The organism is Streptococcus sp. VTCC 12886 (assembly GCF_049893425.1).
In the GTDB taxonomy this organism is placed as follows: domain Bacteria; phylum Bacillota; class Bacilli; order Lactobacillales; family Streptococcaceae; genus Streptococcus; species Streptococcus suis_AA.
Genome location: NZ_JBMVJB010000007.1, coordinates 1 through 57,671, shown reverse-complemented (window position 1 = coordinate 57,671; position 57,671 = coordinate 1). Strand labels below are relative to the sequence as shown.

General features: G+C 39.0%; 52 protein-coding genes, 2 pseudogenes and 1 other annotated feature (1 of these 55 running past the window's edge). Of the genes and pseudogenes, 18 read left to right on the top strand and 36 right to left on the bottom strand.

Going from position 1 to position 57,671, the window contains the following annotated elements:
• Positions 1–650, bottom strand: the 5' end (the start) of a protein-coding gene (gene mutS, locus ACPC57_RS03520) for a DNA mismatch repair protein MutS (RefSeq protein WP_434066311.1). Its footprint begins 1,891 nt before the window's first position; only the first 650 of its 2,541 coding nucleotides appear in the window; it begins with the start codon at positions 648–650; its stop codon lies beyond the left edge, outside the window.
• Positions 651–673: 23 nt separating this feature from the next.
• Entirely contained in the window at positions 674–1,111 is a 438-nt protein-coding gene (gene argR / locus ACPC57_RS03515; protein ID WP_130554816.1) for an arginine repressor, read from the bottom strand.
• A 105-nt stretch (positions 1,112–1,216) separates the two neighbouring features.
• On the opposite strand from argR, the gene argS reads away from it, so the two are divergent.
• Positions 1,217–2,905: an arginine--tRNA ligase gene (argS, locus tag ACPC57_RS03510; RefSeq protein WP_434066310.1), complete on the top strand. Its 1,689-nt coding sequence runs from the start codon at positions 1,217–1,219 to the stop codon at positions 2,903–2,905.
• A gap of 283 nt (positions 2,906–3,188) precedes the next feature.
• The gene (locus ACPC57_RS03505; protein WP_434066309.1) at positions 3,189–4,103 is read left to right on the top strand and encodes an SH3 domain-containing protein; all 915 of its coding nucleotides are present in this window, start codon (positions 3,189–3,191) and stop codon (positions 4,101–4,103) included.
• A 36-nt stretch (positions 4,104–4,139) separates the two neighbouring features.
• Here the strand turns inward: ACPC57_RS03505 and ACPC57_RS03500 are convergent, their stop codons facing one another.
• Complete coding sequence (locus ACPC57_RS03500) at positions 4,140–4,664, bottom strand: ABC transporter permease (RefSeq protein ID WP_171989255.1); 525 nt, start codon at positions 4,662–4,664, stop codon at positions 4,140–4,142.
• A 108-nt stretch (positions 4,665–4,772) separates the two neighbouring features.
• On the opposite strand from ACPC57_RS03500, the gene ACPC57_RS03495 reads away from it, so the two are divergent.
• Positions 4,773–4,982, top strand: a complete 210-nt coding sequence (locus ACPC57_RS03495; RefSeq protein ID WP_277837606.1) for a hypothetical protein — start codon at positions 4,773–4,775, stop codon at positions 4,980–4,982.
• An 11-nt stretch (positions 4,983–4,993) separates the two neighbouring features.
• Here the strand turns inward: ACPC57_RS03495 and malQ are convergent, their stop codons facing one another.
• Positions 4,994–6,514 (bottom strand): 4-alpha-glucanotransferase, encoded by a 1,521-nt coding sequence (malQ, locus tag ACPC57_RS03490; RefSeq protein ID WP_274504386.1) that lies wholly within the window; start codon positions 6,512–6,514, stop codon positions 4,994–4,996.
• Positions 6,515–6,828: 314 nt separating this feature from the next.
• Here malQ and ACPC57_RS03485 point away from each other — a divergent pair, with 314 nt between their 5' ends.
• The 6 genes from ACPC57_RS03485 (at position 6,829) to pulA (ending at position 14,227) form a co-directional block, all read left to right on the top strand.
• On the top strand, positions 6,829–8,085 hold the full coding sequence (locus ACPC57_RS03485) for an extracellular solute-binding protein (RefSeq protein WP_434066308.1): 1,257 nt from the start codon (positions 6,829–6,831) through the stop codon (positions 8,083–8,085).
• 117 nt (positions 8,086–8,202) lie between these two features.
• Positions 8,203–9,498: an ABC transporter permease subunit gene (locus ACPC57_RS03480; RefSeq protein ID WP_434066307.1), complete on the top strand. Its 1,296-nt coding sequence runs from the start codon at positions 8,203–8,205 to the stop codon at positions 9,496–9,498.
• A gap of 1 nt (position 9,499) precedes the next feature.
• Positions 9,500–10,342 (top strand): sugar ABC transporter permease, encoded by an 843-nt coding sequence (locus tag ACPC57_RS03475; RefSeq protein WP_434066306.1) that lies wholly within the window; start codon positions 9,500–9,502, stop codon positions 10,340–10,342.
• Between the two features lie 133 nt (positions 10,343–10,475).
• Positions 10,476–11,186: a hypothetical protein gene (locus ACPC57_RS03470; RefSeq protein ID WP_434066305.1), complete on the top strand. Its 711-nt coding sequence runs from the start codon at positions 10,476–10,478 to the stop codon at positions 11,184–11,186.
• A 9-nt stretch (positions 11,187–11,195) separates the two neighbouring features.
• On the top strand, positions 11,196–12,179 hold the full coding sequence (locus ACPC57_RS03465; RefSeq protein WP_434065716.1) for a LacI family DNA-binding transcriptional regulator: 984 nt from the start codon (positions 11,196–11,198) through the stop codon (positions 12,177–12,179).
• A 23-nt stretch (positions 12,180–12,202) separates the two neighbouring features.
• On the top strand, positions 12,203–14,227 hold the full coding sequence (gene pulA / locus ACPC57_RS03460; RefSeq protein ID WP_434066304.1) for a type I pullulanase: 2,025 nt from the start codon (positions 12,203–12,205) through the stop codon (positions 14,225–14,227).
• A gap of 171 nt (positions 14,228–14,398) precedes the next feature.
• On the opposite strand, the gene nrdI is transcribed toward pulA, so the two are convergent.
• From nrdI to ACPC57_RS03425, 7 genes are all read right to left on the bottom strand, one after another.
• A complete protein-coding gene (gene nrdI / locus ACPC57_RS03455) occupies positions 14,399–14,854 on the bottom strand; it encodes a class Ib ribonucleoside-diphosphate reductase assembly flavoprotein NrdI (RefSeq protein WP_024396321.1) in 456 nt (151 codons plus the stop codon).
• 78 nt (positions 14,855–14,932) lie between these two features.
• Positions 14,933–15,871, bottom strand: coding sequence for a YitT family protein (locus ACPC57_RS03450; protein ID WP_412080658.1), 939 nt, complete (start codon positions 15,869–15,871; stop codon positions 14,933–14,935).
• A complete protein-coding gene (gene aspS / locus ACPC57_RS03445; RefSeq protein WP_277837609.1) occupies positions 15,858–17,609 on the bottom strand; it encodes an aspartate--tRNA ligase in 1,752 nt (583 codons plus the stop codon). Before aspS ends, ACPC57_RS03450 begins: the two co-directional genes overlap by 14 nt.
• A gap of 230 nt (positions 17,610–17,839) precedes the next feature.
• Entirely contained in the window at positions 17,840–18,292 is a 453-nt protein-coding gene (locus ACPC57_RS03440) for a GNAT family N-acetyltransferase (protein WP_434066303.1), read from the bottom strand.
• A 9-nt stretch (positions 18,293–18,301) separates the two neighbouring features.
• On the bottom strand, positions 18,302–19,213 hold the full coding sequence (locus ACPC57_RS03435) for an aldo/keto reductase (protein WP_277837610.1): 912 nt from the start codon (positions 19,211–19,213) through the stop codon (positions 18,302–18,304).
• Between the two features lie 78 nt (positions 19,214–19,291).
• Complete coding sequence (locus ACPC57_RS03430; protein WP_434065721.1) at positions 19,292–19,702, bottom strand: glycosyl transferase family 2; 411 nt, start codon at positions 19,700–19,702, stop codon at positions 19,292–19,294.
• Positions 19,703–20,063: 361 nt separating this feature from the next.
• Positions 20,064–20,393 (bottom strand): glycosyltransferase family 2 protein, encoded by a 330-nt coding sequence (locus ACPC57_RS03425; protein ID WP_274504394.1) that lies wholly within the window; start codon positions 20,391–20,393, stop codon positions 20,064–20,066.
• A gap of 46 nt (positions 20,394–20,439) precedes the next feature.
• Here ACPC57_RS03425 and ACPC57_RS03420 point away from each other — a divergent pair, with 46 nt between their 5' ends.
• Positions 20,440–21,753: a GHKL domain-containing protein gene (locus ACPC57_RS03420; protein WP_434066302.1), complete on the top strand. Its 1,314-nt coding sequence runs from the start codon at positions 20,440–20,442 to the stop codon at positions 21,751–21,753.
• A gap of 39 nt (positions 21,754–21,792) precedes the next feature.
• On the opposite strand, the pseudogene ACPC57_RS03415 reads toward ACPC57_RS03420, so the two are convergent.
• The 3 genes and pseudogenes from ACPC57_RS03415 to ACPC57_RS03405 all read right to left on the bottom strand — a co-directional run bounded on the left by ACPC57_RS03415 (position 21,793) and on the right by ACPC57_RS03405 (position 25,331).
• A pseudogene (locus tag ACPC57_RS03415) lies at positions 21,793–23,116 on the bottom strand (metallophosphoesterase).
• Between the two features lie 84 nt (positions 23,117–23,200).
• Positions 23,201–24,722, bottom strand: a pseudogene (locus tag ACPC57_RS03410) (flavocytochrome c).
• Between the two features lie 162 nt (positions 24,723–24,884).
• Positions 24,885–25,331, bottom strand: a complete 447-nt coding sequence (locus ACPC57_RS03405) for a thioredoxin (RefSeq protein ID WP_254451611.1) — start codon at positions 25,329–25,331, stop codon at positions 24,885–24,887.
• Positions 25,332–26,388: 1,057 nt separating this feature from the next.
• Here ACPC57_RS03405 and ACPC57_RS03400 point away from each other — a divergent pair.
• The gene (locus ACPC57_RS03400; RefSeq protein ID WP_171989270.1) at positions 26,389–26,592 is read left to right on the top strand and encodes a KTSC domain-containing protein; all 204 of its coding nucleotides are present in this window, start codon (positions 26,389–26,391) and stop codon (positions 26,590–26,592) included.
• A 259-nt stretch (positions 26,593–26,851) separates the two neighbouring features.
• On the opposite strand, the gene rpsD is transcribed toward ACPC57_RS03400, so the two are convergent.
• From rpsD to mnmA, 10 genes are all read right to left on the bottom strand, one after another.
• Positions 26,852–27,463, bottom strand: a complete 612-nt coding sequence (gene rpsD, locus ACPC57_RS03395; RefSeq protein ID WP_217374418.1) for a 30S ribosomal protein S4 — start codon at positions 27,461–27,463, stop codon at positions 26,852–26,854.
• 203 nt (positions 27,464–27,666) lie between these two features.
• Positions 27,667–27,918 carry a Veg family protein gene (locus ACPC57_RS03390; RefSeq protein WP_217374420.1) on the bottom strand — a complete coding sequence of 84 codons (252 nt, stop codon included), beginning with the start codon at positions 27,916–27,918 and terminating at the stop codon, positions 27,667–27,669.
• A gap of 3 nt (positions 27,919–27,921) precedes the next feature.
• Positions 27,922–29,277, bottom strand: coding sequence for a replicative DNA helicase (gene dnaB, locus ACPC57_RS03385; protein WP_217374421.1), 1,356 nt, complete (start codon positions 29,275–29,277; stop codon positions 27,922–27,924).
• Positions 29,278–29,308: 31 nt separating this feature from the next.
• Positions 29,309–29,761, bottom strand: a complete 453-nt coding sequence (rplI, locus tag ACPC57_RS03380; protein WP_217374422.1) for a 50S ribosomal protein L9 — start codon at positions 29,759–29,761, stop codon at positions 29,309–29,311.
• Positions 29,762–29,772: 11 nt separating this feature from the next.
• Positions 29,773–31,734, bottom strand: a complete 1,962-nt coding sequence (locus ACPC57_RS03375; protein WP_217375208.1) for a DHH family phosphoesterase — start codon at positions 31,732–31,734, stop codon at positions 29,773–29,775.
• Positions 31,735–31,818: 84 nt separating this feature from the next.
• Positions 31,819–33,735 carry a tRNA uridine-5-carboxymethylaminomethyl(34) synthesis enzyme MnmG gene (gene mnmG, locus ACPC57_RS03370; RefSeq protein WP_434066301.1) on the bottom strand — a complete coding sequence of 639 codons (1,917 nt, stop codon included), beginning with the start codon at positions 33,733–33,735 and terminating at the stop codon, positions 31,819–31,821.
• A gap of 2 nt (positions 33,736–33,737) precedes the next feature.
• Positions 33,738–34,193 (bottom strand): NUDIX hydrolase, encoded by a 456-nt coding sequence (locus ACPC57_RS03365; RefSeq protein ID WP_434066300.1) that lies wholly within the window; start codon positions 34,191–34,193, stop codon positions 33,738–33,740.
• Positions 34,183–34,614, bottom strand: coding sequence for an NUDIX hydrolase (locus tag ACPC57_RS03360; RefSeq protein ID WP_434066299.1), 432 nt, complete (start codon positions 34,612–34,614; stop codon positions 34,183–34,185). Before ACPC57_RS03360 ends, ACPC57_RS03365 begins: the two co-directional genes overlap by 11 nt.
• A gap of 131 nt (positions 34,615–34,745) precedes the next feature.
• Complete coding sequence (locus ACPC57_RS03355; RefSeq protein ID WP_434066298.1) at positions 34,746–35,378, bottom strand: RpiB/LacA/LacB family sugar-phosphate isomerase; 633 nt, start codon at positions 35,376–35,378, stop codon at positions 34,746–34,748.
• 26 nt (positions 35,379–35,404) lie between these two features.
• The gene (gene mnmA / locus ACPC57_RS03350) at positions 35,405–36,529 is read right to left on the bottom strand and encodes a tRNA 2-thiouridine(34) synthase MnmA (protein WP_434066297.1); all 1,125 of its coding nucleotides are present in this window, start codon (positions 36,527–36,529) and stop codon (positions 35,405–35,407) included.
• 230 nt (positions 36,530–36,759) lie between these two features.
• On the opposite strand from mnmA, the gene sdaAB reads away from it, so the two are divergent.
• Positions 36,760–37,431, top strand: a complete 672-nt coding sequence (gene sdaAB / locus ACPC57_RS03345; RefSeq protein WP_289647054.1) for an L-serine ammonia-lyase, iron-sulfur-dependent subunit beta — start codon at positions 36,760–36,762, stop codon at positions 37,429–37,431.
• 12 nt (positions 37,432–37,443) lie between these two features.
• Positions 37,444–38,316: an L-serine ammonia-lyase, iron-sulfur-dependent, subunit alpha gene (gene sdaAA, locus ACPC57_RS03340; RefSeq protein WP_434066296.1), complete on the top strand. Its 873-nt coding sequence runs from the start codon at positions 37,444–37,446 to the stop codon at positions 38,314–38,316.
• A 298-nt stretch (positions 38,317–38,614) separates the two neighbouring features.
• Here the strand turns inward: sdaAA and ACPC57_RS03335 are convergent, their stop codons facing one another.
• From ACPC57_RS03335 to yfmF, 10 genes are all read right to left on the bottom strand, one after another.
• Positions 38,615–38,995 (bottom strand): hypothetical protein, encoded by a 381-nt coding sequence (locus ACPC57_RS03335; RefSeq protein WP_274504406.1) that lies wholly within the window; start codon positions 38,993–38,995, stop codon positions 38,615–38,617.
• Positions 38,996–39,110: 115 nt separating this feature from the next.
• A complete protein-coding gene (locus tag ACPC57_RS03330; RefSeq protein ID WP_434066295.1) occupies positions 39,111–39,668 on the bottom strand; it encodes a LysM peptidoglycan-binding domain-containing protein in 558 nt (185 codons plus the stop codon).
• 218 nt (positions 39,669–39,886) lie between these two features.
• Positions 39,887–40,645 (bottom strand): hypothetical protein, encoded by a 759-nt coding sequence (locus ACPC57_RS03325; RefSeq protein ID WP_434066294.1) that lies wholly within the window; start codon positions 40,643–40,645, stop codon positions 39,887–39,889.
• Between the two features lie 141 nt (positions 40,646–40,786).
• Positions 40,787–41,584 carry an energy-coupling factor transporter transmembrane component T family protein gene (locus ACPC57_RS03320; RefSeq protein ID WP_434065641.1) on the bottom strand — a complete coding sequence of 266 codons (798 nt, stop codon included), beginning with the start codon at positions 41,582–41,584 and terminating at the stop codon, positions 40,787–40,789.
• On the bottom strand, positions 41,577–42,419 hold the full coding sequence (locus ACPC57_RS03315) for an energy-coupling factor transporter ATPase (protein ID WP_434065642.1): 843 nt from the start codon (positions 42,417–42,419) through the stop codon (positions 41,577–41,579). The genes ACPC57_RS03320 and ACPC57_RS03315 overlap by 8 nt, the downstream gene beginning before the upstream one ends.
• Positions 42,395–43,231: an energy-coupling factor ABC transporter ATP-binding protein gene (locus ACPC57_RS03310; protein WP_277844877.1), complete on the bottom strand. Its 837-nt coding sequence runs from the start codon at positions 43,229–43,231 to the stop codon at positions 42,395–42,397. The genes ACPC57_RS03315 and ACPC57_RS03310 overlap by 25 nt, the downstream gene beginning before the upstream one ends.
• Positions 43,231–43,770 carry a CDP-diacylglycerol--glycerol-3-phosphate 3-phosphatidyltransferase gene (gene pgsA / locus ACPC57_RS03305; protein WP_130554900.1) on the bottom strand — a complete coding sequence of 180 codons (540 nt, stop codon included), beginning with the start codon at positions 43,768–43,770 and terminating at the stop codon, positions 43,231–43,233. The genes ACPC57_RS03310 and pgsA overlap by 1 nt, the downstream gene beginning before the upstream one ends.
• A gap of 11 nt (positions 43,771–43,781) precedes the next feature.
• Positions 43,782–44,666, bottom strand: coding sequence for a cytoskeleton protein RodZ (gene rodZ / locus ACPC57_RS03300; protein WP_130554901.1), 885 nt, complete (start codon positions 44,664–44,666; stop codon positions 43,782–43,784).
• Positions 44,667–44,748: 82 nt separating this feature from the next.
• Entirely contained in the window at positions 44,749–46,029 is a 1,281-nt protein-coding gene (yfmH, locus tag ACPC57_RS03295; RefSeq protein ID WP_172025642.1) for an EF-P 5-aminopentanol modification-associated protein YfmH, read from the bottom strand.
• The gene (yfmF, locus tag ACPC57_RS03290) at positions 46,026–47,279 is read right to left on the bottom strand and encodes an EF-P 5-aminopentanol modification-associated protein YfmF (protein WP_434065643.1); all 1,254 of its coding nucleotides are present in this window, start codon (positions 47,277–47,279) and stop codon (positions 46,026–46,028) included. Before yfmF ends, yfmH begins: the two co-directional genes overlap by 4 nt.
• A gap of 73 nt (positions 47,280–47,352) precedes the next feature.
• Between yfmF and ACPC57_RS03285 the strand changes: the two genes are divergently transcribed.
• Positions 47,353–47,736: an RNA-binding S4 domain-containing protein gene (locus ACPC57_RS03285; RefSeq protein WP_277837629.1), complete on the top strand. Its 384-nt coding sequence runs from the start codon at positions 47,353–47,355 to the stop codon at positions 47,734–47,736.
• 2 nt (positions 47,737–47,738) lie between these two features.
• Positions 47,739–48,830, top strand: coding sequence for a DNA replication/repair protein RecF (gene recF / locus ACPC57_RS03280; protein ID WP_434065657.1), 1,092 nt, complete (start codon positions 47,739–47,741; stop codon positions 48,828–48,830).
• Between the two features lie 75 nt (positions 48,831–48,905).
• Here recF and guaB read toward each other — a convergent pair whose 3' ends face one another.
• Complete coding sequence (gene guaB / locus ACPC57_RS03275) at positions 48,906–50,387, bottom strand: IMP dehydrogenase (RefSeq protein ID WP_277837631.1); 1,482 nt, start codon at positions 50,385–50,387, stop codon at positions 48,906–48,908.
• Between the two features lie 230 nt (positions 50,388–50,617).
• Positions 50,618–51,643: a tryptophan--tRNA ligase gene (gene trpS, locus ACPC57_RS03270; RefSeq protein WP_172036929.1), complete on the bottom strand. Its 1,026-nt coding sequence runs from the start codon at positions 51,641–51,643 to the stop codon at positions 50,618–50,620.
• 46 nt (positions 51,644–51,689) lie between these two features.
• Positions 51,690–51,896 (bottom strand) — a binding site (T-box leader).
• A gap of 93 nt (positions 51,897–51,989) precedes the next feature.
• Here trpS and ACPC57_RS03265 point away from each other — a divergent pair.
• The 3 genes from ACPC57_RS03265 (at position 51,990) to ACPC57_RS03255 (ending at position 57,553) form a co-directional block, all read left to right on the top strand.
• On the top strand, positions 51,990–52,862 hold the full coding sequence (locus tag ACPC57_RS03265) for a YitT family protein (RefSeq protein ID WP_434065664.1): 873 nt from the start codon (positions 51,990–51,992) through the stop codon (positions 52,860–52,862).
• Between the two features lie 64 nt (positions 52,863–52,926).
• On the top strand, positions 52,927–54,549 hold the full coding sequence (locus tag ACPC57_RS03260) for an ABC-F family ATP-binding cassette domain-containing protein (protein ID WP_434065660.1): 1,623 nt from the start codon (positions 52,927–52,929) through the stop codon (positions 54,547–54,549).
• Positions 54,550–54,973: 424 nt separating this feature from the next.
• Positions 54,974–57,553, top strand: a complete 2,580-nt coding sequence (locus ACPC57_RS03255) for a YfhO family protein (protein ID WP_434065661.1) — start codon at positions 54,974–54,976, stop codon at positions 57,551–57,553.
• Positions 57,554–57,671: the final 118 nt, after the last annotated feature.

Here is a 57,671-nt window from a genome sequence, read left to right as displayed (position 1 = left end):
TTTTCCAAGTCTGTCAAGGAGTTATCAATCAATTGGACATCCTCTGTCACCCCATCCTCAAAAGATAAGAGTAAATTCATCTGATTAGAGAAAACTTGCTCTTCTTCCTCTGACAGAGCATAACCGATGACCAATTCACGTGCCCGTAAATTGCGGATTTCACCGCAAAGACTTGTAAAATCATCCAAACTTGTCACAAAAAACTGACCTGTCGACACATCCATATAAGAAAGTGCAAACTGCACTCCCTGACGGTCAATCGCAACCAAATAGTTACTGTCAGCTCCCATTTTCGAGGAATCCGTCACTGTTCCAGGTGTGATGACCTGCACTACTTCCCGCTTGACAACCCCAACTGCTTGCTTGGGATCCTCCATCTGCTCAGCAATAGCAACCTTATGCCCTAATTCAACAAGTGTGTCGATATACTGTTGTGCCGCGTGATACGGTACCCCCGCCATAGGAATCGGATTCTCCGCATTCTTATTACGACTGGTCAAGGACAATTCCAAAATCTGTGCCGCTTCTACCGCATCTTGATAAAATAGCTCATAAAAGTCTCCCATACGGAAAAGCAAAAAAGCATCTGGATATTGTGCTTTTATATCCAGATACTGTTGCATTCCTGGAGAAATTTTTTCTGTTGCCATTAACATTCTCTCATTCTAACTATTTATAAGAAACTTTTTATTTCTTCCTCAACGTGCTGAGCAGAAATTTCATCTTTACAGATGACCAACAAGGTATCCGCTCCAGCCACGGTACCCAAAATGGTCTCTGGCTTCTCCTCATCTATAATATTAGCCATCAAAGCTGCTTCACCGAGCTCAGAATGTAAAACTAAAATAAAACTTGCTCGGTTCACACTTCGCGTATACTGGGCTAATAATTGGCAAAAATGACCTTGACTGTCATCCTCTCCTAGTGCATAAAAGGACTCTCCAGATTCATGAACTTTGATAACCCCCAATTCCCTCAAATCACGTGACAGGGTTGTCTGGGTTACCGTTATTCCTTGGTCTTCTAGCCATAATTGAATATCAATTTGTCGACCAACTTTCCCCTGTCGAATCATTGACTTAATCAATTCGTGCCTTTCTACTTTATTCATACTTGTACCTCAAAATGTATATTTATAGAAATATTATAACATTTTTCCAAACTATTGACCTAGAATTATGATAAAATAGAATCAATAACTCTTGGAGGAATTTTTATGAATCATAAACAAACGGTAGCAGATACACTGTCTGCTGTCCTTCCTCAATTGGACATTGAGACGATTTATTCATTACTAGAAAAACCAAAATCATCAGAAATGGGAGACATCGCTTTTCCTGCCTTCTCACTTGCAAAAGTGGAGCGAAAGGCGCCACAGGCTATTGCAACGGATATCGTGGAAAAGCTTGATACAACTGGCTTTGAGAAAGTTGTTGCAACTGGTCCTTATGTCAACTTCTTCTTGGATAAGGATGCTATTTCCCACCAAGTCTTGACAGATGTGATTGCCAAGAAAGACCAGTATGGTCAGCTCAATATCGGTCAAGGTCGCAATGTTACCATCGATATGTCAAGTCCAAACATTGCCAAACCATTCTCAGTTGGTCACTTACGTTCAACGGTTATCGGTGATGCTCTTGCCAATATTCATGGAAAACTAGGCTTCAACCCAATCCGTATCAACCACTTGGGTGACTGGGGAAAACAATTTGGTATGCTGATTGTTGCCTACAAACTGTGGGGGGACAAGACTGCTGTAGAAGCAGACCCAATTTCAGAACTCCTCAAACTCTATGTGCGCATCAATGCAGAAGCTGAAGAAAAACCTGAGTTGGATGAAGAAGCACGCCAATGGTTCAAAAAATTGGAAGATGGCGACCAAGAAGCCTTGGAATTGTGGCAATGGTTCCGTGATGAAAGTTTGGTTGAATTTAACCGTATCTATGAAAAACTAGACGTCCACTTCGACAGCTTCAATGGTGAAGCTTTCTATAACGATAAGATGGACGAGGCTATCCAAATCTTAGAAGAAAAAGGTCTTCTTCAAGAATCTAAAGGTGCTCAAATTGTTGATCTTGAAAGTTACAACCTTCCTCCTGCTCTTATCAGAAAAACAGACGGTGCAACCCTCTACATTACGCGCGATATAGCAACAGCAATGTACCGCAAGCGCACCTATGACTTCGTGAAAAGCATCTATGTCGTTGGTCAAGAGCAAATCAACCATTTCAAACAGTTGAAAGCTGTTCTAAAGGAAATGGGATTTGACTGGAGCGACGATATGACCCATGTCACCTTCGGTCTTGTTACCAAGGACAAGAAAAAGCTCTCTACTCGTAAAGGAAACATCATCCTGCTCGAACCAACACTTGACGAAGCGATTTTACGCGCCCTTTCACAAATTGAAGCCAAAAATCCTAATCTTGAGAACAAGGAAGAGGTGGCTCATGCAGTCGGTGTCGGTGCTGTTAAGTTCTTCGATTTAAAAACCGACCGTGACAACGGCTACGACTTCGATTTAGAGGCTATGATTTCCTTTGAAGGTGAGACAGGTCCGTATGTACAATACGCTTACGCCCGTATCCAGTCTATCTTGCGCAAAGCAAACTTTGTTCCAAGCACAGAAAACAACTACAAACTAGCTGACGCAGAAAGCTGGGAAATTATCAAACATATCCAAAACTTCTCAACTGTTGTAGAACGTGCTGGTGATACATTTGACCCATCTCTCATTGCTAAATATGCTATTAATCTAGCCCAAGCCTTCAATAAGTATTACGCACATACTCGTATCTTAGATGAAAGCCCAGAGCGTGATAGCCGTCTAGCACTGGCCTATGCAACTGGTGTAGTTCTTAAAGAAGCGCTTCGCCTCCTCGGTGTAAAAGCTCCAGAAAAAATGTAATCAAAGCCTTCGGCCACCAGCCGAGGCTTTTTTCTACCCCTCCGATACCAGCTTCTGGCCGAATTATTGGTTGGAGTTTAACTTGATTTCTATAAGTAAATGCTTTCGGCGTTACGAATAAATAGATATAGTCGTTTAGTTTGTTTTGGTACAAGGAAACGAACTGCAGACTGTACTGAAGTACGGCAAAGTGAGTTAACGAAGTTAACGAAGTAATCAAAGATAAACTAAATGACTACAAGAGGGATCATTAGTACCTCAACATCTATTAGAAGGAGGATTCATGAACAATCTTTTTAAAAAGAAAGTGACCATTTATCAACTTGCGATAACGGCTTGTATCATCTATTTCCATATACATTCGTCGTTTTTTGCTTCCGCCACTACTCTTGGGGATAATTATCCCTATACTGCCATCAATGCCGTAGACCCTTGGAAACTCTATACCAGACAGTGCACTTCTTTCTCTGCCTTTCGACTCAGTACGGTCAACGGATTTACACTACCACCTGCCTATGGTGACGCCAATGTCTGGGGTCATCGCGCTAGACAAGAGGGATATCAGGTGGATATGATACCTGCTGTAGGAGCTATCGCTTGGTGGGAATCGCCCATGCATGTTGCTTGGGTGTCGGCAGTATATGGAGACATTGTAGAAATTGAAGAGTATAACTACGGTTATCAGTACAAATACAATCGCAGAACCATTAATAGAAACTCCGTCAGTGGCTACATCCACTTTAAGGATTTATCTTCTTCTGCCTTGCCAAAACTTCCATCCACTGGAGTCTATACATTTTCCAGTCGTCTTCCTATAAAATCTCAAGCTACCCAGGCTAGTACGACTGTTGGATACTATGAGAACGGTGAGAAGGTATATTATGATAAGGTTATAGAAGCTGAAGGGCAATTTTGGATTAGTTATATCAGCTATTCAGGGGTTCAGCGCTATATCCCAGTTTATTCCTTGAGCCAATCCCACCAAACAAGTTCCTTGCCCCAACTCCCATCATCGGGTACCTATAGAGTAAAAATACGCTCCAGCATTCGAAATGCCCCGAAATTGTCCAGTCCTGAAATCACCTACTACGATGTCGGCGCCACGGTGCACTACGACAAGCTTATAACTGCTGATGGTCGGCTGTGGATTAGCTATATTAGTTATTCAGGCATACGACGCTACATAGCTATTTCTTAACTCAAAAGCGCAATCTATCGACTGCGCTTTTTTGAATTATATATCTGTTGAATTAACGGCTGTGCTTGGTTTTTCTTTTGGTTTACGCAAATGGAAGAAAATTGTTATCCCAAAATAGATAGCAAACAGCACTACTTGAAAAATATATCCAAGCATAGCTTGAGATTCTACCCCTTGACGCATGACTGCATCGGTATAAACCTGTGCCACCCCTTTCGAACCAATAAATGCATAGGTTGAAAACACCAGAGTTCCAAAAAGATAGCCCAAGTAAGTATAAGAAGCTTGTTCATTTCGTTTCAGAAACAGTAACACAATCGTTGCAATCACAGCGAACAGAAGAACAACTACTAACCCCTTATTGATGATATTGGTTTGGAAAAGAAATGACTCTTTCAAGTAATCAAAAATTGTCTCATCTAGTCCTGTGACGTTCAAATTTTGAAACATTTGTCGTGCCGATTCTTCATCATATTTTGCAAAAAAAGCTGAGTATCCTCTTAACAAACTTTGGATAACTGATAGAGTAACAAGAATATATAAATGAATTGGTTTTTTCATATGAACCTCCTTATATTATTTTACCATTATATCTTTGTTTTGTCAATCATATATTTCATTTCACTACAAATATAATTTTGTTATACTAAATTCAAAGGAGGAAAAATCATGAAGAAATTACCCACCTATATCGGAGTGATTATTTTTGTAGTTACGCTACTGATTAACTGGTTATTGCCAAGTCTTGCTAAAGTGCTGAATACATTTTTCATTTGGACTATCGTAGCCTGCCTACTCTACACCACCTACTACTGGATTCGTTACTGGCTCTATGTCCGTAACAGAGATAACAGAGACTCCTCTAAGTCAGTTACTTAGAGGAGTTCATTTTATTCTGATTTTTCATTAACCAAATGCACATTAACACGACGATAGGTTTCTGTAAGGTCTAGCAATTCCGCTTCAATCTCTGGTGTCAGTTGATCCGCCGTCATTCTCCATGTCCAATTGCCACCAAGTGTATTTGGCAAGTTCATGCGTGCAGAACCGTCTAAGCCAAGTAGGTCTTGCATGGTTACAACAGCCATGAAGGCTGGGGATCCAAAGAGAAGGCGGAAGAGGGCGTGATGGACCGTTTCATCATCACATCGATTGCTATACTTATCTAAGAATGCACGTGAAGCAGGAGTCGTTTCATTTTCATACCAGCCAAGAATCGTATCATTATCATGCGTACCTATATATGCCACCACATTATTCGAATGATTATGTGGCATTTCAATGCTGTCGCCCTCAGGGTCAAAGGCAAACTGCAAAACTTTCATACCAGGAAAACCTGTCGTATCACGCAATTGGATGACCTTGTCCGTCACAGAGCCCAAATCCTCAGCAATAATATTTAAATCACCAAGTTCACGTTTGATCGTATCAAATAATTCAAAACCTGGTGCTTCGACACGGTACCCGTTTACAGCAGTTTTTTCACCTGCTGGAATTTCCCAGAAAGAGGCAAAGCCGATAAAGTGGTCGATACGTACCATATCGTATAACTTGAAGGATTCTCGTAAACGTGCAACCCACCAAGTGAAGCCATCTTGTTTCATCGCTTCCCAATCATAAATTGGATTACCCCATAACTGACCGATTTCCGAAAAGGTATCCGGTGGACATCCAGCAACAACACTAGGCTTGCCCTCGTCATCTATCTTAAAGAAATGAGGGTTGGCCCACATATCAGCAGAATCGGCCGCAATATAAATCGGCATATCCCCAACAATCTCAATACCTTTGGCATTGGCGTAAGCCTTTAAAGCCTTCCATTGTGAAAAGAATAAATATTGTGTAATGCGGTGATAATCAATTCGATCTGCCAACAAGTGACGATAGTGTTCCAAAGTGTCGTGATGGCGCAAACGAGCCCCTTGGTCTTCCCAATCAGTCCAGGGTTTGAGATTGAAGTGCTCTTTAATGGCCATATATTCAGCAAATGTATGGATCCAAAAATCATTCTCCGTCAAGAAAATTCCGTACTCAGCTGGCAATCCTTGCGCTTTGATATTCGCAACTACTTTTTCTAATAATGGTCGACGAGCTTGAAAAATTGCTGCGTAATCTACTTCTACAGGATTCTGACCAAAATCAATATCTTGTAAATTTTCTGATTGTAGCCAACCTTTTTCGACTAATATATCGAAATCAATAAAATGCGTATTACCAGCAAACGCCGAAAATGACTGATATGGAGAATCTCCATAACTAGTCGTTCCCAACGGTAAAATTTGCCAATAGCGTTGCTTTGTGCGAACTAAAAAATCAACAAAATCATAAGCTGCTTGCCCCATTGAACCAATTCCATATTTTCCCGGTAATGATGAGATGTGCATGAGCACACCACTTTGGCGTTGTTTCATTTATATCCCCTATTCTCCCACTATAACAGATAGTGCAAACGTTTTCTCGTTATATTATATACTTAAGGTCTAAACAAATCAAGCAATATTCATTTAATTATTTAAAAGTTGGAGAAATATTTCACTTTCTTCTATTATATATGTTGATAAACTAATTGCCCAAATTGCCCAAAATTGCACTAAAAAAATTTTTTCAAAATTTTTTATAGAAATGCTTGCAAACGTCTGCGCATAGGTGTATAATATAGACACATTAGGAAAACGTTTGCAACTAGCAGGCGTATCATCACTATTTTTATTCTTGGAGGAAAAATATGAAACACACACTTCTCAAGAGCGTTGCTCTTCTAGCTGCATCAACTGCTGTTTTGGCTGCTTGCTCAAACTCAGATTCAACATCTTCATCTAGCACTGCTAGCAAAAGCAAAGAGTTGACAATCTACATTGACCAAGGTTATGAAACTTACATCAATGATGTCAAAGCTGCTTTTGAAAAAGAAAACGATGTAACTGTTACAGTTAAGACTGGTGATGCATTGACTGGTTTGGATAACTTGTCATTAGATAACCAATCAGGTTCAGCTCCAGACGTTATGATGGCACCATACGACCGCGTAGGTAGCCTTGGTTCTGAAGGTCAATTGTCAGAATTGACACTTGCTGACAGCAGCAAAACTGATGATACAACAACTGCTCTTGTAACAAACGACGGTAAAGTTTATGGTTCACCTGCAGTTATCGAAACACTTGTTCTTTACTACAACAAAGATTTAGTTTCAGCGGCACCTAAAACATTTGCTGAATTAGAAGAATTAGCTAAAGATAGCAAATATGCTTTTGAAGGTGAAACTGGTAAAACAACTGCCTTCCTTGCTGACTGGACAAACTTCTACTACACTTACGGTCTTTTAGCAGGTTACGGTGGTTACGTATTCGGTGATAACGGTACTAACCCAGAAGACATCGGTCTTGCAAACGATGGTGCTGTTAAAGCGATTGAATATGCTAAAACTTGGTATGAAAAATGGCCTCAAGGTCTTCAAGATAGCACAGCTGCTAACAACTTGATCAATACTCAATTCACTGAAGGTAAAGCTGCAGCAATCATCGAAGGTCCTTGGAAAGCAGCTTCATATAAAGAAGCTGGTGTGAACTACGGTGTAGCTACTATCCCAACTCTTCCAAATGGCGAAAACTACGCAACATTTGGTGGTGGTAAAGCTTGGGTTGTCCCTACAGGTTCTAAAAACCAAGAGTTGGCTCAAAAATTTGTTGACTACTTGACTTCTACAGATCAACAAAAATCACTTTACGATGCTACAAATGAAGTTCCTGCTAACACTGAAGCTCGTGAATACGCAATAAGCAAAAACGATGAGTTGACAACTGCTGTTATCAACCAATTCGCTTCAGCTCAACCAATGCCAAACATCTCTGAAATGGGTTCAGTATGGACACCAGCTGGTAACATGCTCTTCGAAGTAGCAAGTGGTGCTAAAGATGCTAAAACTGCTGCAACAGATGCTGTAAAAGCTATTAAAGATGAGATTGCTCAAAAACACAGCAACTAGTCAAGTTTAAAGTTGGACTGGGAATTCTTCCCAGTCTACTTTATTACTTAAATTTACTCAAGGGTGTTAGTAATAAAAATTAGGATAATATACTAACTCCTATTCTCAAAGGAGACTATGACTATGAAACAAAATCCAGGCAAGGCCCTCCTTTTGTCCCTGATTCCAGGTCTTGGGCAAATCTATAATAAACAAAAAGCAAAGGGATTAATTTTTCTAGGGGTGTCGGTTGCTTTTCTAATCTACTTTATTACAATTGCTGCTGGTGAACTCGGAAATCTCATCACTTTAGGTAGTCAACGTGGCCAAGATAACTCTCTTTTCATGTTGATTCGTGGTTCTTTCCATTTGATTATAACAGTTGTTTATTTGGCGTTTTATGCACTGAACCTAAAAGATGCTCACAGTACTGCTAAGCGATGGAATGCTGGTCATCCAGTTACTACTTCTTTGCAAGATATGATTAAAGGAGTCTATGAAAATGGCTTCCCTTACTTGTTGATTATTCCATCTTATATTGCGATGACGTTTGCTATCATCTTCCCTGTTGTAGTAACACTGTTTATCGCTTTTACAAACTATGACTTTAAGCATTTACCTCCTGGTGCATTGTTAGACTGGGTTGGGTTTACTAACTTTACAAATATTTGGAAATTGAGTACTTTCCGTACAGCGTTTGGTTCTGTACTTGGATGGACCATTATCTGGGCTCTTTGCGCTTCAACTGCCCAAATTGTTATCGGTATCTTGACAGCTATCATTGCAAACCAACCATTTATCAAAGGAAAACGTATTTTTGGTGTTATCTTCTTGCTTCCATGGGCGGTTCCAGCCTTCGTAACTATCTTGTCATTCAGTAACATGTTTAACGATAGTGTGGGTGCCATTAATACACAAGTATTACCTTTCTTGAGTAAATTCTTACCATTTATTGATAATTTCTTAATCCCTTGGAAAACTGATCCATTTTGGACTAAAGTCGCCTTGATTATGATGCAGGCATGGCTCGGTTTCCCATATATCTACGTATTGACACTTGGTATTCTACAATCAATTCCAAATGACTTGTACGAAGCTGCTTATATGGATGGTGCTAATGCTATTCAAAAATTCACCAACATTACTTTCCCAATGATCTTGGCTGTCGCAGCACCAACTCTAATCAGTCAATATACATTCAACTTCAACAACTTCTCTATCATTTACCTCTTCAATAATGGTGGTCCTGGTAGTGTCGGTGGTGGCGCAGGGTCAACAGATATCCTGATTTCTTGGATTTATAAACTGACAACTGGTACATCCCCTCAATACTCAATGGCCGCTGCCGTTACCTTGATTATCTCATTGATTGTTATTAGTATCTCAATGGTTGCATTCAAGAAACTAAACGCATTCGAAATGGAGGATGTTTAAGATGAAACTATCTGTAACATTTAGACGCAGACTCAATCATATTTTAACTTATCTCTATTTGATTGCACTGTCTATTATTATTATCTATCCGCTTTTGATTACAGTCATGTCTGCCTTCAAATCTGGTAACGTGGTTGCCTTCAAATTGGATGGTTCTACTAATTTTACGTTTGATAACTTCCTAGGTTTGTTTAATGAAACGCTGTATGGAACTTGGTACTTGAATACACTGATTATTGCTACCGTTACAATGATTGTTCAAACAAGTATCGTTGTCCTTGCAGGTTATGCATATAGCCGTTACAACTTTATGGCTCGTAAACAAAGTTTGGTGTTCTTCTTGATTATTCAAATGGTACCGACGATGGCTGCCTTGACCGCCTTCTTCGTTATGGCCCTCATGCTAAATGCATTAAACAAGAGCTGGTTCCTTATCTTCCTTTATATTGGCGGTGGTATTCCAATGAATGCTTGGCTCATGAAAGGATATTTTGATACAGTTCCAATTTCATTAGACGAATCTGCTAAGCTAGATGGTGCTGGTCACTTCAGACGTTTATGGCAAATCGTTTTGCCTTTAGTTCGTCCAATGATTGCGATACAAGCACTTTGGGCTTTCATGGGACCTTTCGGGGACTATATTTTATCAAAATTCTTGCTTCGTGAAAAAGAATTCTATACCGTTGCCGTTGGTCTACAAACCTTCATCAGCGATCCTAAGAATCTTAAGATATCATACTTTGCGGCAGGTGCGATTCTGATTGCCCTACCTATCAGTATTCTATTCTTCTTCCTACAAAAGAACTTTGTATCTGGTCTTACAAGTGGTGGCGACAAGGGTTAATCTTGTCCCACCCTTTTCCCTTTTTATGGGTGGGCTATGATATCTATGAAAGGACTAATTTATGCTACCATATCCATTTTCATATTTTTCCAGCATTGCCACACCTAGAAAAATGTTTGCCAATCGGAAACTAATGAACCTTTGGCAACGTCTATTTACAACAATCTTTTTAGTTGCTCTCCTTGTGATTCCCCCAACCTTACAAACCTTTTCATTGGAGACTTATCCACTTGATAATTTTGTTGAGGGAATTTACCAACCCTTATCTGATGATGTAGTAACCGACCTTCACGCCAATAGTCAATTAACTGGAGGAAAATTCGTTTACACTGGTACCAAACAATGGGAGCAAGTTACTTTCGGAGACACTGTTAGCAATAGTACAGACTTCTCATTCCAATTCAAAGAGAGTAACCTGATCATTCGAAAAGGTCAAGATGTATTAGCAGAAATCACTTATGGTGGCATGTCTACAGATGACTTTGCTAACAAAGAGCAGCTTCGCGCTGCGATCTCAAAAAACTGGTATCAAGCCAATAAAGCAGTTGTTGGGCTCGGTGTGACATTGGTATCTTCATTTATTCTGGCATTCAACCTACTATTTATCCTATTAGGTGCCAGTTTCTTCCTTTACTTAACAAAAAAATCACGCCTTTTCCATTTTAGAAGCTTCGCTGAATGTTACAATTTTTCTCTAAATTGTTTAGGTTTTCCGACGATTATTGCCTGCCTAATTGGTTTGTTTGGCCAGCCAATTACTACTATTTTGACTCTACAAAATATCCTTTTTGTACTATGCTTATTATGGGTATTTTTCAAAACAAAATTCAGAGATGAGAACTAGGAGATTATTATGCGTGCAACAATCAAAGACGTCGCAAAATTAGCAGGGGTGTCTCCCTCTACTGTGACGCGTGTTATTCAAAATAGCTCTGCTATTAGCCAAAAAACAAAAGACCTCGTCCGCAAAGCGATGACTGAGCTCAACTATCATCCAAACTTAAATGCACGTAGTTTAGTAAGTAGCTACACCCAGGTAATTGGTCTAATTTTACCTGATGATTCAGATGTTTTCTATCAAAACCCCTTTTTCCCAACTGTATTGCGGGGGATTTCTCAAGTAGCTGCTGATCACAACTACGCCATCCAGATTTCTACTGGGAAGAATGAGGCGCAACGTTTAGAAGCTATTTCGCAGATGGTCTACGGGCAACGTGTTGATGGATTAATTTTCTTGTATTCTAAACCTGATGATCCTTTAGTGCAACTTGCCATCCAGCATAATTTCCCCTTCTTAATTTTGGGTAAAGCTGACTCTCCTTTTATCTCTCTCGTCGATAATGATAATATTCAGGCTGGTTTTGAGGCAACAAACTACTTTATCAATAAAGGTTACAAGAATATCGCGTTTGTTGCTGGTAACAAGGAGCTGGTCGTATCACAGGACCGGTACTTAGGTTACAAAAATGCATTGAAATCACACAATATTCCACTGGATGAAAACAAAGTAAGATTCGTGTCTGGTTTCTTGCTTGAAGATAGTTCTTATAAAATCTCAAAAAAATTTCTCAAACAAGACTTGGAAGCAATCGTCACAACCGATACTTCCGTGGCTGAAGGGGTTGTTAAATACCTCAACGAGGAAAATATTAAGTTGCAAATCATTTCCTTTGACTCTGTCAAACCAAAACTAGATATTGATGCCTACGTAGATGTCCACGCGATTAAGTTGGGACGTGTTGCTTTCAATACGCTGCATCAAATCATCAGTGACAACAAACAAGGTAAGCAAGTTTGCTACCGTCGTGTCATTCCACATAAAATTATTGAACTTTAACATAGAAAGGAGCCTTTTGGCTCATGGCTTTACGACAATTCCAAGCATTTCTTGATGATGAAGCTACCATTCGCTTGGTCATGGAGAAACGATTTGACTCTGAACATATGAGTTTCTCACTTGAATCAAATGATGCTACATCTCAACTCTTTATACACTCTTGTTTAGAAGTAGATAATCAAATCATCTACTATTTAACTAGCTTGCACGCTTTAACATTGGATAAAGACTATACCGTCTATGATCAAGACCGCAATAAAATTGAATTGGGTTACGGTCATATTGTCCGCTCTGCTATTTTTGAACAAAATTACACCTATAACGGAAACGATTTGGGTGCAAACTATCATTTAGAAGCGACTACATTCAGGCTGTGGGCTCCTATTTCTAAACAGGTATTTCTCGTTCTTGAGGGTAATCCGTATGCGATGACTAGGGGATCAAAAGGTGTTTGGGAAGTCACAGTAGAGGGAGATTTGGAAACTAAAAGTTACCACTATCTCCATAAGGTAAATGGAGAATGGATCTCCGTTCATGATCCATATGCCCTTTCTTCTCAGGCAAATTCCGGCAATAGCTACGTGATTAATCCTGATAAACTTCATCGCATTCGACGTGCAAATACTCAGCTTCCAATTTCTCAAGCAGTTATCTACGAAATGAGCGTCCGTGACTTCTCATGGCAAAAAGAGGCTGGTTTTAACCATCGCAGTCAATACATCGGCCTAACAGAATCTCCTTTCATGGATGGAATGAAGCTGGGAATGGACTATGTCAAGGATTTAGGTGTTACCCATATCCAATTAATGCCTGTCTTTGATTTTGGTAGTGTAGATGAAAACAAACCACAAGCTGTTTACAACTGGGGCTACGACCCTATACAATACAATCTGCCTGAAGGTTCCTATTCTAGTCAACCGAACGATCCTTATGCTCGCATTTTAGAATTACAGGAAGCTATCCAAGCCTATCATGATGCAGACATTTCCGTTATCATGGATGTTGTATACAACCACGTCTATAACGCGGAAAAGTATGCCTTCGAACTCATCGTTCCTGGTTATTTCTATCGTTATGATGAGCATGGTATGCGTACAGACGGAACATTCTGTGGCAATGATGTTGCCAGCGAACGAAGCATGGTCCGAAACTACATCAAACAGTCAGTTCGTCAGTGGCTAGAAATCTATGGCTTTGATGGTTTCCGTTTCGATTTAATGGGTATTTTAGATATTGAAACAATCAACCAGATTCAAGCTGAATTAGTTGCTCTGCATCCGAATGTCTATCTCTATGGTGAAGGTTGGAAGATGGCTACTGGTCTAGAATATGACAAACTTGCTCACCAATACAATGCGGCACAATTACCAAATATCAGTTTCTTCAATGACGACTATCGTGATACTTTCAAGAAGCTCTTACTTAATCCGAACCGTTTGATTGAGAAACAATTACATGAAAAGGTTCAGCATCTTTTAACAGGTAGCCGTCTCACTCATTTCTTAACACCGCAACAATCTCTCAACTATATTGAATGCCACGATAATGCTACTGCATTTGACTATTTCCATATTGAAAATCCAAACTGGACACCTCACCAACAAAAACGTGCTGCTAGCTTTGGACTTCAACTGATTTTGATTTCTCAGGGTATGGCCTTTATTCATAGCGGACAAGAATTTTTCCGTACAAAAGATGAGATTGAAAATACATACAATGTCTCTGATACAATTAACCGCTTAGATTGGACAAGAGCTATTCATTACAAGGAACATATTGAATTCATTCAGGAATTAATTGCTTTCCGTAAAAACAATCCAATTCTTAGCCAAGACAATTACGAAAGTATTCAACAAACATGTGATTTCTACTGGTTAACTGAGTTTGTCCTCCGATACCAGGTCATTAGCGAAGAAAAAACTATTCAGTTTATCATTAATTTTGCGGATAGTGACTTTACTTTTGAACGTGATCAAGACAAGACTGTTCTCTACAACTATTCTCCAGTTGAAGAACATGATCAACAAAAAATCACCATCGCAGGATAAAGTATTTGTATTTTGGAAGATAAATAGGGCTTTAGACTGATGAAAGAACTCATCACCTAGGGTATACTATAGTCAATCCCAAATATTTTTCATAATCTCCTTAAAACTCACTGGTCGCGCTGGTGAGTTTTTTTTTGACAAAAAAATCAGTCCCGTAATCTGTGACTGTTTTCATTTCATCAATTCAATGATTTTTCGACCGATTCGCTCTATATCATTTTGCATTCCACGGAGTTCAAAGGTATCTATGACAGGAAAATTAAATCGCTCAGAATACTGCTTGGCAGTCAGACAATATTGGTTGTTAAAATTTCGGTTGCCTGAGCCAACGACACCCAAACAGAGCTCTGCATTGGTCCCCAAAGCGATAAAATCTCCGAGAGGATTGGTCAGAATTTCCACATCTCCGTTGTCTACTCCATTTCCACCTTCTAAGTAGGTCGGTAAAAAGGCGACAAAGGGTGCATCTAGCGGATAGAAGGGAATATCTTGTTTGACCAAATCTTTGACATGGACCAATTCAATCTCCCAGTCTGTCTGAAATTGGAAAAAAGACTTTAGGCGTTTCACAAAACTTTCTGTATTGCCACTTAAGCTAATGTAAACTAAATAAATTTTTTTCTTCATACATTTCCTCTTTTCACTAAAAAAACACAACATATAGGATATAAATAATATTTTACTCCTATATATTGTGTTTGTCAATTAGTCGCTTTCCACGAAGCGACCGATGATATTTACATTGTCTGCTACTGAAATGAAGGCAGATTTATCAGCTTTTTTCATAATATGTTTAAATTCATTAAATTCTGCACGTGTAATAATCGCAATCAGCACTGTCTTTTGCTCATGATTATACGCACCTTCGGCACCATTGATAATGGTTACCCCTCGATGAAGCTTCTTTTGTATCATCTTAATCACGCGATCAGGATGACTGGTAATAATCATGGCCTGCATCCGTTTTTGTTTCACAAAAATCGCATCTGTCATTCGACTGGTGATAAACAGTGCAACCATTGAATACAACGCGTATTGCCAACCAAAGGTCATTCCTGCTATCAACATAATCATAATATTGACAATCAAGGAAATGGAACCAACTTGTCGTCCCGTCTTCTTGCGAATAATAATGGAAACAATATCTGTACCACCACTGGATACATTGTTCCTAAGCGCAAATCCAATCCCAGTTCCCAGCATGAGACCACCAAAAATAGCATTGACTAAAGGATCTGTCGTCAGAGTAACTGGTGGAATAAATTGGATAAAGAAAGAACTAAACGATACCGTAATAAAAGTAAAGATGGTAAATTTGTAGCCAATTTTATACCAAGCCAAAATCAACAAGGGAATGTTAAGAGCGTAATAGACTACAGAAATAGGAATATTCCATCCTGCATAAGAGGCTGATAATGCAGAAACAATTTGTGCTAGTCCGGTGACTCCAGACGAATAGACATTCCCAGGTCTAAAGAAAAAATTCACCGCGATACTAGATAGGAGTCCATAAATAATGGAGCCCGATATCCGTTCTGCGTATTTTTGCCGAGAAATCCCCGAAATTACCGACCAAAATTTATTTTTTCTGGCCTTTCTTAACAAGAGTACACGCTGTTTTCTGAAAAATTTATTCATTTTCAAGTTTAATATCTAAAGCCAATTCCTCTAATTGTGCTGAGGCAACCGTACTTGGTGCCTGGGTCATTGGATCAGAGGCCTTGTTATTCTTCGGAAAGGCGATGACTTCACGAATATTATCCTCACCAGCCAATAACATCACAAAACGGTCTAAACCAATAGCCAAGCCTCCGTGCGGTGGGAATCCATAATCCATAGCTTCTAGCAAGAAACCAAACTGCTCATGCGCATCTTCAGCTGAGAAACCAAGAGCCTTGAACATCCGTTCTTGCATTTCTTTTTGGTTGATACGAAGGCTACCGCCACCCAATTCATAACCGTTCAAAACAATATCATAGGCAACTGCACGCACCTGCGCCAATTCACCATCCAAATGATGAGCTGTTTCTTCTGTCGGCAAGGTGAATGGGTGGTGCGCACTCATATAACGCCCTTCTTCTTCAGACCACTCAAACATTGGCCAGTCTACAATCCAGAGGAAGTTGAACTTGCTTTCATCAATCAAGCCTTGTTCCTTAGCCAAGCGATTTCGCAAAGCCCCCAGGGTATTATTAGCTACTTCCAATTCATCAGCTACAAAAAGAACCAAGTCTTTGTCTTCAAGTTGTAAACTAGCTGTCAAGTTTTCTGTAATGCCTGTCAAGAACTTTGCAACCGGGCCAGCTAATTCTCCCTTATCAACTTTCACCCAGGCAAGGCCCTTAGCACCAAATTGCTTCGCGAAATCTGTTAATTTATCAATATCTTTACGAGAGTAGCTATCCGCCGCACCCTTGACCACAATGGCCTTAACAACAGGCGCTTCTGAGAAGACCTTGAAGTCAACTTCCTTGACAGTAGCTGTCAAGTCTTGTAAAAGCATTTCAAAACGAGTATCTGGTTTATCTGAACCGTAAAAGTTCATAGCATGTTCATATGCCATACGAGGGAACGGCAAGGACAACTCGATTCCTTTGGTATCTTTCAAGACCTTAGCAATCAATCCTTCTACAATGTCTTGGATTTCAACTTCATTCAAGAATGAGGTTTCTAAGTCAACCTGTGTAAACTCAGGTTGACGATCTCCACGCAAATCCTCATCACGGAAACACTTAACGATTTGGTAGTAACGGTCAAAACCAGCATTCATCAAAAGCTGCTTAGTAATCTGTGGACTTTGTGGAAGGGCATAGAAATGCCCTTTGGATACACGAGATGGTACCAAGTAATCACGTGCACCTTCTGGTGTTGACTTTGTCAACATTGGCGTTTCCACATCAATAAATTCCAAGTCGTCCAAGTAGTTGCGAATACTGTGAGTTACTGCAGCACGCAATTTAAAGTTACTGAGCATTTCTGGACGACGAAGATCCAAATAACGGTAACGAAGACGGGTATCATCGCTGGCTTCAATGCCGTCCTTGATTTCAAATGGTGTTGTCTTAGCCATGTTCAACACAGTCAAGCTTGTTACTTGCAATTCAACAGCTCCTGTTGGGATGTTGTCATTGGCTTGTTCACGTTCCACAACCGTTCCCGATACTTCGATAACGAATTCAGAACGAAGACTCTCAGCTTTCGCCATCACATCAGCTTCAACTGACTCAGGGTTAATCACTAATTGCATAATGCCTTCCCGATCACGCAAGTCAATGAAAATCAGGCCACCCAAGTCACGACGGCGGCTAACCCAACCCTTCAAAGTAATTTCCTGTCCGACATGTTCCTTACGAACACGTCCAGCGTACATAGAACGTTTCATTTTCTTCCTCTTTTACTGATTTTATACCTATTCATTCTACCATAAAATGGCTGATTTTTGGGGGAAATTGCCGAGAAAAATCTAAGAACCTGTATTCACCGTCTAACACTCCTATCTTAGACTTTTTATTCAGCTACTCAGCCTTATTTTTTTCAAAATCTAGTCAGTATTCCTTCAAAAACTATCTCTTATATAATTTTACTCGTGAATACAGGCTAAAAAAACCAGCCCTAAACGACTGGTTTACTATACAACATATCTAGATGCGGAATATCGTCCTCTAGATAGACTTCTGAAACTGGTTCAAAGCCAAGGGATTGATAGAATTTTTCTAGGTAGGCTTGGGCACCGATTTTAATCTGACTTTCTTTCCATTCGTTTGTAATACAGTGAATTGCCTGCTCCATCATTAGACGACCTAAACCTTTGCCACGATGACTAGGCTTGACGACCACACGTCCAATGGAAACTTCATCATATCTTAGGCCAGCTGGTAAAATACGCAGATATGCAACTAACTCCCCATTGATGGTTCCTAAGAGATGAAGACAATTTGGATCTTTTCCATCTAATTCAGGATAGGGACAGGCTTGTTCAACAACAAAGACATTGGTTCTTATCGTCAATATAGTGTAAAGCTCCTGTAAACTTAGTTGGTCAAATGCTTTTATTTCCAACTGCATAGTTGCCTCCTACGGCAAAATATTGCCCGCACTTCTATAAATGTCGTACCATTCTGGTTTAGTTAATGTAATCTCACTTGCTTGCGCAATCTTTTTTAAGCGCTCCGGATTCATGGATCCAACAATGGTTTGAATCTTTGCTGGATGACGCAAAATCCAAGCTACGACAATTGTTTCATGTGAAACATTGTATCGCTCTGCTATTTCCCCAATGGTCTGGTTTAAAAGAACATAATCTGGATGGTTGGCAAAAATACCTCGTTGCAAATCAATCAAGAAAGGAGACCAGGCTTGGATAGTGATTTTTTTAAGTTGGCAATAGTCAATCAGCCCACCATCACGCATAGTCGCAGCATCATCTTTCATATTGACATGTAATCCAGCATCAATCAAAGGCGTGTGAGCAGGAGAGAGCTGCAATTGATTGACTGCTAGCGGTTGATCGAGATAGGATTGCAGTAACTCGATTTGGTAAATGTTTTGGTTGCTAACGCCAAAATGACGAACCTTCCCCGCTTTTTTCAAGAGATAAAAGGCTTCAGCTACTTCCTCTGCTTCCATTAGAGCATCCGGACGATGTAAAGCGAGAACATCTAAATATTCCGTATCCAAGCGCTTCAAAATCCCATCTACAGATTCCAAAATATACTCTTTTGAGAAATCAAAATAGCCTTTACGAATACCACATTTTGATTGGAGGAGCATGTCCTCACGTTTCAATCCTGCCAATTTTGCTCCCTGAGCAAAACGTATTTCTGACTCACCACCACCATAAATATCTGCATGATCGAAAAAATTGATGCCGTGTTGCACCACAGTTTCTATAACATTTGCCGTTTCCCTTTCATTTAAACTGGCCATTCGCATACAGCCTAAAGCAATACGGGAAACCTGTAAGCCTGTTTGTCCTAATTCTTGCATAGGTAATACTCCTTGTAAACGTTTTTCTTCTGTTCATTATAACAGAAAAACTCAGCCATAACTGAGTTTTATTGTCATTTAGTTGAAACCGTAAATTCTTTTAGCGATTTTGTAGACAGCATTGGAAATTTTTCGTCCTGGGTAACCGTAAAGGTTAGTTAATTGACCGAGTAATCCTTTTCGAACGATCTTAAATAGAGATGGATTGTTATCCCGAATATAGTGCCATAATTCTTGCTTTTTCATCATATGCTCAGCTGTTCCCGCACGATTGAGAAGTGCACAGGAGATAATGGTAGTAATTTCCACGTGATTGAGCAAATAACTTCGTAAATCAGGATTATCAATTGCCTCTAAATCTAAATCATCCGCTAAAATCCGATTGACTTTTAACTGCTGGTCAATTCGTTTAATCATGACGGACTCATTGACAGACTGGTCATTTCGCCCAATAAAGTAACGATAAAAATCTACTGGTAGATAGTACATGGTTTTCACAGCCTGCAAAGGGGTAAATACGAAAATATTATCCACATAGAAAGTATGCTCAGGTAGAACGAGACCGACCTCTCTTAACAACTCAGTCCTGTAAATCAAGGAATTCATCATCATGTACACGATGGTGATACTCGTGGTGGTGCAGCCTTGTCTGCAGTCCTGTAAATCAAGGAATTCATCATCATGTACACTGTTCCTTTGGAAAGGCACCAACATCTTCCCAGCCGAATATACGGTTCTCAGGCAGAGTGAATTGATAAAACATGGATATTTTACGAGATTGTCCCTCTTTTTCCTAAACAAAGTTGGAGATAAAGGCATCAACTGGCGTATTTTCATCTCCCAAAGCCTGCTAACTCTCTAGGATCTTCAAATAGGCCCTGGTATCAACCCAGTCATCTGAATCCACCACTTTAAAGTACTTACCCTTGGCCTCACGTATCCCTGTATTTACAGCTCCGCCATGGCCCTTATTGTCCTGATAGATGGCACGTACGTTTGAAAATTGATTCTCTAGTCCCTCTGCGATTTCCTGAGTCCGATGGGTCGACCCATCGTTAGTCGACCCATCGTTAATAATCAGAATTTCAACCTTGTCACCACCCATTACAAGGGAATGAACACAGTAATGAAGGTAAGTCTCCGAATTATAACTCGGAATGGCAATACTTAGTAAGGTCATCTTTCTCTCCATTTGACACGATTTGTTACTATGGAGATAGCCTACTATGATTAACTTCCCTGATATTCCACGTTTCTATACTGCTCTAACAGAAAGCTTGGCCTGCCTACTGGTCTGTTCCTCACTTGTTTTGTCTGAAAAATGGTCACGCAAACAGTTCCGTATCCTCCTGATTTTCCTCATACAAATCTTACTTCAACTTGTGGCTGGCAAATTCCCTTTGTTTTTTTTTTTGACTGTGGGAATGGGCATCAATATCGCTTGGATGTTTGTTTCCATTCGATTGCTTGGAGTTATCCACAAGAGGGCTAGTCTCTATTTGACAGCAAAAGCCTTTATTATTGCCGAATTAGTAGCTTCCATTACTTGGCATCTCTACTGTTTGACGATTTATCAACAACCTGTGGATAACTTGTGGACACAGGGGTTATTTCTGTTGATAACTTCTCTACTTTCTTACTGGCTCATCTATCTACAAGATAAAAAGGGTCAATTAGAAGAATTGGATGAATTCATTGAGCAGCGAGATGTGACGGTAGCTGTCTTTACAACCTTATCTATCTTTGTTCTTAGTAATATTGGTTTCATCCTCTCAGGCACGCGCCAATTTCAAGACTCGACCAGCAGCATTTTCATCCTCCGGACAACCGTCAACCTCTCTGGTCTTCTGCTCCTATTCACCCAAGAATCTCAACAATACGATCGCTATTTACGGCAGGAGTTGACTTCTATCAATAATATGTTTCAACTTCAATACAAGCAATACCAAGCTTATTGTGAAAACAGTGAGATTCTTGACCGTAAGGTCCATGATTTGAAGCATCAACTGGCCATCATCCAACAAGAACCTGATAAAACCAAAAAGGAACAATACCTAGAGGAAATCAGCGAGGTGATCCAGACACTTGATGCAAAGATTGAAACAGGAAATCCTGTTCTTGACACCATTTTGAGCCAAAAAAATTATTACTGTTTGCAAAATGGTATTAACTTTACCTGTATTGTTCAGGGAGAGGCCCTCCATTTTATGGATGTAATGGATATTTCAGCTCTGTTTGGAAATGCCATTGACAATGACATCGAGGCTGTGAAAAAAATAGATAACACCGAACAACGCTTGATTACTTTAAAGGTTACTAGCCATCAGCAATTTCTCATCATTCGATTAGACAACTACGATACTTCTTCACTAGATTTATCCACAGGACAGCTCCCTGAAACTTCAAAAACAAATAAGGACTATCACGGATTCGGTCTTAAGAGTATGGAGTATGTTGCCAATAAATACGGTGGCAGTCTCACACTTAGCAAGGAAGATAATTGGGTGCAACTAAAAATCATTCTCCCCTTACAAGCATAGAAAAATCCCGTTTAAAGGCGGGGTTTTTCTTTATATTCGTCATTTAGAAACCGTCACTTGCTCTACATCTCGATTTTGACTCCGTTTTATAATCACATCAAGATAGTCAGCTAAGAAACTTCTCGGTGACACTGCTTGCAAGGTCTGATAGGCTTGGCTTGGAAATACTGTCTCATCAAGCCAAGTCTGATCCAATTTTTCTCCTGAAAAATAAGCACGATTGGCTGGCATGATAAATTGTGAAATAGCATCCGCTGTCTCGCCATCATACCAACGTTCATCGTTCAAAGCATTGTGCACCATAATATCACTGGTACTGTCAAAGACGGTTTGTAAGTAGCTTACCTGATCCTGCAAATTTGGATCACTAGGCTGGTGCTTTTCTGCCCACGAAGTCATATCAAGTTGAGTTTTTTGATAGTGAATGCTTGTATCATCAAGGCTCAATTGGCCGATAACAGCTGGGTAAATAGAAAATGCACCATTGACCACTTCAGTATAGCTGACTTGCCCCAAGTCTTCTTCAACAATATTCTGAGAATGCGTGTGTCCCGAAAAACCAAATTGAATGCCATATTGATTGAACAAAGCCTTCAAATCGACAGCATTATCCAAGGTATATCCTTTTGAGAGCATAGCATGCTGTTGCAAGACATTGTGATGGACAACAGGTATCAGGCTCACTCCAGCTTCCTTGGCTTCTTGAAGCTGTACTTCTATCCAATCCAAGGTCTCTTTTTTGATACGTCCATTAGTAGTCGGTGCGCCATCTCCTTGCCCACTAGCGTAGATGTTGCTATCTATCATCAGAAACCATACATTGGAAAATGGCTTGGCCACGACTGCTGGCTTGTAGGTAGCCGTTATCAGCAAAGATATTTTCAAATTGCTGAGCGGTAACTTGATCCGTCACTTCCTGCTGATTTCCTTTAAAGTCTCTAGCCCATCCACTGGCAATATCATGGTTGCCAGGAATGACCAAAACCTCCGTTCCTTTTTCTTCAATCTGTGTAAAATATTGGGCCAACTCAACCATACTCTGTTTTTCACTGTTGAGAGACAAATCACCACTAACTAGTAGCAAAGAAGGATGCTCACGCTCTACTTGTTCAACCAGAGCCTCCATCCGCTCTTTTCCATAGCTCAAATCCTTACCAGCAGCAGTTTTTTCTATATAGGAAAAAGCCTCTCCATCATCAAATAAATCTTGTGATAAATAATGTAAATCAGTGATGATCCAAATTTTATCATGGTCTGTTAATTCAGCCTCGGCATAGGATTGCTGACGCTGACCTGTCATAACTGACCAGACTACCATCAAACAAATTAAGCTACCTGCCAGTAATATCATTTTCTTCTTCATACCCTAAAAGTATACCATCTTAAAGAAAGAGCGACAAGAAAAAGGAGTTTGACAATTAATCTGTCTAACTCCTTTAGTCATTTATTATTTTTTTGCAAATCCTGCTGCTTGCTCACCAGCCTGACGACCAAATACTATGATATCTGCTACAGCATTACCACCAATACGGTTTTGACCATGAACACCACCAGTTACTTCACCAGCAGCATAAAGACCAGAGATTACTGAACCATCTGTCTTCAATACTTGAGTATTGGTATTGATTTTCACACCACCCATCGTATGGTGGATACCTGGAGCAACCTTAATCGCATGATAAGAACCTGTATCCAAAGCATGATCCATACCAGATGTACGACCAAATGCCACATCATTTTTATCCGCTACAGCCTTGTTCCAAGTATCAAGTGTTGTTTGAAGTGTATCCCCAGGTACACCAATTTCTTTAGCCAAATCTGTAAGAGTAGTACCCGTTTTTACAAGTCCTTTTTCTTCGTATTGAGCAATTGCCTTCACACGATCTTTCAAAGCATCATCAAAAATAACGTAAGCGTAGTTAGGATCTAAAGCATTAATCGCTGCTGAAACTTTATCACGAGTTTCCAACTCATTAACAAAGCGCTCCCCTTTAGAATTGACAAGAATAGCACCTTCACCACGAACTGCTTCTGTAATCAAGTAAGAGGTTTCTTGCTCTACGGTTGGGTGAATTTGGATTTGATCCATATCAACAGTTGCTGCACCTTCTGATTCAGCAAGCGCAATACCGTCACCTGTTGAACCAGGTTGGTTAGTTGTTACATAGCCTTCAAGGGCAGAATTGAATTTTGCAACCATTTCTAAGTCTGCCCCAAAACCACCCGTAGCCAACACAACTGCTTTTGCTGAAATTTTCTTCGTTTCTCCAGCAATTTCTACCTCAACACCTGTTACGGCACCATCTTTGTCTTGCAGTTTTGTCACATCTGCATTTACAAAAATTGGTACTTCACGTTCAACAAGATTATGGTAAAGACCATTTACTAAGTAGCCACCAACAGCTGAACCATCTGCTGGACGGTGGGTACGTTTCTCACTCATACCACCAGTTGTAGTAAGGTTGCTAAGGGTAATCCCCATTCCGTCCAACCAGTCAATTGCACTAGCAGAATGATCTACAAGGTAACGTAGTAATTCAGGATCGTTTGTACCCTTACCACCTTTAAGGGTTTCTTCATAGAATTTATCATTGGTATCAGCAATACCTTCCGCTTCTTGGAATTTAGTTTGTGAAGCGTTCATACCAGCTGATGATTTAGCTGTATTCCCACCAATTACAGGCATTTTTTCCAATAAAACAACACTAGCGCCAGCATCTTTAGCTGAGTGAGATAGCAGCAGACATCCCTGCACCACCAGAACCAACGACGATAACATCATAGCTATCTTTCAACTCAGATGGATCAGTGTATTCTTTCACAGATGCACCTGATACAGCTTCTTCTGATGAAGAAGAGCTTGTAGACGATGATGATGTGGTAGTCTTTTCAGTTTTACCTCCACATGCAACCAAAAATACTACAGCAAGTAGACTCATAAACAAGCCTAACAACGTTTTCTTTTTCATGATAAACCTCCAATTTTATCTGTTACAACTATTATATACACTAGATTGTGAAATATTTTTCAATCTTATTTGAAATAATTTTCACAATGTTTCTGGTTGTCAACAAAAAAATGTATGAAAAAATTGCACAACTTACTCAAAAAATTGTGCAATTTATTTAATTTATTCAGTTAGCAACTGCAGGAATTGCTTTATCTCATCTTGGGAAGCCTGACTTCCTTTTCTTAACAAGCCATTCAATTTTCCTGATTTAAAATATGTCAGACTAGGTACCGTCTTCAAACCGCTTACCTGACGAAATAAATCAATCTTCCCATCTGGATCATTCTCACTATCAAGGTAGAAAACTGTCTTCCCTGTCTCTTCAACAGCTTGGGTTAGTTTAGGCACAAATGCTCTACAATAAGGGCACGTTTCCCTCCCAATATACAGGATAAAATCATCTTGCCGATCTAATTTTTCTTCCAGTTCACTAATGGAAATAGTCTGATACGCTTTCACTGCCTGACGGTATTCCGATTCTGTTGAACTAGAGGATTGTCGGACAAGAAATACGGATGCCCCAATTCCAACAATACTAAGTAAAAGCAAAACAATATATTTACGCACGATAAATCTCCTAATCAATTGATTGTACATTCTATTTTTTTGCCACACGGTGGTAATAGGAAATACAATTTGAAAACCCTACTAATAAGTTAATTATATCAAAATTAAGTAAAAATTCTCTATCGTAGACTCGTAGTAAGGTAATGCAAAAAATATCTCATCCAATGAGCTAGAGAATCGGCAGTTTTCCCTAAAATCATCAATTTATACTCTGCGAAAATCAATATCAAATGTTGTTGACTTGATTTGATGAGTGGGAGCGGGAAAGACTCGACCAGTCTAAAAAGAGTTCGTCAACAATTTTTTGTTTTAAGTTGTTGAGCTGAAACAGTCTATCCCAGACTTCAATTTATGTGAGCTGACTGCCGTCAGCTTATATCTCCAACTTTAAAAGGTCTCCTAGACCTTTTAAACTCCCACCCCCGCATAGCTCCAGCAGTCAGAGTGGTGACTGTTGGAGGTTGGAAATGAAGCGAACTCGTTCGCATCAGCCGTAGTGGTCAGATTTGGAGTGTGAAACACGAACTGCTGAGATTTGCTGTGCAAATCTTATCTCTTACCTTTAACAGTCTCCCAGATTGTTAAAGCCAATCAACCACTGCGCTGAGATGTTGACACGAACTCGAGAAGCGAGGCTTGACTTTCTGCCCGGCCTCAGCCTGTTCCCTTGAAAGATAAAAGGAACAGAGTTCTATCTGCATCTGAGCGAAACGAACTACGTTCGCCTATTTCCAACCTTCAAAGGTTCCCCGAATCTTTTTGTAGCGAACTTTGTTCGCCTTATTTCCAACCTCCAAAGGTTCCCCGAACCTTTGGAGCAAGTCGGATTTTGGTTTTCATTGAGTATTAACTCTTTTATTCAACACACACTTTTCTAACATATTCGTTGCTTTTGAAACGCTCCCTGCTTTTCGCTATGATATAATAGCTTTATAGCTACCAACAACTACTTATTGAGTAGGAATTGACTCCATTCCTTCAGCCTATACTGTGGGGAAGTTCTCCAACGTATTCGTATAGATTGTATGGAGCATTTTCGATTAAGAGAGGAAATAAAGTGCTGCGTAGAAATGTAAAAGCCAGGATGGTCAAGTCTATTGGGTGGGAAAATGAAATAATGGAAGTAGAATATGTGTCTGGTCTGATTCATCAATACAAAGATGTATCTGAGGCTGACTACATTCGCTCTCTAACTGGTGCCATTGACAAAAAAGTGAGGCGGATAGGTAAAACCCATGCATTCATCCGAGTGAGTGAATAAACTCTCAGCATTTGGACATTATGTGGACCTGGATACCAAAGACCTATAATATAGACTTGGCTACATCAATCTTGCCAGGACATTTAATACGAACAATCACTCTATTGGAGAAGGGAAAACGCCGTCTCGTTTTACGAAACAGCACTCCCCCCTCCCCCTCTCAAGGGGGAATAAAAAGGTAAGCAAACCCAGAAATCAACATTTTAAGACAAAGCAAAAAGCCCACTGTTGTAGGCTTTCTGTAAGATATTTCTTAAAATTAAAGAATTTTGTTGTAGAATTCTACGACAAGGGCTTCGTTGATTTCTGGGTTGATTTCATCGCGTTCTGGCAAGCGAGTTAATGAACCTTCAAGTTTGTCAGCATCGAATGATACGAAAGCTGGACGACCAAGAGTTGCTTCAACTGCTTCGCGGATAGCTGGAACGTTCAATGATTTTTCACGAACTGAGATTACTTGACCAACTTCAACGCGGAATGATGGGATATCAACACGTTTACCATCAACAAGGATATGACCATGGTTTACAAATTGACGAGCTTGACGACGAGTAGTTGCCAAACCAAGACGGTAAACAACGTTGTCCAAACGACGTTCCAAAAGGAGCATGAAGTTGAAACCAACTGTACCTTGTTTGATTTTAGTAGCTTGTACGAACAAGTTACGGAATTGTTTTTCACCTAAACCGTAAGAGAAACGCAATTTTTGTTTTTCAGCCAATTGCAAACCGTATTCTGACAATTTAGAACGGTTGTTTGGTCCGTGCTGACCTGGTACGTAGTTACGACGTGCCAATTCTTTACCTGTACCTGTCAATGACAAGCCAAGACGACGAGCTTGTTTCCAAGATGGTCCTGTATAACGTGACATTTGTTATGTCCTCCTAAAATAATTATTATTGTAGGAAATAACGTTTTAAGCAAACCTGATTCGTGCAGGAGGCCTTCATCGAAACAGCAACGATTACTCTTCTTGCTGACCTTCTGTTGACGAGCTTCATTTTGCCCTGCTGTTATTTCGCACAAAGATTAGTATAGCACAAAAAAAAGGCTCTGTAAAGCCTTATATAGCGATTAATCCAAATAATGAATCAATATTTTTTCTGTCAAAATGTCTGAGTAAGTATAAGATTCTACGAAGGTATTGTTGGGATCTTGAAATTCAACGATAAAGAGAGACTGATAAACCTCTATAATACGTCCTTGTTTATTCTTTTCTCGCTTCCGACCATTTTCAAGGGTTAATTCAACAACTTGACCCTCATGCTCTTTGATATCTTGCTTGATTTGCTTCATCTTGGCAACATCTGTAAATGCATCACTCATTCTCTATCCATCCTCTCTCTTGGAAATACTTGCAAATTTATTATATTCTTTTTGGAACATTAGTTCCACAGTACCACGCGCACCGGAACGGTTTTTTTCTATGATAACTTCAACCGTATTGTTTGGAATGCCACCATCTTCTTGCTCTCCGCGTTCATAATAATCATCACGATACAAGAAGGCAACGATATCCGCATCCTGCTCAATAGACCCTGACTCACGGATATCAGACAATACAGGACGTTTATCTTGACGTTGCTCCACACCACGAGACAATTGGCTTAGAGCAATAACTGGAACTTTTAATTCCTTGGCTAGAATTTTCAATTGTCGAGAAATCTCTGAAACTTCTTGTTGACGGTTTTCTCGACCGGTTCCAGTAATCAATTGGAGATAGTCAATCAAAATCAAACCCAAATTCCCAGTCTCCTGCGCCAATTTACGAGAACGCGAACGAATTTCGGTAATCTTGATACCTGGAGTATCATCAATGTAGATACTTGCTCGAGCCAAATTAGCTTGAGCCACCATGTACTTGTTCCATTCCTCCTGCGTTAGGTGACCCGTACGAATAGCCCTCGAGTTGATAACTCCCTCAGAAGCGAGCATACGGTCAACCAAGCTTTCTGCACCCATCTCCAGAGAGAAGATAGCAACTGTCAAACCCAGTTTTGTACCGATATTTTGTGCAATATTGAGAGCAAATGCCGTTTTACCAACCGCAGGACGAGCCGCAAGAATAATCAACTCTTCCTCATGCAAGCCCGTTGTCATAGCATCAAGAGCAGGATAGCCAGTCGCGATACCTGTAATATCGGATGTCTGTTTGGCGCGTGTTTCTAAGTTATCAAAGTTGATATTTAGAACGTCGTCAATTCTCTTAAACCCACTCCGACTTGCTCCCTGACTGACATCAATTAAAGCTTTTTCAGCATTAGCAATAATGTCATCTGAGCCATCAGCTCCTTCATAGGCTTGATTGACTGCATCCGTCAAACGGGCAATCAACTTACGAAGATTCGATTTCTCCGCAACAATCTTGGCATAGAATTCCGCATTGGCTGCGGTCGGTACAGAACTGATGACTTCCGCCAAATAAGCCAAGCCACCAATATTTTCCAAATCACCATGGTTGACAAGATAGTTGCGCATGGTTGTCGCATCAATTGCCTCATTCCTGTCAGAAAGGGCAATCATCGCTTTAAAAATTAACTTGTGGGCATGTTTGAAAAAGTCTTCCGCCTCAATATACTCACGGACAAAAACAAGCTTTCCTTCATCAAGAAAAATCGCGCCTAAAACGGACTGCTCCGCTAAAATATCCTGAGGTTGTACTCGTAATTCTTCTAACTCTGCCAAGACCTCACCTCCTCACTGGCTAAGTAGTGTCCTAGGCTTCTTTGATGTTCAATTGAATAAGACCTGTTACATCCTGATAAATTTTAACAGGAACTTCAATCAAACCAATCGCACGAATAGGGTGATCTAATTGAATATGACGTTTGTCAATCTTGATTCCAAATTGTTTATCCAATTCTTCTGCAATTTTCTTGCTCGTAATAGAACCAAATGTACGCCCATCTGGACCAACTTTTTCAACAAAGGTCACCAAGGTCGTTTCTTCAGCCAATTTAGCTTTAATACTTTCAGCCTCTGCCATCATCTCCGCATGAGCTTTTTCTTTTGATTTTTCTTGGCCACGAAGTGCGCTAATTGCTTGATTTGTAGCTTCTTTTGCCAAGTTTTTTTTGATCAAGAAATTTTGAGCATAACCGGTTGGAACTTCCTTGATTTCGCCCTTTTTTCCTTGTCCTTTAACATCTGCTAAAAAAATTACTTTCATCTTCTAACTCCTTAACTGTCTTTTATTTCTTCCCGTATTATCGTAGTGAGTGTTTCACAAACCTCTTCTATCGTTTGATCATACACTTGGGCAGCAGCTAAATTAAAGTGACCGCCTCCGCCCATTTCTTCCATAATCCGTTGAACATTGACTTTGCTGTGACTTCTCGCAGAAATTGCCACATAGCCTTTGATATTTTTTGTGAGTACAAATACTGCTTCAATCCCTGCCATATCTAAAATAGTATCGGCTGCTTTACTTGGGATTATATTGTCATAGTCTTTCGTCTCATCAGCACAAACAACGACCACATGTGGTTCAACTTTTTGCCCTCGTAAAATTAACTCATTAATCTGACGATATTCTTCAAAGTCTGTCGCAGAAATTTGTTGAATTTCCAAACTATCACTGCCACGTGTACGTAAATAACTAGCTACGTCAAATGTACGACTGGTCACGCGTGACGTGAAATTCTTGGTATCCAGCATAATCCCCGCCATCAAAAGGCTTGATTGAAGTCTATTTAACTTATGGTGTTTATCATTCTGGAACTGAATGAGCTCCGTTACCAACTCACTTGCAGAGCTTGCTCCACTTTCGATATAGGTCAGAATCGCATTATCTGGAAAATCCGTATCCCTACGATGGTGATCCACAACAACCACTTGATTAAACTTCTCAAATAGTTTTTGTGACAAGGTCAATCCAATCTTAGAATGGTCTACCATAATGAGTAAGGACTCATAAGTGACTAATTTCAGTGCTTCATCAATCGTGATTAAATTAGAGCAATTTTCTTCCGACAATTTCTTCACAGCACGTTCAATATCCGGTGCCATTTCATCTGGATTATACACGGTATAGGCATTATTCATAATATTTTGTGCAAAATATTGCATCCCTACTGCTGAGCCGAGCGCATCCATGTCTAAATTACGATGTCCTACAACAAAAACGGCATCTACTGATTTCAGTTTGTCGGATACAGCCGTCATCATGGCCCGTGTCCGTGTTCGTGTTCGTTTGACTGACGAAGCTGAACCGCCTCCGAAGAACAGTGGCTGCTTGCTTTCATCATTTTCCTTGACAACAACTTGGTCCCCACCACGAACTTCAGCCATATTTAAATTTTGAAGTGCTGCTTGTCCTATTTGATGATGATTCTCATTACCAAAAGCAATCCCCATACTTAAAGTCAAACCCAACTCCAATTTTTTTGCTTCTTTTCGGAACTTATCAATAACTGAGAATTTATTCTGAATCAATTTCTCTAGAACTGCATAATCTGTAAAGAAATAAAATCGATCCATCGTTCCACGGCGGTAATAAATACCGTACTCGTGGCAAAAATCTGAAACAAATTGAGCTAAGAATGAATTTACTTGGCTAATCTGAAAGTCGGTCACTGAATTTTCTAACTCATCATAGTTGTCAACAGAAATAATGCCAATAACCGGTCTGCTGCCAATTAAGCTATTTGTTGCTATGTATTCTGTGGATGCATCAAAAAAATAGAACAATCCTTGATCAAAGTCAACATTTACAGTGTACCTTTTGCCTGAAAAATTTGCATAGGTCCGCTCTTCATCCAATCCCACATCAATGATTTCTCGGAGTTTTTTTTCATCAAACTCCCCATTTTCTTTTGCAAATATTAATTCTGCAAATGGATTAAACCATTCAACCTGATTACTGTCAGTTTTTACTTTAATGACACCGATTGGCATTTTATCTAACAGCTTCATTAATCCAGAATTTGCCTGAGTATTTAAATACTCAATCTGCTCCAACTCACTAAATTCATATGAATACTTCTGGTATACAAATAAAGATACGAGTAAGACGAGACTTAAGAAGAGCGCAAAAACCGTAACGATGCCCATTGGAAACATTCGATGGAGAAGTGCAACCAAACCAAATAATATCACACCTATCATGACAAAATGAATTGTCGAAAAACGAAACTTTTTCATCATTAACCTCTGCCTGCCATTTTACCATAAAATGCAAGAAAATTCTAGTTTTGGTACCACCTGCTTAAAAGAAAAAGATAAGCACTAAAGGCTATCTTTCTTCTTATTTTTCGCAATAGAGCGACTGCGTCCTTCTAAATATACCATTAGGATGGAAATATCTGCGGGATTGACGCCTGAAATCCGACTTGCCTGTCCAATTGTTTCTGGGGAAATCAGCTTAAATTTTTGACGAGCCTCGGTTGCAATCGAATCAATATCATCCCAGTCTATATCTGCTGGAATTCGTTTTTCTTCCATGCGTTTCATCTTATCAACTTGATCCATGGCCTTAGCAATGTATCCCTCATACTTGACTTCCGTTTCAATCAACTCAATTGTTTTTGCATCTAAGTCCTCTGCCGCAGGGCCAATAAATGCAACAACATCAGCATACGTTACATCAGGGCGACGCATGAATTCCTTTGCAGTCAGTGCATCAGTTAAAGGTTTAAAGCCCATTGCAACAACTTTTTCATTGGTTTCTTTGACTGGCTTGAGTTTGATAGACTCTAAACGTTTCATTTCGTTATCAAATTGATTTTTGTGGATTTGGAAGACATGCCATCGTTCATCGTCTACCAGTCCAACCTGACGACCGATTTCTGTCAAGCGCATATCGGCATTATCATGACGCAAAATCAAGCGGTATTCAGCCCGACTGGTCAAGAGACGATAAGGCTCAACAGTTCCCTTAGTCACTAGGTCATCAATCATGACCCCAATATAGCCATCGCTTCGTTTCAAAATCAATTCTGGTTTATCCTGTACCTTGAGGGCCGCATTAATACCAGCAATAATCCCTTGGCCTGCTGCCTCTTCGTAGCCTGATGTTCCGTTTGTTTGTCCTGCTGTAAACAGTCCTGAAATCTTTTTGGTTTCTAATGTAGCGCGCAACTGATGAGGCATAACCATGTCATACTCAATTGCATAACCTGTTCGCATCATTTGAGCATTTTCCAATCCTTTGATTGAATGAACCAACTCTCTTTGAACATCCTCAGGCAAACTAGTCGACAACCCTTGGACATAAATTTCATCTGTGTGACGACCTTCTGGCTCTAGGAAAAGCTGGTGGCGTTCCTTGTCGGCAAAACGTACAATCTTGTCCTCGATAGATGGACAATAACGGGGACCAATCCCCTTGACAATACCTGAAAACATGGGTGCTCGGTGAAGATTACTGTTGATAATCTCATGGCTAGTCGCATTGGTATAGGTCAGCCAACAAGGAACTTGGTCTTGTAAATAATCCTCATCCTTTGACAAGAATGAAAAGTGGTTTGGTTTTTCATCACCTGGTTGAATTTCTGTCTCTTCGTAGTTTATAGTACGAGCATTCACACGTGGTGGTGTCCCTGTCTTGAAACGACCAATTTCAAGTCCCAATTCTTTCAGATTATCCGCCAGCGTGATAGAAGCTAGGCTATTGTTAGGTCCTGACGAATACTTGAGATCTCCAATGATGATTTCACCACGTAGGGCTGTACCAGTCGTTACCACGACTGCTGTTGCTGAATATTTCTGATCAGTAGCAGTACGAACACCTACAACCTTACCATCTTCGACCAAAATCTCATCAATCATGGTTTGACGCAGGGTCAAATTTTCTTGACGCTCCACCGTTCGCTTCATTTCCGCTGCATATTCTGCTTTATCAGCCTGAGCCCGTAAAGCACGAACAGCTGGTCCCTTTCCGGTATTGAGCATTTTCATCTGAATATAGGTTTTGTCAATGTTTCGGCCCATTTCACCACCTAAGGCATCAATTTCCCGTACCACAATCCCCTTGGCTGAGCCACCAATAGATGGATTACAGGGCATAAATGCCACCATATCCAAGTTAATCGTCGCAAGCAAGGTCTTACAACCCATCCGACTGGCTGCCAAGCCCGCTTCTACACCAGCATGCCCCGCTCCAATTACGATGACATCATAGTTTTCTGCAAATGCGTATGTCATATTTATTTCTCCTTTACATTCATGATATGTTTGACTTGTCGATCCCAGTTTGGCAATTCTCGAGCCAGAAAAGCTGGTACAACATCTAGGTTTACAAGGTTGTCAATTTCAATCCATTCACAAGGTTGCTTCAACTTGCCTTCTATCATTTCATCAGGCATTTCTCCAATAGGATCAACGACAAAATGAAACTCGATGTTGTGAAAGTGTATGCCTTCCTGTGTAAACTGATTTTCGACAACAAAAGCCAGTTGATTGACACAGCTGTCAACCCCTAATTCTTCTTTTACTTCTCGAACAACCGCATCTGCCGCCACCTCATTGACCGCAATAGCACCGCCAATGATATAATAGCGCCCCTTAGAGTCCTTCGTGAGAAATATTTTCCCATCTTTTATAATCAATGCAGTCGCCCGAATACCAAAAATCTGATTGTCAATTCTGGTCCTAAAATCCATTATTCCTTCTCTTTTCTAAAATTTCATCGAGATATGGTACTAAGTTTTTCTTGTTTTCATCGCGGCTAGTAATCCATAGAAAATCAGTATGCTCTTCTGGATCAAGAAGAATTGTTTTGGGCTGTTCCGGAAGTGTCACTTCATAGACCAGCCTTGTAAACACCGTCTGTTTCTCCTCGTCAAACTGACTATCTTCATGGATAATGGTCAGATTTTCCTTAGCTATCAAAATGCCTGTTTCTTCATAGCATTCTCGAACAACAGCATCACGGGGTAATTCATTCTCCTCAACACGACCACCTGGAATGTCCCAATATTGAGGAAAAACATTGGGCTTACCACGCTTAATTTGCGAACGCTGAATAATCAGGTGACTGTCTGCAACAGTCAGTAAAACATGGGCAATCAGTTTGACAGGCATGGTTCCTCCTAATCTCACAAAAAAATAGCCAAAACTCTCGAAAACTGCAGGACAAAAAAGCCTACAATTCCCATGAGCTTTGACCATCATAGTTCTTGTTAGAAATATTGTATCAAATCTGCTTCTAAAGTTCAAACCTTATAAGCCATTAACTTTTCTAAAAGGAGTTTATTCGTTCCGTTTTGAAAAATATAATCGACAAACGTTTTTCTTCTTAAAATTTTAGTCAATAGATGCTCATCAAAGTTTGGTAAAATTTCCAAAAAAAAGCGTGTTGTCAACTGATAAATATGCACCAATTCAGTTGCTTCCTTATTTTTACGTTCAGCATCTTGAACTGGATAGCCTGTATTAAATTCTCCATCAAATAATTTTTCCAAGGTATAATGCAAATTCAACTCGCCAGACCGACCAAAATTTAAGCCTAGTGGCAAAGAAACTACGTTACCGTTGTTAATCCGACCAAATAGATAGGCATCCTGAGGTGTTTGAACAAATCCACAACGTAAACCTGGTAAACTATTGCAAGCCATCATCATTCCTTGACCAGAAGAACACCCTGTTACAATAAAGTCAGCTGCACCTGTTTCAATCAACAAACTAATCATAACAGCCACTTCCACATAGGAGTAGTTTTCTATTTCTTCTGTAAATATGCCTAGATTGACAACTTGATGTTGTCCACCCATAGCTTCACAAACTGTATTAAACAAGTGCTGGTTGATCTCTGTTCTTGTACTAGCTTGAATAACTACAACACGCATCTAATCCTCTTTTACAAACCTGTCAACTAAATATACTGACAAGCTTCCCCGTCCCTGTAGGCCATATCAATCATGCCACCGCCAAGACATTCTTGTCCGTCATAGAAAACAACGGCTTGTCCTGGTGTGATGGCCCGTTGTGGCTCTGCAAAGATAACTTCTGCCTTGTCACCTTTTACCTTGACAGTTACTTGACTATCTGGTTGACGATAGCGGAACTTAGCTGTGCATTCCAGCGTGAATTCTTCCGGCATATCATGTGTAAAGTGAACTTGACTAGCCTGTAAAGATGTTGACATCAACGACTCATGATAGAAACCTTGACCGACATAAAGGATATTTTTCGACAGATCTTTTCCGACAACAAACCAAGGCTCATTGTCCCCACCGATTTGTCCGCCGATACCAAGCCCGCCCCGCTGACCAATCGTATAGTACATAAGTCCTGCATGTTCGCCCATGTCACGGCCATCTACCGTCATCATCCGACCGGGCTGGGCTGGCAAATATTGTCCTAAAAATTCTTTGAAGTTCTTTTCACCGATAAAGCAGATCCCTGTCGAGTCTTTTTTCTTAGCTGTCGCCAAGCCTGCTCGCTCTGCTATTTCTCTTACCTGAGGCTTTTGTAAATGGCCGAGCGGAAACATGGTTTTCTGCAGTTGTTCCTGTGATAGTTGGCTAAGGAAGTAGGTCTGATCCTTGCCATTGTCTGCCCCACGTAACATGTGAACCGTGCCATCATCATCACGTGTTACTTGAGCATAGTGCCCCGTCGCCACAAAATCTGCTCCCAAATTCATGGCGTAATCCAAGAAAGCTTTAAACTTAATTTCCTTGTTACACATGACATCTGGATTGGGTGTACGGCCAGCTCGATATTCCGCAAGGAAATATTCAAACACACGGTCCCAATACTCTTTTTCAAAGTTGACAGAGTAATAAGGAATACCGATCTGGTCTGCCACCGCAGCCACATCTTTGTAATCTTCTGTTGCTGTACAGAAGCCATTTTCGTCCGTGTCGTCCCAGTTTTTCATGAAGATGCCGATGACATCGTAGCCTTGTTCTTTAAGCAACAAAGCTGTAACCGATGAATCCACACCACCACTCATACCGACAACAACACGGGTTTTAGAATTGTCTATTGACATAATCTTCTCCCATCAATTGTGATACTCAGACTCAATCCGAGTTCAATTTCAACTTAGACTTGAAGGGTCTAGTTTTATCCAAAACGATTGAAGGTCGATTTGAACAATTTGTATTATATCATATAAGATGGGACATAGATAGAATTTTGATATTAAAACCCATGCATTTAAGCATATTCTCGTAAATGAATTTTTGATATAATAGAACCAAGAAAAACGTGAGGATTACTATGACAAATTTAAAATTTCAATCGGTCTTTGATATTATTGGACCAGTCATGATTGGACCTTCTTCCAGTCACACAGCAGGTGCAGTCCGTATCGGCAAGATTGTCTCATCTATCTTTGGTGAGCAACCCACCGAAGTTGAATTCCAACTCTTCAACTCCTTCGCTAAAACATACCGAGGGCATGGTACTGACGTAGCCTTGGTCGCAGGTATTCTAGGTATGGATACGGATGATCCACGGATTCCTAACTCTTTAGATATTGCGAGGGAACGTGGTATCAAAGTTTACTGGCGTGTCAACAAAGAGAGTAATACACCCCATCCCAATACTACGCGAATCATAATAAAAAATGAGAAAAAATCTATTTCTGCAACAGGTGTATCCATTGGAGGAGGAAATATTCAGGTAACGGAACTAAATGGATTTTCTGTCAATCTGAATATGAACACCCCAACCATCATTATCGTTCATCAAGATGTCCCAGGCATGATTGCAAAAGTTACCGATATATTATCTAAATTTAATATTAATATTGCTCAAATGAATGTCACTCGTGAAAAAGCAGGGGAAAAAGCCATCATGATTATTGAGGTGGACTCCCGTCAATGTGAACATGCTATCCCAGAAATTGAAAAAATCCCTCACTTGCACAATATTACCTTCTTTAACTAGAAAGAGAGAGCCATGTTTTATACAATTGAAGAATTGGTTTCACAGGCAGAACAGTTTTCTGGTAGCGTCTCAGAACTAATGATTGCTACTGAAATAGAGCTAACTGGTCGGAACCGTGACGAAATATTGACAATCATGTCAAGAAACTTGACAGTAATGAAAAATTCTATTATTGATGGTCTCTCCGAAAGTAAATCTGTTTCAGGATTGACAGGTGGGGACGCAGCAAAACTCGACGCATATATAAAAGGTGGAATGACACTGTCCGACACCTCCATACTGTCAGCAGCTAGAAATGCCATGGCTGTCAATGAACTAAACGCTAAGATGGGTCTTGTTTGTGCCACTCCGACTGCTGGCTCCGCTGGATGTTTACCAGCTGTTTTAGGAGTTGCCATTGACAAGTTGAAGTTGACAGAAGAGCAACAACTTGACTTTCTCTTTACAGCTGGTGCCTTTGGTCTTGTCATTGCCAACAATGCTTCTATTTCTGGAGCAGAGGGTGGGTGTCAAGCTGAAGTTGGTTCAGCTTCTGCTATGTCTGCTGCCGCACTAACATTAGCTGCAGGCGGGACAGCGTATCAAGCTAGTCAAGCTATCTGCTTTGTTATCAAAAATATGCTTGGTCTCATCTGTGATCCTGTCGCTGGCCTAGTGGAAGTGCCTTGTGTCAAGAGAAACGCGATGGGTGCTAGCTATGCTATGGTAGCTGCTGATATGGCATTAGCTGGTATTGAATCAAAGATTCCTGCTGATGAGGTAATAAATGCTATGTATCAAGTAGGTGCTGCCTTACCAACAGCCTTTCGTGAAACAGCCGAAGGCGGGCTTGCTGCTACACCGACTGGTCGCCGACTTGCACAGGAAATTTTTGGGGGAGGTTGACAGTGTTGTAAACAACAAAAGGACCGTCAGGTCCTTTTGTTGTTTGGTAAATATCATTTTATCTAAGGTGGTGTCGTTGTTGTCAACCTCAGTTATTACTAAAGTTGAACCCGTTAAGGAGTATGTATTTACTTGTCCATCAATATAGGCAAGTTTTTTGTATAAATCAAAGATTAAGAATAAGAATAACTAAAATAATCATTCCTGTGCCACCAACTATTAACAGTTGGACAAGAAAGGCTTGAAATTCCTGACTTACTTACTGTTCCTCGATATCTTCCAAAATAGCATACAGGTGTTACATTTGTCTATCTGTAGCCACTTTCCGGCTAATTACAACTTCTCCATCAACATAAGAAGTATGAGTGGTAGCTGAAATACTGATAGTAGTCAGATCTTCACTATCATCCTTGAAATTTGAAAATACGACCTCACCATTGCTTTCTGCGTAAAGTTGTACGCCACTCTTTGCTAATTCATCTGCCAAGGATGAAAAATCAGTTCCCGAAAAGTTTTCTAGGCTTGCCTGACTTGCTGCTGTCTTCTGACTGGTGGTTTGCCAAGTACCTTGGTTACGATAAATGCTATTAACCACATAGATACTTACCCCTAACATAGCTATTAAAGATAAGACGAGCATTGTCATATTGACGCGAAAAATTCGTTTCTGTAAATTCATTCTTTTTCTCTTCTTGTCAATTTTTTCACATTATAAGCAAATTTGCACAATTTATAAAGCATAGAAAACTACAAAACTAAAAAGCCTAGTGAAACTAGACTTTTTTATAGATCTTTTAGTACCATCCATTTGCCAACCAGAATGCTTTGGCTGCTGACCATGAACCGTAACGACTTGCAACATAAGCATCAGCTACGCGCTCTTGGTTTTCAACAGAGTAGTCACCATTTAGGTACGTATTTGTCAATTGGTAACGACCAATATAGATACCATTTTGAGCATCATAGCTACCACCTGACTCTTTTTGTGCAATCCACTCCTTAGCTGCGGTATCTTCAGCACTCAAGTTTGAAGAATAAGAGCTAGTTGTAGTTGTTTCTGGTGTCGTAGCTGTTTTAGTCTCCTGAGCTGGTTGTGCTGAAGTAGCGACTTTTATCACTTCACCCAACTCAATAGCTTGACCAACATGAATAAAATCAGGGTTAGTGATTTTGTTTTGCTCTGCTAATTTTTCGACGGTAGTGTTATATGTCAAAGCAATCTCTGACAATGTGTCCCCTGATTTTACAGTATAAGTGTCAGCGCTAACCACACCAGCACTCAAAATTGCGATGCCCGCAACCAAACCTAAAATAGTTGTTTTAATGTTCTGTTTAAATGTAATATTCATCATGTAAATACATTCCTTTCTGTTATGTTATCTATCATACACTTCAACTATTACTCTGAGTTTGAAAAAATATTACAAATATTACAATGACATTGAGTTTACACTATAAAAGCTCTATTTACTGGCAATTTCTGCATATTTTTACACGATTCTTTGCATAAATATATTTGTTTTTTAAAAATATGAAAATGCCTAGAAAAAACTAGGCATTATTTATTTTCTTAATACCATCCATTTGCTAACCAAAACTGGTAGGCTGCAGACCATGAACCATAGCGTTGCAAAACATAGGCATCTGCTACACGCTCCTGATTCTCTGGTGAATGGTCTCCATTTAAATAAGCGCTATGTAGCTGATATCTTCCAATGTATACTCCATTAGAAACCGTATAGCTACCTCCAGATTCTTTTTGTGCAATCCATTCTTTAGCAGAAACATCGTCAATAGTTGAACCAGCAGATGACTGATTAGCAGCAGTTCTCATTGGATTTGAAACAGGTTGAATCACTTCTGAATGAGGAGTTACTTGTGAGATTACTTGTTCTGACTCAATAGCTGTTGGCTCCAAACTAGTTTCGCTTACATACATATCACTTTGAAGGTCCCCTGTAGTAGCGATAGTTCCATCATCTCCTAATTCTGTATCAGTCGAACTTTTATCTCGCAAATCACTTGATTCAATAATTTGCGGTTCTTCAAACGTAATTTCTAAAGCTTCCACTTGAAGTGGTTGAGAATCAGTCTTCAACTTTAATATAGTTTCATAGCCCAATTCAAAAATAGGACTTGCTGAAATATATTCAGTTGTATGCGGAACACCATTACGAATCTTATTTACTGTATTCTTAATAGTATATGGGGCATCAGATACTGCTCTCACAATTTGTGTATGAGATATCTTCCCTGTTAGAATGAAACCAACTAACACCAAAGCAAGAATAGTGAATAATCCAGTAACACCTTTCAATGCTTTATACATCAAACTCTTTTTCATTAAAAAGAATAGTCCTTTACTTATTGTTATAACTATTCCTATCATACTATCATAATATTGCTTTTTATTTAAAAATCTATTACAAATATTACAATAAAGTTGTTTTATGGTGAAAAGGATAATATTTTAAGCACTTTTTAGTACATAGAGTGTTACACCTAGTAATATCATGACAATAACAGCACAGGTATCTGGCAATTTCCATTCTAAAACTCGGTATTTTGTTCTTCCTTCGCCTCCTTGATAACCACGCGCTTCCATCGCTGTAGCAAGGGCATCAGCTCTCTTGAAACTTGAAGCAAATAGTGGAATCAAAATAGGAATAACCGATTTAACTTTTTGAATCAGATTTCCTTCATTAAAATCCACACCACGTGCTCTCTGTGCATTCATAATGCGTGTGGTATCATCCATAAGGGTTGGTACAAAACGTAAACTCATCGAGAGCATTAAACCAATTTCATGAACAGGTACTTTCAACCGTTTCAGAGGGGCTAAACCAGATTCAATACCATCAGCCAGACTCAAAGGTGTTGTTGTTAATGTTAACAAGGTTGAAAAGAAAATAATGAGTACAAATCGGATGAAGATAATCAGCGCCTGCTGCAAGCCTTCAATCGAAACCTTAAAAATCCAAAATTCCCACAAAACACTTGCTCCAGGTGTGAAGAAAACTTGGAAAAAGGTTGTAAACAGAATAATCCCTATCATTGGTTTTAAACCATTGATAAAAAAAGATAGGCGTATTTGTGATAAAAGGACGATTGCAAACACAAAGGCAATGATTAGAACATTTGTTATCAAATTATTTGCCCAGAAAATAAGCAAAAGAAAGGCAAACATGGCCAACAATTTACTACGCGGATCTAAACGATGAATCATCGAATTTCCAGGAATATACCGACCTAAAATCAATTTATCCATGACTCATCACCTCGGCAAATTCTTTTATCGTAACTGGCAAGCGTTCAAATACAAAGCCCCTTCTCTCCAGATTCGCAGCAAATTTTGTTATTTTTGGAACACCTAATTTAATTGTTTCCAAAAATTCAACCTCTTGAAAAACATCCCTCGGTTTTCCTGAACGGATTAACTTCCCTTTCTCCATCACATAGACCCAATCTGCATAATTTGCAACATCATCCATCAAATGAGTTACCAGAACGATGGTCATGCCATTAGCGTGTAACTGTTTAAAGATGTTCATTAATTCCTGACGTCCAGCTGGATCTAGTCCTGCTGTAGGTTCATCCAATACTAGAACATTTGGTTCCATGGCTAATATTCCTGCAATCGCAACTCGGCGCATTTGACCTCCAGATAACTCGAAAGGACTTCTTTCAAATAGATCTTCTGAAATACCAACGAGTGCAAGTTTTTCACGAGCAATCTTTTCAGCCTCTTCTTGGGAAATACCAAAATTTTGTGGACCAAATGCCACATCTTTTAAGACTGTCTCATCAAAAACTTGACTTTCTGGGAACTGAAAAACCAAGCCAACTTTTTTTCTTACTTGCTTAATACCTTTTTTATCTGAAGTCGCGTTGATAACCATATCATCAACAATCACATTACCAGATGTGGGGATATTTAATCCATTTAAAAGTTGCAAAATAGTTGATTTCCCAGAACCAGTATGCCCAATCAATGCAGTATAGGAACCGTCAACAATTTCCAAATCTACACCGAAAAGCGCACGCCCCTCAAAAGGTGTGCCAGCTTGATAGGTATAGCTTACTTTTTGGAGATGAATTCCCATAAAGTTTCCTCTAATTCTTCCTCTGTAAAATAGCGTAGCGGAATAGCGATTCCCGCCTGGCGCAATTCTTCAGCTAATTTTGCTGTAAATGGCTGTTCTAAATCAAGCTCAATCAAATCATCCCTCATAAATAATTCTGCTGGGGTACTGGTTGATTCAATTTGCCCATTCTTCATCACAATCACACGATCACTTAGTGCAACTTCGTCTAAATCATGCGTAATAGAAATAACCGTCATATTATGTTCATCTTTAATTTCCTTCACAATACGAATTAATTCTAAACGCCCTTCAGGATCTAACATAGACGTTGCTTCATCCAAAATAACAATTTTGGGACGCAAAGCCACGATACCTGCTATTGCAACACGCTGTTTTTGTCCACCAGAGAGTCTAGCAGGTTCTCTCTTCTTAAAACTAGCCATGTCAACCAATTCCAAAGCTTCTTGAACACGAACACGCATTTCTTCAAGAGGAACTCCTTGGTTTTCCAAACCAAAAGCAACATCATCTTCTACTGTAGCCCCAACGAATTGATTATCTGGATTTTGAAAGACCATTCCAATTAGACGGCGTTTTTCCCAGACATTATCAGCTGTCAATTTATCGCCGGATATGTAAATGTCCCCAGATTCAGCTTCCAATAAGCCATCTATTAAACGGACAGTTGTTGATTTCCCTGATCCATTATGGCCAATGATGGACAACCACTCTCCTTGTTTCACGTGAAACGAAACGTCGTTTAAAGTATATTTTTCGTCTTCTTGATCGTACTTATACTTAAGATTTTTAACTTCGATAATATTTTCCATTATTTAAATGTATCTTTGAAAAGAAATGAGGCACCCTTGAAATAATCATAACCTGAATAAAGGGTGAAGAAAAGTGCGATATACAATGTTATGTGACCAAGCAGGTTCCAATGCAAGAGTAGGAAAATGACCGCAAACATTTGAGAAAAGGTTTTAATTTTCCCTGGCATTGCTGCGGCTAGGACTGTCCCACCATTTTCAACTAAAAGTAAACGCAAACCAGTTACAGCAAGCTCCCTACAAATGATAATCGCAACAACCCAAGCAGGGGCATATCCCAATTCAACTAGCATAATAAAAGCTGTCATTACCAGTATTTTATCCGCCATTGGATCGGCAAACTTCCCGAAATTTGTAACAACTTTCCATTTTCTAGCTAAATAACCATCTAAATAGTCCGTAATACTAGCTAAAGCAAAGATAATTGCAGCTAATGTATGGCTGATTGCATTGTTCCAAAGCGTTAATAATAAAATAAAGATGGGGATAACGAGAATCCGACCAATTGTTAATGCATTGGGAATATTTTCTTTTTTCATCTTTTCATCCTTTATTGTTCAAAGTACAGGGTAATACTTCCTGTCTGAGTAGTTAAAGCCGATGTATCCAACTTTTGACCACCAATTGTAATAGTAACCCCTTTTACAACACCTAAAACGAGAGTAGCTGAAGATACTCCTTCCTCTATTTTTGTTGTTGCTGATGGGTTATCAGGGGTCAGTGTTACGCCACCTGAAAGTGTTGTATTAGATAAACTAATCCAACTAGTTGTATTATCTGCAGTTACAGTAATATCAATTGGATAGGTAAACTTTGATACGGTAGCACTAATACTTTCTCCAGATCCGGTTACCTGAATCATTTCAGAAGCGCTAGTTGTTGAACTGCTAGTAGAACTAGAACTATTTGAAGATGACTCCTCTATAACATTTCCTGATGTTGATGTACTTGCTATTGAGCTTGATGAATTTGTCACTTGTCTAGACACACTATAAGATGTACTTTGATTTGAGAATAGTGAAATTTGCTTCATACGACTATGAATCACAAATGTCACAAAAATAATCATCAAACCAGCTGCTAGTAACAAGTAAAACAAAGGAAGAAAAGAATCTTTTTTATTCTTTTTTCTTAACTTATAACGTCTTTTTAACTCCGTAGAAAGTTCTTCCTCTTCTCCTTCTTCATAGTAGATTACTAGACTATTCTTTTTATAAGCATCTAGTAATACAGCAGAATCCAATTCAAGCGCATCCGCATACGTTACCAAAAAACTTTCTATGTAGTTACTGTCTGGTATATATTCGAAATCATTATATTCTAATGCTTGTAAATATTTAGCCTGAATTTTCGTCATTCTCTGCACATCAATTAGGTTCCAGCCCCTACTTTCTCGAGCTGATCGAAGAACTTCACCGATACTTTTTTGCCTCATAAATCCCTTCTCTCATTCATTCATCGTATACAATACTCTATTTTAACAAAAAACTACGGAAATTTCGATGCTTTACAACATTCTATCGGGGAAAAATCGTAAAATCTGTCATATCACAGTTGTAAATAAACTGCCGCCCAACCTCAAAAACATCCTCCAGTGTAACAGACTGAATAATCTCTGGAAAATCAAAAATAGTCTGCTCATCAGTGAGTTGAGTCACAAAGTGACTGGCAGTAAATTCAAGTGAATTTAAACTTCGAATAAAATCACCATACATTTCATTTTTTAATAATGCAAGTTGTTGATGATTGATATCTTTATCATTTTCAAATTGGTGAATGGCTTTCATAATTAAACTAGATAATCGAATTGGTGATTCGGTATCTGTTGTAATGACTACGAAGTGATAATCTGGGCTTACCTCAATTTGAAATTGAAACGAAGAATCAATTATTCCATCCTCATATAAGGCTTGATAGCGTTTTGAAGTCCAACCAAATAACATTGCAAATAATAATTGTAAACATACTTGGTATCTTGGAATTTCCTGACTTGAAATAACATCATTCCCTCTTAACCCTATTGCTAATTTTGAAGTAGCTACCTCAAATTGCTCTGTTTGATGTTCTAAAATTGGTAAATGTGTCAAGGCAAGTTTTTCAAACGACCTACTATCTTGCACAGAGTTCTCTTGAGTTTGAATTATTTCTTCCCACACCTCTTCTATAATAAAATTTCCAACAATAAACATATGCATATTACTTGGACGATAGAAGGCTAAATAATTTTCATACAAAGCATCAGCTGTAATTTGTGAAATTGATTCAACAGTACCAGCAATATCATAAGCTAATGGAGTTCCCGGATAGAGTGAAGCTAAAATTCCCATATAAAGACGATAATCTGCATCATCTTGGTACATTTCAATTTCTTGTTCAATGATTCCTTGCTCACGCTCTACATTTTCTTTTGTAAAATGAGGCTTAGTAACAAATGATTGCAGTAATTTCAAACAAGATAACACTTCTTGGGTAGTTGAAAAAAGATAGCTTGTTTGACGAAATCCAGTATAGGCATTTGCACTAGCACCTAATTTGGCAAATTGATTCATCACATCGCCATCTTCTTCTGATTCAAATAGTTTATGCTCCAAAAAATGGGCAATCCCTGCGGGATAGTGAACAATTTCTTTACCATCTGCTTTAAATTGAGTATGTAGGGCCCCAAATTCTGTCGTTAATACTCCATAGGCCTCATTAAAATCAGTTTTTGGAAGTAAAGTTACTGTCAAACCATTATTAAGTTTAGCATAATAAAGACTCTCCTTCATATACGGATAGCATTTTTCAATTAGTTTCATTGAGCAACTCCTTCCATAAAGTAAATAGCCTGTAAACGAATAACTTTTCCAAGTTTTACAACATCGTCTATCGATACTGCATTAATACCATCAATCCACTGTTGCCAAGTTAGATTTCGTTCTCCTAAGCAGACTTCATTATAGGCCTGTTCAATTAGATTATTTTGTCTATCTTGAGCCAGCATTGCAGAGTGTGTTAGTGATTTTTTTGTTAATTCCAAGTCATCCTCTGTAATTTGACCACGTTTTATTGCAAGAAATTCACGATTTATGAGCTTCATTGTCCTCAATCGATCTTCTCGATTAATTCCAGCATATACTTTCAACATACCTGAAAAAATATCCACTTGACTCCCAATCGTATAGGCCAGACTTTCTTTTTCCCGAACATTCATAAATAATTTAGAATGAGAAAAGGCACCGAACAGACCATTAAAAACCAACAATGCAGGATAGTTTACATCGTTGTAAACAACTTGTAAATGATATGCTAATTCTAAAATAGATTGCTGAGCAACTTTTCGTTCCACTTTTTCATGAACGATATTGGAATAATCCTGTGAGTACTCTAACTCCAATTTTGGATTTCGGTATGTAAAGTCAAAGTTTTTAAATTTATTTTGAACCTCTAATTGATTGACATCTCCAGCAACAAAAATATCAATTCTGTCCATTTTTAGCATTCTTTTGTAAGCTTCATAAACAGATTCAGCTGTCTCCTTTTGTACTAAATCAATTCTGGCAACTCGTGGCACCTGTATATCTTCATCATTAAAATAGAGACGACTCATTTCAACATCCGCATGATAAAAATTATCTTCTACCTCAGATTCTAAAAAACTTAATAAATTTCTTTTTTCCACTTCGAACATTTTTTTATTGAAAGCTTTTCCTTCTGTCAACGGTCGAAATAGACAGGCATATAGAAAATCAATTATTTCTAAGGTTATATCTTCCTTATTGAGTAAAAACGATGATTTCACATACGAGATGTTCACATCAACAAAATGAACTCGTCCCCTCTTAGAAACAGAGGTTGAAAAATGTGCCCCGTATAAAGCAGCTAGTTTCATTCGAAGTTGACGCGCTGTTGGATAATCTTGATTTCCCATTTCTAGTAAATTGGCTAGTAGCACACGACCTGCCACTGTTTTTTCACTCATTGCTGCAGCAAAACGCACACGAATTCTATTGGTCGTAAACTTACTTGATTCTATAAAATGAAGATTAACTCCTTCTTGTAATTCCATTCTCTTCCTCTTTCAAACATTATACCTTTCATTATACCATTTTGTGTTATAATATTCTGTAACGAGGTGACATATGGAATTTAAACTATTTGATGACTACATTACTTTACAGGCCCTTTTAAAAACAACTGGTATTCTTCACTCAGGCGGTGCTATCAAAGGTTTTTTAGAGGAAAATACCATCCTTTTTAATGGAGAAGATGAAAAAAGAAGAGGGAAAAAAATCCGTATTGGTGACACAGTCGCACTACCAGAACATGGTATTACTATAACTGTTATTGCTCCAAGTACAGAAGAAATTCAGCAATACCAAGAAGATCAGGCTGAAAAAGAGCGGGTAGCTGCCATTGTTAAAAAAATGAATCAAAAGAATAAAAAAAACAAGAAACAGGTCCCTCCTTCAAAAAAAACAGCTCAAAAAGCTGATAGAAAACCTGTTCGTTTCCCTGGTACATAAACATGTGGTTGGAACGATTAGCATTAAAACATTTTCGGAATTACAACCATTTAGATATTGAGTTTCACAAAGGACTCAATGTCTTTTTAGGTGAAAATGCCCAAGGTAAAACCAATATGCTAGAATCTATCTATTTTTTAGCCCTGACACGGAGTCATCGAACCCGAACAGATAAAGACCTTCTACAATTTCAGGAAAAAGAATTATCTATTTCTGGAACACTTCATCGTACAAATGGTAAAATTCCGCTTGACATTCACTTGACAGATAAAGGGCGAGTAACAAAAGTCAATCATCTCAAGCAAGCAAAGCTTTCAAACTACATTGGACACATGAACGTTGTTCTCTTTGCACCGGAAGACTTGCAATTAATCAAAGGTGCCCCTGCCTTAAGGAGAAAGTTCATTGATGTCGAATTGGGACAAATCAAACCAATATATCTCTCAGACTTGTCAAGCTATAACCATGTTTTAAAACAAAGAAATGCCTATCTTAAATCTACAGAAACGGTAGACAATACCTTTTTATCTGTATTGGATCATCAACTAGCAGAGTATGGTAGTCGTGTTATCCAACACCGGATTGACTTTCTAAAAAAATTAGAATTGTATGGCAACAGCAAAGTTCAAGAAATCTCAAACCAAAAAGAAACCTTAACCATTCAATATCTATCTTCAGTAAACTTGACTAACTCTGTCAATTTAATTGACACTTTCTTGACAGAGTTAGAAAATAGTCGTAAACGTGATTTATTCAAAAAAAATACAGGTGTAGGACCACACCGTGATGATATTGCCTTCTTTCTAAATGATATGAACGCCCATTTTGGTAGCCAAGGACAACACCGTAGTCTTGTCCTTTCTCTCAAACTCGCTGAAATAGAATTAATGAAAGAAATGACAAGAGAGTATCCGATTCTATTGTTAGATGATGTCATGAGCGAACTTGATAACAGTCGACAATTGAAATTGCTTGAAACAATTACCGATACGATTCAAACATTTATAACTACGACATCTTTGGACCATTTACATAAGCTGCCTGATAATCTTAAAATTTTCCATATTCAAAAGGGAAACATTACCGAGGAGTGAAAGGGTGCTTTACAACAGTTGTCAACTACATTTACATATAAAGAAAGACCCTGTCAACCAGGGTCTTGTTTTTGTTTACTGTACTGAATAGTTTGGAGCTTCGTTTGTAATTTGAACATCGTGTGGATGGCTTTCTTTCAAACCAGCGCCTGACATTTCGATAAACTGAGCATTTTCATGCAATTCGGTCAAGTTGCCAGCACCTACATAGCCCATACCTGAGCGAAGTCCACCAACCATTTGGAATATCATATCTGCAACAGATCCTTTATAAGCTACACGTCCCTCAATTCCTTCTGGAACAAGTTTGTTAGCTTCATTTACAGATGCTTGGAAGTAACGGTCCTTCGAACCTTGTTTCATGGCAGCGATAGAGCCCATACCACGGTAAGTCTTAAATTTACGACCTTGGAAGATTTCTGTTTCTCCTGGTGCTTCATCCGTTCCTGCAAACATAGAACCCAGCATAACGGCATGACCACCTGCTGCAAGTGCCTTCACAATGTCACCTGAATACTTGATACCACCATCAGCAATAATGGTTTTTCCATATTCACGCGCAACACCAGCTGCATCATAGATAGCAGTCACTTGTGGTACCCCAACACCTGCGATGACACGTGTTGTACAGATTGAACCTGGTCCAATACCGACCTTCACAACATCAACACCAGCTTCATAAAGAGCACGAGCTCCCTCAGCTGTGGCAATATTGCCGGCAATTAAGGTACGAGTTGGGAAGTGTTGACGGATTTCTTTAATCTTACGAAGAACACCAGCTGAGTGACCGTGAGCAGTATCGATAACAATCGCATCAGCACCCGCTTCAAAGAGAGCCTCAGCACGTTCAAAAGTATCAGATGTGACACCAACAGCACCCGCAACCAAGAGACGACCAAATTCATCCTTCGCTGCATTTGGGAACTCAATGACTTTCTCAATGTCTTTGATAGTAATCAAGCCTGACAAACGTCCATTTTCATCAACCAATGGCAATTTTTCAATACGATGCTTGTGTAGAATAGCCTCAGCAGTCGCAAGGTCAGTTCCAACTGGCGCTGTTACCAAAGCATCGCTTGTCATGTTTGTAGAAATTGGCTGTGAATAATCGGAAATGAAACGCATATCACGGTTGGTAATAATACCAACCAATTTACGATTTTCCAATGTTTCGACGATTGGCACACCTGAAATACGATATGTTGCCATTAATTTCTCAGCCTCAGCAATGGTGTGCTCTGGTGTTAGGAAGAATGGATCGATAATGACACCATTTTCAGAACGTTTTACCTTACGCACCTCATCAGCCTGCTCCGCGATAGACATATTCTTATGGATGACACCCAAACCACCTGCACGTGCCATAGCAATAGCCATTTTGCTATCTGTTACAGTGTCCATGGCAGCAGAAATAATCGGAAGATTAAGGGTCAAATTTGGTGCTAATTGTGTTTTTAAATCAATATCGTGTGGTAAAACATGACTTTCAGCCGGAATAAGTAATACGTCATCAAAAGTAAAGCCTTTTTTCAAAAATTTAGTGTCCCAATTTGACATTTTCTTCCTCTTTTCTTATTTATGTGTAGCTTGATTGCTATTTGTATTTTTATTATGATAACATTTTGAAATCATTTGTCAATCATTATTCGCTTTAATATTGACAATCCTAAAAATTCAGAAAATTCTATTCGGTTTTATCTATAAAAATCGAACGTTTGTTTTTTACTTCTCTGTGATTTAAATGAAAAAAGCAACATTTTTTCAACATTGCTCATTCATTGTTAACCTTATTTAAAATAGTTGATTCCCATAGCTGATTTCACTTGATCAAGAGTTGTCGCAGCAACTTGACGAGCTTTTTGGCTCCCTGCTTCCAACATTGCATAGACCTGTCCCATATCCTGTGCAAACTCCAGACGGCGTTCACGGATTGGTCCTAATTCTCTCTCTAAAATGTCCAGCAAATAACGTTTAGTCTTCACATCCCCCAAACCACCACGTTGGTACTGTTCTTTCATAGCTTCAATTTCAGCACGATCTTCTTCACGTCCGAAAACATCTAGATAATGGAAAACCATGTTTCCTTCAATCTTACCTGGGTCTTCAACACGGATGTGGTTGGGATCAGTGTACATGGACATGACTTTTTTCTTGAGTGTATCCATGTCATCTGCCAGATAAATACCATTTCCAAGTGATTTAGACATTTTTGCATTTCCATCAAGACCGGGCAAACGACCGGCTGCCTCATTTTCAGGATAAATGCCTTCTGGCTCTACCAAAACATCTGTTTGGTAAGCATGATTAAAACTACGAACAAGTTCACGAGTCTGCTCAATCATCGGCCTTTGGTCATTTCCAACAGGGACAAAATTTGCCTTGAAGGCTGTAATGTCCGCCGCTTGTGATACAGGATAAACCAAGAAGCCAGCTGGAATTCCTTCGCCAAAACCTTTTTGAGCAATTTCTGTTTTAACTGTTGGGTTACGCTCTAAACGCGCAACAGATACCAAGTTCATGTAGTACATGGTTAATTCTGCCAATTCAGGGATTTGACTCTGAATGAAAATCGTTGTCTTAGCTGGATCAAGTCCTGCCGCTAGATAATCTAGCGCTACGTTTCCAACGGATTCAACAATCTTTTCCGGTTCCTTTGCATGGTCTGTCAAAGCCTGTTGATCAGCTAAAAAGACAAAAAGTTCATGTTGACCTGCATCCTGTAATAAAACACGATTTTTCAACGAACCAACATAATGTCCAATATGTAATTTGCCTGTTGGACGGTCTCCTGTTAGAATAATCGGTTTACTCATAAAATATTCTCCTTTTACATAATAAAAGCCCACGCACAGAAAACTGTGCGAGGGCGTCAAGGACACGGTGCCACCTCACTTATAAGCATTAAATAAGCTTATATCTTTTCGCACATAAGGCCTGCTAGCCGAATCCTTATTTGTTCAGATTCTATTCACTCAGTCCATTCATAAGCGACTCTTGTTTGTTTCCACCAACCACAAACTCTCTAAAAATTATCCACTTACTACTCCTCTGATTGATACCTATTATAACCGCAAAAAATTAGAAAGTCAAGGTCAGTAAAGCCTTGACGCTACCAAGAGAATGATGGATAATAGTATAGAATTATTTTTTGTGGAGCTTATTATGCAACGATTTAAAGAGTTTTTTCTAGTTACCATTGGTACCTTTATCATGGCTGTTGGCTTTAACAGCCTCTTTTTAGCGAATAACATCGCTTCCGGGGGTATAAGTGGTCTGGCTATTAGTATTAACAAATTATTTGAAATAAATCCTGCCACCTTTGTATTTATCGTTAACATTCCCCTACTTATTGCATGTTACGTTTTTCTAGGTAGAACTACCTTTTTGAAAACCGTATATGGTTCTAATATTTACCCATTTTTTCTTAAACTCACAGACTCACTTCCAACACTCACTAAAGATCCGCTATTAGCAGCACTATTTGGTGGTATAATTGTTGGAATAGGAATTGGTCTTGTTTTTCTTGGAAATTCTTCAACTGGCGGTACTGGAATTATTACTCAAATACTCAATAAATTAACCCCGATTCCAATTGGGATTTTAATGGGAATAATTGATGGTATAATCGTTATTATAGGTTTTATTGCTTTTGATCCTGATTCTGTGATGTACTCCATCCTTGCACTGATGACCATCACTTATATTGTCAACTTGATGATGTCCGGTGCTGATTCCTCTCGAAATGTAATGATTATATCGAGATATCATGAAGAAATAAAAGAATACATTACAACAGTTGTTGATCGAGGTGTTACTGAATTTCCTGTTGTTGGTGGGTTTACAGGTAAAGAACAACGAATGCTGATGACAATCGTTTCACGTCCAGAAATTCAAAAACTTGAAACAAATATTCTTGCAATCGACGATACTGCATTTCTAATTGTCATGCCAGCAACTCAAGTTAAAGGACGTGGATTCAGTCTTCAAAAAGACCACAAACAGTATAATGAAGATATTTTGATTCCAATGTAATTCATTGAAAATTCAAGTTCTTTCTAGTACAATAAAACTAATAGACAGAAAAATAGGAGAAACTATGCTTACAGTATCAGATGTGTCGCTACGTTTCAGCGATCGTAAATTATTCGATGATGTCAACATTAAGTTTACAGCAGGAAATACCTATGGATTGATTGGTGCTAATGGTGCCGGAAAATCTACATTTTTAAAAATCTTAGCAGGAGATATCGAACCAACAACTGGCCATATTTCCCTTGGTCCAGATGAACGACTTTCTATCCTTCGTCAGAACCATTTCGACTACGAAGATGAACGTGTGATTGACGTCGTTATCATGGGAAATGACCAACTTTACAGCATCATGAAAGAGAAAGATGCCATCTATATGAAGGAAGACTTTTCTGATGAAGATGGTGTCCGAGCTGCCGAGTTAGAAGGTGAATTTGCAGAACTTGGTGGATGGGAAGCTGAAAGCGAAGCTTCACAGTTACTCCAAAACCTCAACATCTCAGAAGACCTTCACTACCAAAATATGAGCGAATTGACAAATGGTGAAAAGGTCAAAGTTCTCTTAGCCAAGGCGCTTTTTGGTAAACCCGATGTTCTTCTTTTGGACGAGCCAACCAACGGTTTAGATATCCAATCCATCAACTGGTTGGAAGACTTCCTCATTGATTTTGAAAATACCGTCATTGTCGTATCCCATGACCGTCACTTCTTAAATAAAGTATGTACACATATGGCTGATCTTGACTTCGGTAAAATCAAGATTTTTGTTGGTAACTACGACTTCTGGAAACAATCAAGTGAGTTGGCTGCCCGTTTACAAGCAGATCGAAATGCAAAGGCAGAAGAAAAAATCAAAGAATTACAAGAATTCGTTGCCCGTTTCTCTGCTAATGCATCTAAATCCAAACAAGCCACTTCACGTAAAAAAATGTTGGATAAAATTGAATTAGAAGAAATCATACCCTCTAGCCGTAAGTATCCATTTATCAACTTCAAATCAGAACGTGAAATCGGTAATGACCTCCTAACAGTTGAAAACTTAAAGGTTGTCATCGATGGTGAAACGATTCTTGACAATATCAACTTTATCTTACGTCCAGGTGACAAGACTGCTCTTATTGGTCAAAACGACATCCAAACAACTGCTCTCATTCGGGCGCTTATGGGCGATATTGAATATGAAGGTACTGTCAAGTGGGGTGTCACTACTAGTCAATCCTACTTACCAAAAGACAATACTCGTGACTTTGATACAAACAAATCTATCCTTGATTGGCTCCGTCAATTTGCCAGCAAGGAAGAAGATGACAATACCTTCTTGCGCGGTTTCTTGGGACGTATGCTCTTCTCAGGAGATGAGGTTAACAAACCTGTAAACGTCTTGTCAGGGGGCGAAAAAGTGCGTGTGATGTTGTCAAAACTCATGCTCCTTAAATCAAACGTATTGGTCTTAGATGATCCAACCAACCACTTGGACTTGGAGTCAATTTCCAGTCTGAACGATGGTTTGAAAGCTTTTAAAGAATCCATCATCTTTGCCAGCCATGACCACGAATTTATTCAAACTTTAGCAAACCGTATCATCGTCATTTCTAAAAATGGCGTGATTGACCGAATCGACGAAACTTATGATGAATTTTTGGAAAATGCTGAAGTACAAGCTAAAGTACAAGAACTTTGGAAAGCATAATAAAAAGAGGCTGGGCAGAAAGTCCAGCCTCGCTTCTCAGAGTTCGTGTCAACATCTCAGCGCAGTGGTTGATTGGCTTTAACAGTCTGGGAGATTGTTAAAGGTAGGAGATAAGATTTGCACAGCAAATCTCAGCAGTTCGTGTTTCACACTCCAAATCTGACCACTACGGCTGATGCGAACGAGTTCGCTTCATTTCCAACCTCCAACAGTCACTACTCTGACTGTTGGAGCTGTGCGGGGGTGGGAGTTTAAAAGGTCTGGGAGACCTTTTAAAGTTGGAGATATAAGCTGACGGCAGTCAGCTCACATAAATTGAAGTCTGGGATAGACTGTTTCAGCTCAACAACTTAAAACGAAAAATTGTTGACGAACTCTTTTTAGACTGGTCGAGTTCTTTCCCACTCCATTTTCTTTTAAATCTATGAAAAAAATATTTACAAAAACATCCATTTATTACCTCTTATCTTTCCTTATCCCGCTAACTATTATTTCTATTGTCTTGGCATTTCAAGGAATTTGGTGGGGAAGTGACACAACTATATTAGCAAGTGATGGCTTCCATCAGTATGTTATATTTAATCAAACATTGCGAAATGCTTTACATGGAGATGGCTCAATATTTTACACATTTACTAGCGGTTTGGGCCTGAATTTCTACGCATTGTCTTCGTATTATTTAGGTTCTTTCCTATCTCCCATCGTTTTTTTCTTCAATATACAGTCTATGCCAGATGCCCTCTATCTTGTCACTATTGTCAAGTTTGGATTGATAGGGTTGTCAACTTTTGTCAGTTTAAAAGGCATTCACCAATATTTAAAAGAAGAGTGGGCATTGCTACTTTCTACTAGTTTTTCCCTAATGAGTTTCAGTACTAGTCAATTAGAAATTAATAACTGGCTGGATGTTTTTATTCTTCTTCCGATCATTCTTCTGGGTTTACATCGATTATTAACGGGAAAAGGACAAATCATTTATTATCTAGCTCTGACATGCTTATTTGTACAAAACTATTACTTTGGTTACATGACCGCTATTTTTCTAATCATTTGGACACTCGTACAATTGTCTCGGTTAAAGGGGCAGAAATTGAAAAGATTTGTAAACTTTACACTTGTGTCAATCTTATCTGCATTGAGTAGCTTGTTCATGTTGTTGCCAACCTATCTTGATTTAAAAACTCACGGCGAGACATTTACAAATATTGTCAACCTAAAAACAGAAGATTCTTGGTATCTTGACTTCTTTGCCAAAAACTTAGTAGGTAGTTTCGACACGACAAAATTTGGATCCATTCCTATGATTTCTGTTGGTTTAGTCCCACTGATTCTAGCTTTGCTATTCTTCACATTAAAAGGTATCAAACCAATTGTAAAGCTATCTTACAGCCTATTCTTTACACTCATTATTTCAAGTTTTTATTTACAGCCACTAAATCTTTTTTGGCAAGGAATGCATGCTCCGAATATGTTTTTATATCGCTATGCATGGGTTCTTTCAATAGGTATCATCTACCTAGCTGCTGAAACTGTTGTACGTTTGGATCAAATTAACTTAAAACACTTCACATTAGTTATTTCATTTCTATTTATTGGATTTTTATCCACTTACTTTTTCAAAAATCATTACGACTTTCTAGTGGATGTCAACTTCTTATTGACACTAGAATTTTTGATTGCATACTTTATTCTTTTTATTGCTATCCTAGGCTACAAGTCATCCTACAAATGGATAACTTCCACCATAGTAATATTTAGTCTCTTAGAAGTCGGAATTCATACTTATTACCAAGTGCAAGGCTTATCGGACGAGTGGCATTTTCCTAGTCGTTCTAACTATGAAGAAAAGTTGTCAGAAATTGACAGTCTTGTAAAGTTTACAGCAGAGAGCAATGATTCGTTTTATCGAATGGAGCGTCTCTTGCCTCAAACAGGTAATGATAGTATGAAATTCAATTATAATGGTATTTCTCAATTTTCTTCCATAAGGAACAGAGCATCTAGCTCAACATTAGATAAACTTGGTTTTCGATCTGATGGTACTAATCTGAACCTTCGATACCAAAATAATACTATTATAGCTGATAGTCTATTTGGAATAAAGTACAACTTAGCAACCAGCAATCCAAATAAGTATGGTTTTTCGTTAAGCCAGAGTCTTGATACAATTAGTCTCTACGAAAATTCTTTTAGCCAAGGGTTAGCTATTCTAACGGATGGAGTTTACAAAGATGTCAAGTTTACGAATTTAACTCTTGACAACCAAACAAACTTCCTAAATCAATTGACTGGGTTATCACAGAAATATTATTATTCACTTAAAGACATTGAATCACAAAATACTGTTGAATTGGGCAATCGAATGACTGTCAATAAAGTTGAAACTGAGGATGCTGCAAAAGCTACTTTCATTGTTGCAATTCCTGCAAATAGTCAGGTATATTTAAATTTACCAAATATTACTTTCTCAAATGATAATCAAAAAAGAATTATTATCACTGTAAACAATCAGTCAAGTGAGTTTACAATTGATAATGCTTTTTCCTTTTTCAATATTGGAAATTTCTCTACCGATACAGTGGCTCAGATAGAAGTTTATTTTCCTGAGAATAACCAAGTTTCATTTGATTTGCCACAATTTTATCGATTGGATTTACTAGCTTTCCAACAAGCAGTATCTATACTCCAAGAAAAAAACATTGATACACGCGCAGATGGTAATAGAGTCACAGTAAATTTTGAAACAAGTAAAGAAGCTTCTATCCTATTAACCCTTCCTTTTGATAAGGGATGGAGTGCAACCATTGATGGCAAGCCAGTAGATATTCAAAAGGCTCAAAATGGTTTTATGAAAGTAAATGTAGAACCTGGTCAAACAAAACTCGTTTTAACCTTTATTCCACAAGGTTTTTATGTCGGTTTACTGATTTCTTTTGGGGCTATTTTCGTATTTTGTACTTATCAGTTTCTTCGATTTCATTATCTTAAAAACCGAGAAAAATAATGAACAGCTCCCTGTCAAGTGGACAATGAAATAATAAAAGATTAGGCGACGGCCTTGTTCCTCATTTCAAGAGGGGCAAGGCCGTTTTTGCGCTCTTGAAAACGTTGATGATTGTAAA

Bases quoted from the DNA above. Each gene is read 5' to 3' on its own strand.
- ACPC57_RS03495 (WP_277837606.1), top strand. From the start codon at position 4,773: ATGAAGAAATTACCCACCTATATCGGAGTGATTATTTTTGTAGTTACG.
- ACPC57_RS03430 (WP_434065721.1), bottom strand. From the start codon at position 19,702: ATGTACTATCTACCAGTAGATTTTTATCGTTACTTTATTGGGCGAAAT.
- ACPC57_RS03330 (WP_434066295.1), bottom strand. From the start codon at position 39,668: ATGATGAATATTACATTTAAACAGAACATTAAAACAACTATTTTAGGT.
- ACPC57_RS03355 (WP_434066298.1), bottom strand. From the start codon at position 35,378: ATGCGTGTTGTAGTTATTCAAGCTAGTACAAGAACAGAGATCAACCAG.
- ACPC57_RS03435 (WP_277837610.1), bottom strand. From the start codon at position 19,213: ATGCAAGAATTAGGACAAACAGGCTTACAGGTTTCCCGTATTGCTTTA.
- ACPC57_RS03320 (WP_434065641.1), bottom strand. From the start codon at position 41,584: ATGGATAAATTGATTTTAGGTCGGTATATTCCTGGAAATTCGATGATT.
- ACPC57_RS03480 (WP_434066307.1), top strand. From the start codon at position 8,203: ATGACTATGAAACAAAATCCAGGCAAGGCCCTCCTTTTGTCCCTGATT.
- ACPC57_RS03390 (WP_217374420.1), bottom strand. From the start codon at position 27,918: ATGAGTGATGCATTTACAGATGTTGCCAAGATGAAGCAAATCAAGCAA.
- ACPC57_RS03465 (WP_434065716.1), top strand. From the start codon at position 11,196: ATGCGTGCAACAATCAAAGACGTCGCAAAATTAGCAGGGGTGTCTCCC.
- ACPC57_RS03470 (WP_434066305.1), top strand. From the start codon at position 10,476: ATGAACCTTTGGCAACGTCTATTTACAACAATCTTTTTAGTTGCTCTC.
- argS (WP_434066310.1), top strand. From the start codon at position 1,217: ATGAATCATAAACAAACGGTAGCAGATACACTGTCTGCTGTCCTTCCT.
- ACPC57_RS03255 (WP_434065661.1), top strand. From the start codon at position 54,974: ATGAAAAAAATATTTACAAAAACATCCATTTATTACCTCTTATCTTTC.
- ACPC57_RS03425 (WP_274504394.1), bottom strand. From the start codon at position 20,393: ATGACCTTACTAAGTATTGCCATTCCGAGTTATAATTCGGAGACTTAC.
- ACPC57_RS03375 (WP_217375208.1), bottom strand. From the start codon at position 31,734: ATGAAAAAGTTTCGTTTTTCGACAATTCATTTTGTCATGATAGGTGTG.
- ACPC57_RS03440 (WP_434066303.1), bottom strand. From the start codon at position 18,292: ATGCAGTTGGAAATAAAAGCATTTGACCAACTAAGTTTACAGGAGCTT.
- aspS (WP_277837609.1), bottom strand. From the start codon at position 17,609: ATGAAACGTTCTATGTACGCTGGACGTGTTCGTAAGGAACATGTCGGA.
- mnmA (WP_434066297.1), bottom strand. From the start codon at position 36,529: ATGTCAATAGACAATTCTAAAACCCGTGTTGTTGTCGGTATGAGTGGT.
- argR (WP_130554816.1), bottom strand. From the start codon at position 1,111: ATGAATAAAGTAGAAAGGCACGAATTGATTAAGTCAATGATTCGACAG.
- mnmG (WP_434066301.1), bottom strand. From the start codon at position 33,735: ATGACATACGCATTTGCAGAAAACTATGATGTCATCGTAATTGGAGCG.
- ACPC57_RS03420 (WP_434066302.1), top strand. From the start codon at position 20,440: ATGATTAACTTCCCTGATATTCCACGTTTCTATACTGCTCTAACAGAA.
- ACPC57_RS03260 (WP_434065660.1), top strand. From the start codon at position 52,927: ATGCTTACAGTATCAGATGTGTCGCTACGTTTCAGCGATCGTAAATTA.
- ACPC57_RS03315 (WP_434065642.1), bottom strand. From the start codon at position 42,419: ATGGGAATTCATCTCCAAAAAGTAAGCTATACCTATCAAGCTGGCACA.
- pulA (WP_434066304.1), top strand. From the start codon at position 12,203: ATGGCTTTACGACAATTCCAAGCATTTCTTGATGATGAAGCTACCATT.
- trpS (WP_172036929.1), bottom strand. From the start codon at position 51,643: ATGAGTAAACCGATTATTCTAACAGGAGACCGTCCAACAGGCAAATTA.
- ACPC57_RS03360 (WP_434066299.1), bottom strand. From the start codon at position 34,614: ATGCCTGTCAAACTGATTGCCCATGTTTTACTGACTGTTGCAGACAGT.
- guaB (WP_277837631.1), bottom strand. From the start codon at position 50,387: ATGTCAAATTGGGACACTAAATTTTTGAAAAAAGGCTTTACTTTTGAT.
- nrdI (WP_024396321.1), bottom strand. From the start codon at position 14,854: ATGAAGAAAAAAATTTATTTAGTTTACATTAGCTTAAGTGGCAATACA.
- yfmF (WP_434065643.1), bottom strand. From the start codon at position 47,279: ATGGAATTACAAGAAGGAGTTAATCTTCATTTTATAGAATCAAGTAAG.
- rodZ (WP_130554901.1), bottom strand. From the start codon at position 44,666: ATGAGGCAAAAAAGTATCGGTGAAGTTCTTCGATCAGCTCGAGAAAGT.
- ACPC57_RS03365 (WP_434066300.1), bottom strand. From the start codon at position 34,193: ATGGATTTTAGGACCAGAATTGACAATCAGATTTTTGGTATTCGGGCG.
- ACPC57_RS03310 (WP_277844877.1), bottom strand. From the start codon at position 43,231: ATGGAAAATATTATCGAAGTTAAAAATCTTAAGTATAAGTACGATCAA.
- ACPC57_RS03485 (WP_434066308.1), top strand. From the start codon at position 6,829: ATGAAACACACACTTCTCAAGAGCGTTGCTCTTCTAGCTGCATCAACT.
- pgsA (WP_130554900.1), bottom strand. From the start codon at position 43,770: ATGAAAAAAGAAAATATTCCCAATGCATTAACAATTGGTCGGATTCTC.
- ACPC57_RS03500 (WP_171989255.1), bottom strand. From the start codon at position 4,664: ATGAAAAAACCAATTCATTTATATATTCTTGTTACTCTATCAGTTATC.
- rplI (WP_217374422.1), bottom strand. From the start codon at position 29,761: ATGAAAGTAATTTTTTTAGCAGATGTTAAAGGACAAGGAAAAAAGGGC.
- yfmH (WP_172025642.1), bottom strand. From the start codon at position 46,029: ATGAAACTAATTGAAAAATGCTATCCGTATATGAAGGAGAGTCTTTAT.
- ACPC57_RS03505 (WP_434066309.1), top strand. From the start codon at position 3,189: ATGAACAATCTTTTTAAAAAGAAAGTGACCATTTATCAACTTGCGATA.
- rpsD (WP_217374418.1), bottom strand. From the start codon at position 27,463: ATGTCACGTTATACAGGACCATCTTGGAAACAAGCTCGTCGTCTTGGC.
- ACPC57_RS03325 (WP_434066294.1), bottom strand. From the start codon at position 40,645: ATGTATAAAGCATTGAAAGGTGTTACTGGATTATTCACTATTCTTGCT.
- ACPC57_RS03475 (WP_434066306.1), top strand. From the start codon at position 9,500: ATGAAACTATCTGTAACATTTAGACGCAGACTCAATCATATTTTAACT.
- sdaAB (WP_289647054.1), top strand. From the start codon at position 36,760: ATGACAAATTTAAAATTTCAATCGGTCTTTGATATTATTGGACCAGTC.
- ACPC57_RS03335 (WP_274504406.1), bottom strand. From the start codon at position 38,995: ATGAATTTACAGAAACGAATTTTTCGCGTCAATATGACAATGCTCGTC.
- sdaAA (WP_434066296.1), top strand. From the start codon at position 37,444: ATGTTTTATACAATTGAAGAATTGGTTTCACAGGCAGAACAGTTTTCT.
- recF (WP_434065657.1), top strand. From the start codon at position 47,739: ATGTGGTTGGAACGATTAGCATTAAAACATTTTCGGAATTACAACCAT.
- ACPC57_RS03285 (WP_277837629.1), top strand. From the start codon at position 47,353: ATGGAATTTAAACTATTTGATGACTACATTACTTTACAGGCCCTTTTA.
- malQ (WP_274504386.1), bottom strand. From the start codon at position 6,514: ATGAAACAACGCCAAAGTGGTGTGCTCATGCACATCTCATCATTACCG.